The following is a 57,671-nucleotide window of genomic DNA, read 5'->3' on the forward strand; positions in this document are numbered from 1 at the left end:
ACTAAGTAGGTTATGAAGGGTACTTCACGTATCCATCAGACCTCCCCGGGTAAGAGTGTAATCTTTCCTTCCATCCATCTGCTTCATTTACTCTGTATCACCTTCGGCAGAAAGGGCTTTGTTTTGTTGTGCAAACTCACCCAGTGATACCTAGCCTCATATGAAGTTCGTGTTCCTCAGATCGGAAGTTTGCCGCTCGCTTCCTTCAGATTCCGCGTCACCACGGACACCCTTGCGTTAAGCTAACTGCTACTTCTGCCTTCGCAGCTCGGGACTTTCACCCTATAGATTACACCCATGCCGGGCGCACACAAAAAAGGAAAGCTAATGTTAGCTTTCCTCCGACTTGTTATTGTTATTTTGATGGCTGGAATTCAACAGCAACAATGTTGATGTCCTCCATTTCTTTTTTCACTTCAAGGATAATTTTGTTAGCTTCTGATTTGGAATGCTTTTTATTTGACTTAACAGTAACTCTTACTTTCTCACCATCTGCTCTGACCAAAGCATCTTCATATCCCATGGAACGAATCATTGTTTCAAGAAGGTCTTCTTTTCGCGCAATATCATTGAGTTTTTCCATTTGATCTTTTGCTTTCATTCTTTCATCTGCAGGGAGATCAGTAGTAGCCATGATCGCAGTTAATTCCTCTAGCTTTTCTCCACGTGCTTCATCCAACTCCAAACGAAGCTTTTCGAACTCAGCATCACCTGCTACGGTTGAAACAACTGTCTTTTCATCTTTGGCTTCTGTTTTACTATTTGATTGACTATTTTCTTTTTCAGTTTTTGCTTTTTCTTCTACAGAAGCAAGTTCATTTTTTGTCTGTTCAGGAGAAGTAATATAGTAGACAGATAATACAACTACTAAACTCAACATTGTTAATAACCAAACTGTTTGTTTTTTTAATAACATATTCTATTCCTCCTTTATTTTTTCGGCATGACCGCAACACGGTGGCTTGGTACGCCTAATACTTTTGTCACTGCTTCAACAATCCATTTTTTCACTTGAATGTTGTCAGCACCTTTGGCAACAACTAAGACACCTCGAATTTCTGGTTTTTTCGTTTCAACTACAACAGGAACCTCTTTTTCTCCGTTCCGGATAATCACCAGCTGTTCATCAGTTGAAACATCGGTTACCTTTCGTTTACCACCTTCCTGATCTTCTTCTTCCGTAGTTTGAGATTTTGTTACTGTGTTTTTTTCCAATACCTTTTTATCTGTTGAATCAATGTTTACCATAACGGTTACATCGTCCACTCCCAGCACTTCTTGGAGGGCTTTTCTTAATTGGTCCTCATATTTTTCCTCATACTCGACAATTTCCTTATTACCCGTGTTTTTTTTCAAACCAAAGGCTGGAACATCTTCTGTTTCTGTCTGTGCATTTGTTGCTACAGGTACGACAGAGGAGCCGTCGTCAGATTTGAATACCATATTTCCTATAATCATAAATGCAGCCCCAATACATAACACAAGGATCATATACTGATATTTCCCTGACTTACTACCTGATTTCCCCTCTCTTTCATCCTTTTTAAGTAGCTTTTTAATCCATGTTTGTGGTCCTTGATTCTTTTCCATTCTATTAATCGATCCCCCCTTCTATCGAAACTTCAATGATTTTGTCTGTTACATTCCATTTCTTTGATAAAAATACGGCTATCTGTTCCGTTTCTTCTGTTGTTTTAGTTGATGATGGAAGAGGTATATCTGTATTTATGACAATTGGTTTTACTGCTTCGACAGATTCGACTGCTGTCTCCGGCTGCTTAAGTAGTATAGTTACCTTTTGGAGATTTTCTATGGTGGCTGTATTATTTTCTTCCTTCAAACTGATATCAATGTTAGCGATCTCCAATCCGTATTGATCCATCAACTCCTCCTCTACATCCTTTCTTAGCTGGACAGCCATTTCCTTTAAAATATATGCGTGTTGGGAGGCTTGTATTTCTTTTTTCTTGTCATCAATTAAATTTTTCATATTATTTTCACTAGGTGATTGATAAGAAGGGATTTCCATTATTGCCGACTCAAAGTCCTTAGAGATCAACTTAAAGATAGGGGAAAGGATTATTGCAATTAAAAGTAGCCCTGTAACCATTTTGGTATATTTCTGCATACTTGAATTAGGGAGTAACATATCAATGATGGTTGCAAGTAAGATAAAAAGAATAATATTAGTTACCCACTCTTTTAAAAAATCCATGTATTTGCTTCCCCCCTATCTCATCATGATGGTTAAATTTCCGGCAGCGATGATAACTGTAATACTTAAAAAGAACATCAATGAAACGATGCCGAGTGCTGCAAAAACATAAATAACACTTTTGCTAATAATATCTAGACAAGTAATAATTGGTCCGCCCCCTAGTGGCTGAAGAATGGCAGCAGCAAATTTGTAAATAAAGGAAATCATTAATATTTTGAGCGCCGGGAAGGCAACAATAATAAGTAAAATGGCAACACCGGCTATTCCTACTGTATTTTTCAACAATACTGAAGCGCTTACGACTGTATCCGTTGCATCAGTAAACATTCTTCCAATAACAGGTATAAAATTCCCAGTGATAAATTTAGCCGTTCGAATGGTAATTCCATCTGTTACTGCTGCAGAAGCACCTTGAACTGAAATAACTCCAAGGAATACGGTCAAAAAAAGGCCCATTAATCCGATACTCCAGTTCCTAAGAAGCTGTGCCAGCTGTGTTACTTTATATTGATCAGACAATGTGCTGACAATACTTAGTAAGGTAGCTAAAAAGAGCAAAGGTAGAATGATATATTGCATGAGCATTCCGCTTGTATTCATTAGAAATAGGATGACTGGATGAAAAAATGCTGCTGAGACTAGGCCCCCTGAAGCGGCAATCAATCCAAGGAGTAGCGGAATGAGTGCTAGTACAAACGAAATCATCGTTCCTATCGCCTCATTCGTATAGCTAATAGCGATGTGGAAACTGTTTAAAGCAAGGATTACGAGCACCATATAAACAATCGCATATGCCACTTTACTAATATTGCTTTTTTCAAAAGCATTTTGCATTGTTTGTAAAAACATGCTAAAGATAGCCAGTAATATCAATGAACCTAACAGCTTACCATTAGCAACAAATTCATGAAATAGAAATTTTAAAAACCCTTTTCCCCATTCTTTAATAGAGAACTGTTTTTCACCTTTAATAAAATCGTAGAGGCTTCCTTTTTGACTCTCCGGAAGGTAACCTCCGTATTTATTGCTTATATCCTCCCAAAATTGTTTCAGTTCAGACAAATCCATGCTTTCCAATTGCTGATCAACGAGTTCCTGTGGTGAAAGTGAATTAGTTTTATGTTCTGACTCTAGTGAGGCTTGTACACTTGGAATATGCAAAAAAAAGAATAAAAGAATCATAATCAGTATAATCCCGAGCCTTTGCTTCATTGATTTACACCTCTTTTTAGAGACTCTCCTTTAATTCGGAATAAGATTAATGATTGTTTCGATTAAAACCGTCAGGATTGGGATAGCCATGGCAAGAATAATGACTTTTCCTGCTAATTCTATTTTTGAAGCAACAGCCCCTTGACCAGCATCTTTTGTAACTTGAACCGCAAACTCAGCGATATAAGCTATTCCAATAATTTTAAGGATGGTCTCTACATAAACCAAATTCACTTTCGCATTTAGGGCTAATCGTTCCAGCATATGAATAATTTCATAAATTTTATCTATTAAAAATAGAAAAATAGTACAACCGACAAAAACAATTAATAGAAAGGCGAGATTTGGTTTTTGTTCTTTAATGATTAATGCTAGAAAAGTGGCTACTAGGGAAACTCCGACAATTTTTATGATTTCAATGGCAAATAGCCTCCCTTCTATTGAAACAAAAATACTGATTTTATTTTTTGGAAGAGGTCATCAACAATGGAAGCAACTTGGAACAGAATATAGATAAATCCAAACAGAGTTACCCATTGTGCATATTCTTTTTTACCGACCTGATCCAAAACGGTATGCAAAAACGCAACAACAATTCCAACTCCCGCTATTTTAAATATAATATCCACTTCTAAACCCATTGCTTTTCCCCCTAAAATAATAAAATAATCAGTAACAATCCTGATAGAAATCCAAGACTCTTCATCATTTTTTCGTACTTTCCCTGTGCTTGTATGGCTTCGGCTTCCTCTCTTTCCAGATGGGAAAGTGTAAGCATAATATGTTTCTGCTGGGAAAAGCGATCATGGCGCCCAAGTGTTTCACCAAATTGCTTCATGATTTCAAATTCAGCCTGTTTTAAAGCGGTTGATTTCCAAACGTCTTTTAAACTTGCTTCCCATGCGTCTTTTACCGTTGTTTCTGAATCTGTTAATTTTTTAGAAAAAGATTCAAAAAAGGTTGCGATTGGCTTTGATAGCTGAGCCGCTAATCGCCTTGAAGCTTCATGCAAAGGAGTATAACCATACATGATTTCTGCCTCGAGCGATTGAAGTGCGGATCTTAAGGCTCTTAATTGTCTGGGACGTTCACTTAAATGCCTTGCCGCTTCAAACCCAATGACAGTCGTTGAAACAATAATGAAAATGGCACCGATTAGCTTCACCATTTACATCACGCTCACTTTTGATTCCAATTCTTTCCCGTCTTCATTTAAAATTTGAGTAACCGTACCAGGTCCGTCTTTTCTACTGAGTATAATAAAACGATGAAAAACCTTCTGTTGAAGTATTTCTTTTAATGAGGGGCGATTTTTTATTTCCTCAAGGCTCGTCCCGTGTGTAGTCATGATTAACTTTATCCCTGCATGAATCGCTTCCTGAATGGCCACAGCATCTTCTTTACGCCCAATTTCATCGACAACTAAAACTTCAGGACTCATGGAGCGAATCATCATCATCATTCCTTCGGCTTTTGGGCAAGCATCCAGTACATCTAAGCGATGACCAAACGTTAATTGCGGAACCCCATTTACACAGCCTGCAATCTCGCTTCGCTCATCAATAATCCCAACCTTGCTAGCTGGTATGCCATTACTTCCGGTCGAGATAATCCTGGCTAAATCTCGTAATAGGGTTGTTTTGCCCGTTTGCGGCGGCCCTATAATCATTGTATTCATCCAATTGTCATGGAAAATAAACGGTAGAATAGGTTCTGCACTCCCAATCTTCTCTTTTGCGATTCTAATATTAAATGAGGAAATATCCCGTATCGCCTTAACCCTTCCTTCTTCAAGAATGACTTTACCGGCAAGTCCAATCCGATGCCCTCCTGAAACAGTGATATATCCACGTTTTAGTTCTTCCTCGAGTGCGTAAATTGAATATTGGCTAATTTTATTCATTAGATGAAATGCATCTTCCGGCTGAATGATATAGGACAAGAATCTGGGCGTCCCCTGAAGTGTTAATTCAATCGGCCGATTAATCCGAATTCTAATTTCCTCGAGTTCTTCTTTTTGTTTAGGAGGGATTTTGGTGATCATAGCGGCAATGTTATTAGGTAAAAAGTTTAGAATCGATTCCACGAAGCGTCCTCCTTTTTTTCTGATATCTCATTAATTAAAATGTATGCCTTCATGAACACATTATGACTATCAAATCTGTTAAATCTTCTACTACCTTTTGCTAGATAGAAAAGCGAAAGCCCCCTGTTCAGCTGCGTATGTCCTGGAGGTTCTCCAACTGAGATAAAGGAAACACGAAGAGCCGAAGGCGATTCGATGTTGACTTATCGTAGGGCGGAGATCGAAGGACACTAGCAGCTAGGGGCTGGAGCTAGACAGTTCTCAAAGTCGAACAGATATTTTCTTATTATTTTAGAAAAGCGAAAGCCCCCTGTTCAGCTGCGTATGGCCTCCTCCAAAAAGCTATCGCTTTCGGTCGTGCGATGTGGATGCTGCCGAAGCCTTCCTTGTGGTGGGCTCCAACTGAGATAAAGGAAACACGAAGAGCCGTTGGTGATTCGATGTTGACTTATCGTAGGGCGGAGACCGAAGAACATTAGCCTCTAGGGGGTAGAGCTAGACCATTCTCGAAGTCAAGATTATTTTTTCCTCTAAATAAAAAAAGGATTGTACCCTACTATCAGGTTCAATCCTTTATCAATTTATTCTATTTTTTATATCGTTTATATTACCGAAAATTTTCTCAAGATGGTTCAGGGGTTGGGGTTGGTTCCCCATAATTTTCATATTTCTTTGTAATAATTTCATAAATTTTTTTTGGACTATTACCTTCAAGATGCAATTCGATCGCCTCCCGGGCGATATCAATACAAACACCTCAAGCTATACTCATGGAGTCCCATTCTTCAACCGCGTGATCCTCACCAAAATGATCGATATAGCAATCTAAGTTACTCTCATGATTATCTTGTGCATAACAGCCACAATAGCATGGAACTCCCGCAACCACCTCAGGATAATTGGACACCATGATATATGTTTCTTGAATTTCTTTAGAAGAATTTAAAACATAGTCAGGTAATGGCTTATGTTTTTCATCGAGTGTTAAATTCGGTTTATTTGAACTACATGCTGTAGAGATAAGGACCGCAGCAATACTTGAAAGAAATAGAGTAGATAGCTTCTTCAAGATCTGTGTCACCCCTTTCTATATTAATGATTACGAATCCATATTAACAAAAATTTATCTTTTGGAAGAATTTAAATTCTAACTATTTTGTGAAGTTAATAAATAAAAAAACTTAATACCTTTATTTGTAAGACTTTTTTCGTGAAGATTGTTGCTATCTAGGACTTTCTAAATAATAGGATGAAAAATTGGCGAAAGGGGATTCCAAATAGTATTGATTGGCACGATATTTACAAAGAATTCTACTTACTATCAGAACAGGGACAATTGGATTTGTTTAGAGATCCCAGAAGACCTCTTTTCAGAACCAGGCGATATTTCGAAAATGGTAGGGAATGTAACGGTAAGGGGAAAACAAAAATATCTCGCCGCTTTATTATTCTTGAAGTGGAAAAATATTTTTTAAATAAAAAAAGCCCGTCATCCTCAAAAAAGATAGGATGCAGGCTTTAAGTTAACTAAGCACGAGAAACGTACGTACCTTCTGCTGTGTTGATAATTAATTTGTCTCCTTGGTTTACGAAAAATGGAACTTGAACGACAAGACCTGTTTCAAGTGTTGCAGGTTTAGAACCACCTGAAGCGGTGTCTCCTTTAATACCAGGCTCAGTATCAATTACCTCAAGTTCAACAGTGTTAGGCAGTTCAATCCCAATCGTTTCACCTTGGAACATCATAATTTGAACTTCCATATTTTCCTTTAAAAATTTTAACTCATATTCAATGCTTGATGCTGGTAGTTCAACTTGTTCATAAGATTCCATGTCCATAAACACGTGTTGATCGCCACTTGCATATAAATATTGCATTTTGCGATTATCAATCTGTGCCTTTTCTACTTTTTCACCAGCACGGAAAGTTTTTTCTTGAATAGCGCCAGTGCGCAGATTGCGTAATTTAGAACGAACAAATGCTGCTCCTTTTCCTGGCTTTACATGTTGGAAATCAATGACGCGCCAAATGCCGCCATCTACTTCGATCGTTAATCCAGTACGGAAATCGTTAACTGAAATCATGCAAAAATCCTCCTAAATCATTTACAAAATAATTAACTCTTTTGTTGAGTGAGTCAGCGTTTCATTATGATCATTCGTAATAAGCGTATCATCCTCAATCCTTACGCCACCAAGACCTGGGATATAAATACCCGGTTCTACAGTTACAACCATCCCCGGTTCCAAAATAATATCAGATTTTGATGAAAGTGCCGGACCTTCATGAATCTCTAAACCAATTCCATGTCCAGTTGAGTGACCGAAATATTCACCATACCCTTTTTCTGATATGTAGTCACGGGTTAGGGCATCTGCTTCCTTACCAGTCATACCTGGTTTAATTCCATCCATCCCTCGTTGTTGGGCTTCAAGAACAATTTGATAAATTTCCTTAAGTTTGGCATCAGGCTCACCAACGGAAACTGTTCTTGTGATATCTGATACATACCCTTTATAATAAGCTCCAAAGTCAAGGGTAACCATATCCCCTTTTTCAATAACCTTATTACTTGCGACACCATGCGGCAGGGCGGATCGATAACCCGAAGCAACAATGATATCAAAGGAAGAAGATGTAGCTCCTGCTTTTCTCATAAAGAATTCTAACTCATTAGAGACTTCAAGTTCCGTTTTTCCCGGACGAATAAAGTCTAGAATATGCTTAAAAGCAGCATCAGCAATATCCGCCGCTTCCTTTAATATCTTAATCTCTGCATTCGTCTTAATCAAGCGTAACTTTTCAATAACACCTGAAATAGGGATAAGTTCAGCTTCCACTTCTTTTTCATATGATTTAAATGAGGAATATGTCACGTACTCTTCTTCAAAACCTAGCTTTTGGATTCCTAATCTCTTAGCTTGCTTGGCTACTTCATTAGGAAAGCTTTCTGAGTACTTTATAATCTCGAAACCTACACATTGTTTTTGTGCCTGTTCAACATAGCGAAAATCCGTAATAAACAATGCTTGATCTACACTTATCAAAATAACACCTGAAGAGCCGGTAAAATTTGATATGTAACGTCGGTTATAGGGACTGGTGATCAATATTCCGTCTATACCTTGAGCCGAAAAGGTTGATCTTAATTTTTCTAATTTCTCCATCGGTTTCACTCTCCTTTTTCTTCGGGTCACGACAAAAATATTTTATCACAACCTTATCTTTCCGACTAATGGCAATTAAGTGGCTGTTTCTTTTTCTTGAGCTTCTTTATTTTGATATTCATAACTGATGGAATACCCGATGAAAATTCCATATACAATAAATATACATACAGATGAAATAATAGTACTCCACTTGAGATCAGTTAATGGTTTAATTCCTGGAAAAAATGGATGAAGAAAGAAAAACACAATGATAAATAATACGACTCCATAAGCAGCTCCAACCAACCAATGGCTAAACTTTTTTAATAAGGCATAATAAATAAACGCTACTCCAATAGACAAAACACCAAATAATAGAATTGATACAACCGTTCCTTGCCATTCATTCTTCCAATTTCCCAGAAGCCAGGGCTCAAGGATTACATTTGGCCGAATTTCCGTTAAATGAAAAAAAGATAAGAAAAATCCCATTATTCCCCAAAATATACCTCCAAATAAACCTGTCCAAAAAACCATGACAGGCATAGACATGGGTTTGGGATACTTTCCATAATTTAATTCATTAGACATACTATTAAAACCTCCTTTTCCTTTTATGTCTATTACATGATTGCACAGGCTGTATCTTTGCATTTCATATATTTAAGCCATAATTATTATGCCCTTAAATTTCCAATCCCTTGCATTAAAAAATTTTCTTGAAAATTAAATGGAAATTTTATGTCACCTCCTAGAGGTTTTTTCATTTTTCTTGTAAAATACATGTAAATACATACAGAACCTTTCTGTTATGGAACAACTATGTAATAGGCTGGTGTTATCATACATGTCCACTACCACAAAAAATGTCTATGGCGGCCAAGCTGTAGTTGAAGGAGTTATGTTTGGCGGAAAACATCATTATGTGACCGCAATTCGTAGAAAAGATCATTCTATTGAATATTTTCATTTACCACGAAAAACAAATTCGTTATTATCCAAATTCAAAAAAATTCCGTTTATCCGCGGTATTATTGCTATTATTGAAGCAAGCGCGAACGGTTCTAAGCATTTAAACTTCTCCACAGAACGCTTTGATATTGACCCTAAAGATGATGAAACTATTAAAGATAAAGAAGTCTCAAAATTAACGATGTACCTTGGAGTAGCTGTGATAGGTGTCATTTCATTTCTATTTGGAAAATTTGCTTTTACCTTAATACCTGTATTTTTAGCTGAATTAACCAGGTCCATATTTCCGTCTGATTTTGCCCAAGTGATGATCGAAGGGCTTTTTAAACTATTGCTTTTACTATTGTATATTTACTTCGTCTCATTAACTCCATTAATAAAAAGAGTGTTTCAATATCATGGAGCAGAGCATAAAGTAATTAATACATATGAGGCTGGTGCCGAATTAACGGTCGAAAGTGTTCAGGCTCATTCCCGGCTTCACTACCGATGTGGAAGTAGCTTTATTTTATTTACAGTCATTGTCGGGGTATTTGTTTATATGCTTGTTCCTACTTCTCCACTTTGGCTTCGAATTTTAGACCGGCTCTTATTAATTCCTGTTGTTTTGGGAATATCGTTTGAAATTCTCCAAATTACCAATAAATTAAGAGACATTCCTGTACTAAAATATCTCGGACTCCCTGGTCTTTGGTTGCAATTATTAACAACAAAAGAACCAGATGATGATCAAGTAGAAGTAGCCATACTTTCGTTTAAAGAACTGCTAAAGAAAGAGGAAGAGACAAATCAACTGATTGAAAATGAGGGAATTGTCTAAATTTTTGCTTTTTCAGTGTTTAAAAGGCAAAAAAAATGCTTATCATGCTCTTAGGGAGGTGGCTTTTCTTGAAAAATCGGACATCCGTAATTATTATAGGGACGCTAATTACCCTTGCCTTAATAGGCGTTATAGGTCAAGTAACTGAGAACCCGGCTGGTTTTATTCAAAAAATAGCTGTCTTTGTTGTGATAGGTTTGATTATTTTTTATGTTGTTCGCAGATTTTCAATTTCAAGCCCTCAGAAAAAAGAGCAGCGCGCATTTCTTAGAGCAGCTAGAAAGTCAAAAAAACGATTCCTACAAAAAAATGGAGATTCTTCTGCTAAAAATTATTCCATAGGGAATTTATCCACATTGAAAAAAGGCAGGTTAAAAAAGAAACCTCCTTCTCATCTTACGGTAATAGACGGAAAAAAAGGGAAAAAGAAAAATCGAGCTTCTTTTTGAATGCTCGATTTTTTTCTTAATGATGATGGACTTATAAATGTTTATTTTTTGACCTTTGTCTAGGGACCGAATAGCCTCCTATTTCTCTTCAAATAAATCCATTTTAAAGATTGCCTGCTCATTATATTATTTAGTTTTTTTGAAGAAAGCTTCTCTCTTTGTCACTAATAACACCACTTATTTAAAAACAACCGCGCATGTTTTTTTCCTAATTCAATTAATTCTTTTTTCTTCTCATCAGTTAAATGAAAATCGATTGGAACTACACCATCCGCTGGGATAAAAATAATATTTTTCTCATGTTTTCGCGAAATATACCTTGCATCATGTGCATCCTTCATTGTTTCAAATAAGGCTCCGAAAAGTTCAATCGCATTATTAATTTTATGCTTTTCATGCTCTAGTTCATTTGAACTCAACTTAATTCCCAGTACAGGCCTAACTTTTTTTATATTCTCTTTATCAAACAGCCACATTGGGAAGTTACTTAAAACCCCTCCATCTACAAGAATATTCACTCCATTTTTCGTACGCAATTTTACCGGTTCAAAAAAGTATGGTATACTGCAACTCATTCGAATTGCTTTAGAAATAGGAAATGAGCTAGGGGAAATTCCGTATTTCACCAAATCATCGGGAAGTATAATCATACAACCGTTTGAAAGGTCAGACACCACGATTCGAAGGGCATTAGGAGGTAAATCTGAAAATGTTCGCACCCCTCTTACTGCTAATACCTCTTTTATCCATGTTTCAAAGGCATTTCCTTTATAAAGTCCCATTCTCCAATAAAGCAACAGCCATTTCGTAATTTTTAGGGGCAGGAATGTCTTACGAGCGTCCAACATGTCTGAAATATTTATGTCATCGATTAGCTGATAAATTTCTTTGCTCGTATAACCGGCAGCTATTAAGGCAGCTATGATGGAACCTGCACTAGTACCTGCGACTCGTACAAATTTTAAACCTCTCTTTTCAATTTCTTCACAGGCTCCTATTAATGCATATCCTTTAATTCCTCCTCCGGAGAATACTCCGTCTATATTCATGGCAGCCACTCCCAAAGAAGATATTTATTAAAAAACCAATTGATCTCTTCAAGAAATGTCCAGTTCCAACGTCAACATAAAACGGCTTTCAATCCTAAGGAAGCTTCCATGAGTTCACTTATTATTTATTAATGATGATTGTTACAGCTCGTGGTCAAATATGTTGTAGTACTACAAGATTCTCCCAGCTCAGGCATTCACGTCGCTTTCCTTTTCATATTACATCTTTAAGCAGCGACCAGGTAAAATAGTACAGTAGACAGACTGTAAATTTTTCTTGTATGACTATAAGATCTTAAATAGTTCGTCATACAGGGATGGAGATATTCATACTACTGTAGATTGAAACAAAGGTTGATCCATAACAACACAATCTTAAATTTACGTAAAAATAAAAGAACCCGTATTGATAAACAAATCATCAAAATGGATTCTTACTTTGTTAGGCATTGTACAAGATGTATATTTTCTAGGAATTATTGCACTACATATGAGCTCGATTGTGGCAGAGCAAATAACATTATTACATTTCAGTTAATGTTCTCTTTTTAATAAAAGGTATGGCCAACACACCTATTAATAAGCCCCAAATAATATTTGTAACGATAATACTTATAAGTGCTAATGGATTTGCTAAGGGACCTTGTAATTGTCCATTGAGGATTGGAGATAACATTGCACTAAGAATGGTTGCAAATATTGCATAACTATTACCAGCAAATACTAGAATTTGAATGGGATGCTGACATTTTTTCATTACAACGATTATTAGCCATATCAATGAAATTAGAATTGTCATGAATATGCTCCCAAACCACAATATTATTAATAATTCGTCAAGAGTAGGTATGAAACAAGGGGACGGTTCTGCTGTTTCAAAACGAAGAATGAAACGGGAGAACCGTCCCCGCTTTTCAGAAATCAAATAAAGAATGTAGTTGTGGTTTATTACGGTTTCAGTGAAATATTCAACCGTCATATATAGTTCATGTATAATAGAAAAATAAGAATATTGGAAGAAGAAAAAACAATGACCGAATCAATCTTACTAGTGGATGATGAAGAAAAAGTACTAGATTTTATGTATTCCTTCTTAAAAAATGAGGGGTTCAATATAGCTACAGCTCAATCAGGGAGAGAAGCACTACAGAAGATTAAAACTTTTAATCCTTCATTAGTCGTCCTAGATTGGATGATGCCTGATATGAACGGAATTGATGTTTGCCGTGAAATAAGAAAAAGCAGTAAGATTGGCATTATTATGGTAACTGCCAAATCAGATGAATTGGACAAAATTATTGGCCTTGAGGTAGGTGCTGATGATTATATACCAAAGCCATTTTCATTAAGGGAATTATTAGCTCGAATTCGTTCAGTCCTTCGTAGAATTGGGGACAACTCTTTTACGACGGATGATGAAAAGTTAGTTCGAGATGAGATTACAATTTCTGTCTCGCAGTGTCGTGTATGGAAAAACAATTAAGAAATTACACTAACGCCAACTGAATTTAAGTTATTGTTAACCCTGGCTGAAAAACCCGGAATTATATACAGTAGACTTCAATTATTAAAAGCTGCTCTAGAAGATGAGCTATTAAACGTGGAACGAACAGTCGATGCTCATATTAGCCGATTAAGGAAAAAAATTGAAGATGATCCTTCCAACCCGAAATATATTCAAACAGTCTATGGTTTTGGCTATCGCTTTGGTGATCAACTATGAGCTTTCACCGAAAGATATTTTATACATTAGCCTTAACCATTCTCGGGATTAGTACTGTCTTTATATTACTAACCCACTTTACGGTACAAGGGACTATAGAAGCTGGGCTAGAACAAACAAGAAGTCAGGAAATGCTTATCATTAATAAAAGATTAACTACCTATTATGTTGAGAATAATAATTCTTGGAAAAACATTGAACAAATAGATTTACTACAAGATATTACACAAGATCATCCAGAACTCCTGGTTAAAGATAACCGTGAACAAGTCATTTATCATAAAGGGAGTTCGCCCTTAAAATTAGTTGCAAATTTAGGAATAAAAAGAGATTTAACCATAAGCAATAGTAAAGTAGGGGAATTTATTTATTATGACCCAGAGATGGCTAATTTCACAAAAATTATGATAGGAATACCAATATCAGTAATCATTATACTTTTAGTTGCTAGCTCTTTACTTATTATCATTTCTCTTTTCATCGCCTATCGATTATCTAAGTGGTTAGCTTCCCCGCTTCAAGTTTTATTACCATTCATTAAGAGGCTAGGAAAAGGAGAATTTGGTATAAGGGTTCCAGTTAATACAAAAGATGAATATGGGAAGATAGAGAAAGCGTTTAATCATATGTCAAAGGAATTGGAAAAAGCAGAGATCGTTCGTAAAAATCTTACCGCAGACGTAGCTCATGAACTTAGAATCCCACTGACCATTATCAATGGGAAATTAGATTATTTACAGCAACAAGGGCAAATGATTCGACCAGAAATTTTATTACCCATACAAGATGAACTCATACGACTGAATCAAATAGTAGAGGATTTAAGAGTTTTATCTTTAGCTGAAGCTGGGAAATTAAAGTTAAATAAAACTCCAACGAATATGGTGGACCTTTCTTACAGGCTCATTTCCAGTTTGGAGCCTATTGCTGAAGAAAAAAAAATATTTCTATGGCTATAGATGTTCAAACAAATGAAACAACAGTGTTTGTTGATGAGAACCGAATGAAACAAGTTTTTCTTAATTTATTAACGAATGCAATTAGATATACTCCTAATCAAGGAAAGATCTACATTCGATTATTTAAAGAAGAAAATGCTTTAAAGATCATTGTTGAGGATACTGGTAAAGGAATAGAACCTGAATACTTACCGTACCTTTTTGACCGATTCTATCGTACCGATGAAGCACGAACAAGATATAGTGGTGGAACGGGTTTAGGTCTTGCCATTGCCAAACAATATGTTGTCTCACATAATGGAAAAATAGAAGTAAAAAGTAAAGTGAATCATGGTACTAGTTTCATTGTTTATCTTCCATATCAAAATGAAATATATTAAGATTTTACAGCCCATTCCTTTACGAATATAGTTCAACTTCATGGAAAATGACCGTGTAGTGCATTCTTTTGAATTTAATCCTCCTTAGCATCATATAAATATATCTTGCTAAGGAGGTTTTTTTAAGATGAACTACTAAAAGAAATAACAATAACAACGAAAAATTGCGACTCGATTTAACATACATTCGTTATCTACAATTAATAACCTATTCCACTAATTTGAATAACTTGTTCCACAATCTCGCCCTTTAATGAAAAATGAACGCTAGTTAAAGAAGTAAAATCTATCATTCCTGATGTTCAGTATTTTACCGAAAACCTATATTTGCTGAATTCATTTCTTGCCCTCAATTCACAGATTAATTTGTAATAAAAAGGGCAAAGTAAAAATTATTACTTTGCCCATTTTCATTATTAGATAGATACGACTTGTTTTCTCAGTACTTGTGCAGCAGCTACCATGTTTTTTAGGGAAGCAACTGTCTCTGTTTCTTGACGTGTTTTGAGTCCACAATCCGGGTTAATCCAGAATTGTTCTTTTGGAATAACCGCTAAGCTTTCTTGTATAATAGTAAGCATCTCTTCTACACTTGGTACACGTGGACTATGGATATCATAAACTCCTAATCCAATACCAAGTTCATATGAATTTTCTTTTAACGAATGGATTAATTCCCCATGGCTACGTGATGTTTCAAGTGAAATGACATCTGCATCAAGTGATCGAATTGGATCGATAAAATCATTAAATTCGCAATAGCACATATGTGTATGAATTTGTGTATCCGTTGCAACATTAGATGTGGTAAGCTTAAAAGCATCAACTGCCCAGCGTAAATAATCAGCCCAATTTTCTTTACGTAATGGCAATCCCTCACGTAATGCTGGCTCATCCACTTGAATAATTTTGATGCCTGCATTCTCAAGAGCCTCTACCTCTTGACGTAGTGCATAGCCAATTTGTAGTGCCACTTTTTCTCGAGAAAGATCATTTCGAACAAATGACCAATTTAAAATTGTTACTGGACCTGTCAACATGCCTTTTACATACTTTTCAGTAAGTTTTTGTGCTTCTACGACTTCTTTTACTGTCATTGGATGTGTCCATTCAACATCACCGTAAATAATCGGAGGCTTCACACAACGTGAACCGTAAGAAACCACCCATCCAAAGTCTGTAAAGGAAAATCCTGTTAAATGCTCACCAAAATACTCCACCATGTCTGTACGCTCGAATTCCCCATGGACAAGAACATCTAATCCGATTTCCTCTTGAATTTGTATCCAGCGAGCTGTTTCTTCTTTTAAAAATTGAGCATATTGTGCATCACTGATTTCACCTTTACGCCAAGCACTACGTGTTTTCTTTACTTCGGTAGATTGAGGAAAACTACCAATCGTTGTTGTTGGGAAATCTGGTAACTTTAATGCCTCCTTTTGAATTTGCTGACGCTCTTTATATGAAACAGAACGTTTGAAATCCATTGGTGTCAAATTGGCTAAAGCTTTTTCAACACGTTTATTTTGACGAACCGGATGCGTCGCAAGTGCTTGAATTACCTTCATGCTATTTGCAACTAATCCTTCTTTTAACCAACTTCCTTTTTGCATAAAGTGCGTAATATGTGCAATTTCACGTATTTTTTCATCAGCGAAGGCTAAATGATCAAATAACTCTTTTGGTAGCTTTTCTTCCATATTTTTTGACACAGGCACATGCTGTAAACTACAAGAAGAACTAATCCATATATTTTCTATATTTGTTAACTGTTTTACTGAATTAATGATTGAAACTGCTTCCGCAAAATTAACTGACCAAATATCTCGACCATTAATAACACCAATGCTTAATGTTTTATTTTTTGGAAACCCAAATTTTTGGATGGATTTTAAATTTTGTTTATTATCATGAACAAAGTCTAATCCAAAACCATCAACTGGTAGCTGGATTAAACGTTCATAAGCAAATAATGACTCAAAGTATGTTTGTACAAGTAATTTAGCGTGTGGTGTTAACTTACAAAGTTGCTTATAGATTTCCTCAATTAATTGAATTTCTTCAATTGGGAGGTTTTTTGTAAATGATGGTTCTTCAATCTGAATCCATTCTGCCCCAGCTTCTGTTAATTCATTAATTACTTGAGCATATAATGGAATGAGTTGGAGAATAAATAATGCTTTTTCTTTTTCATCATAACCTTTCGCTAAATCAACAAACGTATAAGGACCTATAATTGTTGGTTTTGTAATAATTCCTACTTCATCACGTGCCTCTAAAAATTGATCTAAAATATCATTTCTTTGTAAGGATAATTTTTGTCCTTCATATTCCGGCACAATATAGTGATAGTTTGTATTAAACCACTTTGTCATTTCACACGCGACTACATCTTTTGCCCCGCGAGCCATAGCATAATACAATTCATTTTTTGTCGGATTTTCTAATACATCGTAACGCTTTGGAATTAAATTAAACATAACCGCTAGATCAAGCATACGGTCATACTTTGTAAAATCACCGACTGTGATGTATTCTAGCCCTAAATCTTGCTGGTGCTTTAAGCGATCAATACGAAGTTGCTTTAACTCCGCTTCAAATTCATGTTCAGTTAATTCATTTTTCCAAAATCTTTCAATTATTCGTTTCCATTCTCTTTTCGGCCCGATATACGGATACCCTACTACAGTACTAATGACATTCATATTTGATAAGCCTCCTTATTATATAACAACTAAAAAAGCTGTTTCCCATGTAGGAAACAGCTTCGGATTAATCTATGCATACTCAAATAAGCGTGAAAACACACTGATAGAATCGCACAAAACACCGCCCATTTCCCCGTGAGCTTTGGTGTGTACTAGAATGAGGCAGGTCTCCTGACTTATCATCATCGCTTCTCTTGCCTTCCCAATTACTCAGTGGCAATAATAAGAGTTGCTCCGAATTACAGTTGCGGGACAGTACTGGATTTGCACCAGTTTCCCTTTTAAACACACTTTACGTGGTACCTCTTCTTACACGGTATGTAATTTTTATCCACTATATCATAATAATTAATAAAATACAATAAATAATTCAGAAAAGATAAAATTTACGAATTATACTTTACATTCCTTTTCCCATATACTTTAATGACATTACCGCACCAAACAACCTTCTAATCCTACAAAAATACGTAAAACCAATCTAGAATATCATCAATTACCGCATAAATTACTAGACGACCCATAAAATCAATTTCTATCAATGGCACTCACAAATAATAATTTTCAAATGTTTCATCAGTTTCGTGAAATAATTATAGACAATTATACGAAGGCATTTGTTTGTCTTTATCAAAGTTATATTGTTTCTCGAATACTTTTTCTCCGTGTATAATTCGCTGTAATAGAGAATCTTTAATAAGTATCTCGATTCATATTTTGAATAGTTCTTATACGTATAGTCCAAAAATCCCCCTTTACACATCCCCATTAGCTTAATTACAAATCTTCATTGTGGGTACCTTTTTTATTTCCATATCCTTTTAAAAGTTACCTGATTACCTTCTTTAATTAAGAGAAATACGTCAGGATTACTAAGACTTTTCCAATTATCGAACCCAAAATCTTTACTATAAAACATGAAAAGTAAGGACATTAAATTACCATGTGTAACAACGACTGTATGATCATTGTTTCTACTAAAAATCTCATCTACAACCTCAACAATTCGGTTCATCGCTTCTCTGCTGGACTCTCCACCTTCAAATTTCAATTCTATATCTTCAAATGTACTTCTAAGTTTTTCAAACCAATCAGAAAGATTTTTAGTGCTAAGAATACGTTCTGTCAATCTCCTATCGATCTCAACTTCTAAACCTAATCTTTTTGCCAGTGGTTGAATAGATTCAATGGCACGCCTATACGGACTTGCAATAATTTGATCTATTTTAATATTGGAAAAAAACTCACATAATTCAAATGCTTGTTTAAGTCCTTTATCTGTAAGTTGTGCATCAGGGGATTGTCCTACTGCTTCACAATGCCTAACCACATATATTTTCTTCAACATTAACCACCACCCCAGTACTAATTATGATCTTGAAATCAACAATTCGGCATGTCTGATACTCTTTTCTTCAGTCGTTAACCACAACACATCTTCACCCTCATCAGGACTATTAGGAATTGCCTCACCTGATTCATATTCGCAAAAAAATACAATATTTACTACATTTTCACCAGTAACTGTTATGTACTGAGTACATACGTTAAGCTATCTTTTACTTTCAAACCAACTTCTTCTAAAATTTCACGCTTTACTGTCAGAAACATCTTGAATCGTTAGCCATGACTTATAAGCAGAGCCTCAGCCAGACCTCGACCTTCGCTAATCCACTTCTGTTGGTTTTAAAAAAGTTTAATCAAAAATACCTCACAAACCCACATTTTACGCGAAGTTAAAAGAACCCCTTTTGAAAAAAAGATTGATCAAAACGGGACATTTATTTGTGAAACATTGCACAACTTTTGTAAAAAAGTTTGATCATTTTCGCTGACCTATCTTCTCAATCGTTCCAGTTAGTAGAATATGAAATTAGATATTCATGTTAAAGTTCTATAGACAAACTTCTCCATATTTCATCCCATTTTTTCTTTTTAACACGTCCAACATAAATTGAATAATATTCGCTATCCTTTTTATAAAATGGTGTAGGTCTTACCTTCATTTCAAATAAATCCTGTATTCCATATGGAGCCATAATCTCAAGTTCCTTATTACAGAGTCTTACAGCTATTGCAGTTGGAGTTTCTGGAAAATGAGCTACACCATCATATGTCGAAGAAAAGGGATTAAAGCCACTTTTCAAATGCATACGGGCTTGATTTTTTACTGTCCAAGGCTGATTTGGAAGCAAAACATTTAATTCATTCTCTAATTGCTTTTCCATTTCCCACGAAGTATCCGAAGCATCAAAATAAATAACATCAATGTCATTTAAAGGAGTTACTGTGTTATGTAAAATGTCCCAAACTTTATTTCTAATAAGTCCAGCACATACCCAAGCATCGTTTAAATTTAATTTCTCAATCACTTTCAGAATTGACATAATATATTTGTCACTTTTGATTATTTCTATCAATTGTTTTTCATAATCAGTCGCGTTTAGCTCCTTCATTGAAACAATCTCTCCCTAATGCAGTGTATAGTACATAAACTTTATTTTTAAAAAAAAATTTTTATATTCAAAAGGAGATTCTAATTCCATAATCCTGCCCATTAATTGAATACAAACATTTGCGTAGGGAATCAGTTGCATTATTAATTACTTATTTTCTTCTTCCGAAAGTAGAAATGTTTTCATCAAGTTGCTTGAGAATCGTCCTATTTATATATAAAATCGCCTATTTAAAATAATAAGTTAGATAATTAGAAGCAAGAATTCAAACAACCGCATATTCTAAAAAACTTTAATTTTACCAATTATAGGTTAAAATCCTTTCTGTTTTGTTTTTTCTAATATATATTCTTTTGTGTAAAATTTTAACAGTTTGAATCTCTCCAATCCACAATAATTCTAAAACAGTACAACTTTTTTTAAAATCTACAACTTCTCATCTTATGAAATTCCACTCATATAGACAAAAAATCGCAGGGCTGTCCGGAAAGTGGTATTTCAGCCGAAATCTTTATAAAAGCAAAACCCAAGAATGCTGTTAAATCAACATTCTTGGGCTTTTAATTTGGGTTCATTTTTCTCTTAAATGGACTTTTTAGACAGCCCCGTATAACCGTACGAGTTTTTTATAAATCTACAATTTTACTTCTAAAAAATCCTTATAATCCACATTTTAATTGTGCTCCGCAATTCGTACAAGTATTGCAGCCTCCAATTTCTTTCACCTTTCCTTTGCGGCATACAGGACAAGTATTACCGACCTCAGAACCAATCGTTACATCAGTGGAACGAAGATCAGTGATAGTATCCACTAGGACTACTGGCTGCTTTTCATCCTTGTCAAAAATAGATAATTGTTCCGTTTTATTCTCTTCCGCTTTCAGTGTTAATACCTGGGAATCACGGGAACCATCAACATAAACTGTTCCACCCTTTGCACCGCCGCGATATAGACGTTCGTAAACTTTTTCAACCTGTTCCACACTATAACCTTTTGGTGCATTCACTGTTTTACTAATAGAACTGTCAATCCATCTTTGGATAACACATTGTACATCTGCGTGCGCTTCAGGAGTAAGGTCCATCGCAGTAACAAACCAATGTGGAAGGTTGTTTGGATCTGCCTCTGGATTTCGCTCTAAGTATTCCTGAACAATATCAGCTTTCACTTCAATAAATTTACCCAGGCGTCCGCTCCGGTAATAAGAGAAAGAGAAATATGGCTCTAAACCTGTTGAGACGCCGACCATTGTACCAGTACTCACGTTTGTTACTCTCTATCATTCATTTATAGAGGGCGGGATTATTAGTACCCGCTCCATATGTCGCCATATGGGTCAGACTATATCTTCAACCATTGATGAATCCCTTTTTACTATGACAAAGATATTCACCGAAAATCTAGTAATATGGTTGCTTAGCGTGTAGTCGTTGAGGGGTCAGCCACGACTTCCCTGCGGATTGTCTGGTAGGCTTATGCCAACACTCTTACATTTTTACCCATTCATTGTTGGCAAGACAAGGTAGTAAGAGATACGCCAGAGTTTCCCGCATATAGCTAAGTTTACGCAGCATTCTTACGAACACTGGGGGCAAATACTTTACCCGTTGGTGCAACAGTCAGCAAATGAGAATTTCTAATTCCGTGTTCCAAAATAGATTGACGAATATCTTCAGGCATTTTTTTCATATATCCAGTCTGAATGAAAGCTTGACGTAAGCGATTCGTTTCTTCTTCCGTTTCGCCTACTAAGAATGGGAAGCTTCCTTTTTCTTTTGCTAATTTAATCGATTCACGATAGGCAGTTGTTGCAATAGTTTCAAAAACTTGATCGATCAGCTTATTTCCTTCCGGTGAACCGTACTCGGTCTCACAATAGATTAGGAGGTCATGCAATCCCATTACTCCAAGGCCCACGCGGCGTTCACCAAGCGCTTGTTTTTTGTTTTCTTCCAAAAAGTATGGAGTAGCGTTGATCACATTGTCCTGCATACGCACACCAATGGCAACTGTATTCTTTAGCTTCTCGAAATCAACTGTTTTTGTTTCCTTATTCGCCATTTCTGCAAGGTTAACCGCTGCCAGGTTACATACAGAATATGGTGCAAGTGGCTGTTCACCACATGGATTCGTTGCTACCACCTTCTGACCATATGCTTTTGCATTGGTCATGTCATTGGCATTATCTATGAAGAATATTCCCGGTTCAGCTGAATAGGTTGCACAAATATTAATTAAATTCCATAGTTCCTTAGCTTTAATCTTTTTATATACACGAACTTTATGACCCATACGTTCCCACTCACGAACATCACCGACTTTATGCCACTGTTCGTTGTAGATTTTCATTTCCTCTTCATTATAGCTTTCAACTGCTGGGAAACGTAGTTCATATTCCTCATCATTTTCAACAGCTTCCATAAATTCTTTCGTCAAGCAGACAGAAATATTTGCACCAGTTAGAAAATCAGGATTATGGACCGAATAAGTACCACCTTCTGCCAGCTTTTCCTCTGCATCAGCTATGATAGTAGAACTGAATCCACCATAACCAGGAATGTTTTTATAATTTACAATTCCTTGATACATGGCTTCTTCTTGAAGAGTAAGAGGCGTGAATTTAAGTTTATCTTTAGCAAGCTTTTTAATTGTTTCATCAGATGAATTTTCAATTAAGAATCTTAGTATTCTTGGATTTTGCATTTTGGAGATAATAAACTCAATAATGTCTGGATGCCAATCTGCTAGCATGATCATCTGTGCCAATATGTTACGTTGATTCGTTACATCAACTCTCTAGGTCGCCCTAGAGTTCAGACCATTTCTTACACTCTATTGAGTGCCCTCGCGCTTCGGAACCACTTGGTCCCTACTCTACTCGCTTCCACTATTCGTGTGCTTTCGATGGTCGTTGAACCTTCTCCATATCTTTTTTCAAAGACGTAGGAGCTTGGCTGCTGATTGTCTTTATCCACTGTTGTTTTTAAGCATTCACGATTACCGTTTCCGGTTTCGTTGTAGCCAACTAGTCATTAAAGAGTTCCCAGCAATTCACGAGGTTTTTTTATAGACGAGGCACTTAGGCTGCTTTACCACGTCTTGATCCACCTTGCTCAACAAGGTGTGTCAATTTTGCAATGTCATCCAGCCATGAAACCGATCCAGAAGATTTTCCGTTTACACCTCTTGCCAAGGTATTGCGCGGTCTTAATGTTGATCCATTCGTACCTACACCGCCACCGCGACTCATGATTTCCATTACCTGCTTTCGGTGGTCTGAAATACCTTCACGTGAATCCGGAATAAAAGGCATTACATAACAATTGAAATATGTCACCTCAGTGTTTGCACCAGCCCCATAAAGAACGCGGCCAGCAGGAATGAAGTTTAAGTTTACCAGCTCTTGATAAAACTTCTCCGCCCATTCTTTCCGTTTTTCTTCTGTTTCCTCGACTGCTGCAATACCCGTGGCAACTCGTTTGGCAATCTGCTCATAGAACAGTTCCAAAGGCTTTTCAATTACATCAAGGGAGCACCAAATCATTCCTGTTTCGGCTGCATCACCATCGAGAACGCCTCGAAATTCCTCTTCAACCAACACCTTTGCTTTCTTATTCTCCCAGTCTATCTCTTGAATGTATCCTAAGCCTCGGGCAGGGAATTTTGGGTCTTCTTTAATCGTAAGAACAACAAAATCGCCATTTGTAAGGGTTATTTTTTCTGTGTCTTTAAAGGTGTAGCGATCTAACATGACTAAGCGCGAAACACCCTTGTGAGTTATCTTCATATCTGGTGTAACCGGGTGCACCTGAGGAAATAAGCGGATGTCCTCATTCAACCTCCCAAAATCAATATTCATATTTTGCCTAAATACTACAGACATGAATACAACTCCTTTATCAATAAATTCTATAGCTATGTTCCTTCTAGTAAGCTATTCTAGTTCTTGTTAGTTAATAAAACTAAATTAACATACAGAAACAATAAAAAGCAACTAAAAAATCAATATATAGTACACAAATCGTATTATGTACCCCTATATATTGTATCTAAGACAAAAAACACTTATTTTGTCAAACTTAAAAAATACTAGATTTTAAAGAATGGCATAGCAAAGAACTATTTTTTCATTAAAACTGAGTAATTTTAACAAATTTCGCACCTTGATTTCAAAAATGATAAAAAACGAAAAAGCGGCCACCACTTGGTAAAACGTTAACGGGTGCAGCCGCTTTTATTTATCTTTTAAAATTCCATTCGTTATTTTCATAGCGATTCTTCGCTATTTGGTTAACATATTCCAGTTCTTCATCTGATAATTGATATGGTTCTAGTTCGATATTTAATCCCTCAGCAAAGCCCTTATAAAAAGCATCTTTCGCTTCCTCAAGCGTAATTCTTCTTGGACTGATGTCATTAATAGCAACCGCTTTGTCCTTAAAGGACTTTTTCATTCGTTCCTTAACCCTCTCATTTGGATATTTGAATAAACTAAACAACTTTTCCTCATCTAAATCCAAGAGAATGGAACCATGCTGAAGAATGACTCCTTTTTGCCTAGTTTGCGCACTACCTGCAACTTTTCTTCCCTCTACCACAAGCTCATACCAACTTGGGGCATCAAAACATACAGCAGAACGTGGATTTTTCAATGAATCCCGCTCTTCTAATGTTTTTGGAATCGCAAAATAAGCTTCAAGCCCTAAATGATGAAAACCATTTAAAATGCCTTCCGAAATAACACGATAAGCCTCTGTTACCGTTTTAGGCATCTTTGGATGCTCCTCCGAAACAATGACACTGTAAGTAAGCTCGTGTTCATGCAAAACACCTCTTCCTCCAGTTGGTCTTCTTACAAAACCAAGATTATGCTCTTTAACGGCATCCATATCAATTTCTTTTTCCACCTTCTGAAAATAACCGATTGAAAGTGTAGGAGGGTCCCATCCATAAAACCGAATCACAGGTGGTATTTTTCCCTGACTATGCCAATCAAGCAACGCTTCATCCAATGCCATGTTAAAAGATGGCGAGCTGTTTCCGGAATCGATAAAACGCCAAATTTCCTTTTTCATTCCAAAACCCCATTTTAAAAAATATAATCCGTTTTTTAGTCTACCAAATTAAAAAACAATTTCAAAATGAGAAGATTTGCGTATATTTTTTCCCAAGAATTTTGTCTATTTTTCTTTATATTTAAGTGAAGGACTTATATAATAATTACTAGTGCAGCCAAGCTTGAAAGGAGCAAGAAGAAGTTGAATTCACTTTATGTTTTATTCATTATTTTAGGAGTAATTATCCTCTATTCCGTTTTTACGTATTTTTATCAAAAGAAAATTGTAAAAACGGTTACGGAGGAAGAATTTCGTGCAGGCTACCGAAAAGCACAGCTAATTGATGTACGTGAACCGAACGAGTTTGAGGGCGGTCACATTTTAGGAGCTCGTAATATCCCAATGTCACAGCTCCGCATGCGATTAAAGGAGATTCGTCCTGATAAGCCGGTTTATTTGTACTGCCAAAGTGGTTTACGCAGTGCTCGCGCAGCTCAGTTTTTATATAAAAAAGGCTATAAAGACCTCACTCAGCTTCAGGGCGGATTTAAAAATTGGACAGGAAAGATCAAAACTAAAAAATAATGCCAAAGAAGGTTCCCAGGACGTCGGGGAACCTTTTTTTCATAACAAAAAACGAAGTATATTATTATCTTTGTAAATGATCTAGTACAAATGTTGTATAATAAGTCAGTATCCAATCAGTTGATTTTTTTCGAAGTTATTACCATCCTCCTTTTTTATATAAATCACCATAAAATAAACAGTTGTAATTATTTATTTTTCTGTTCCATTTACCTTTAAGTGTTGGTAGATCTTCTACTAAAAAAGGGGCTGTCTAAAAAGTCCATTTAAGAGAAAAATGAACCCAAATTAAAAACCCAAGAATGTTGATTTAACAGCATTCTTGGGTTTTGCTTTTATAAAGATTTCGGCTGAAATACCACTTTTCGGACAGCCCCCCTTTTTTTATTCAACTCTTTGATATTTTAAAATAGGTTTTCGAGCAGCTGTCGTTTCATCTAAGCGGCCTACAACCGTAGTATGAGGGGCCTCTTGGACGATTTCAGGATTTTCTTCCGCTTCCTTCGCAATTTGGATCATAATATCAATAAATGAATCAAGAGTTTCTTTTGATTCTGTTTCGGTTGGTTCAATCATAATACATTCTTCCACATTTAATGGGAAGTAGATGGTAGGCGGATGGAATCCAAAATCAAGCAAGCGCTTGGCAATATCTAGCGTACGGACCCCTAGCTTCTTCTGACGTTTTCCACTTAAAACAAACTCATGTTTACAATGTTTATTAAATGGAAGGTCATAATATTCAGCTAGCCTTCTCATCATGTAGTTTGCATTTAACACCGCATGTTCTGTGACAGCTTTTAAGCCATCCGGCCCCATAGAACGAATATATGTGTAGGCACGGACATTGATTCCAAAGTTTCCATAATACGGTTTCACTCGTCCGATTGATTGAGGACGGTCATAATCTAACACATATTCATCACCGCGTTTAGTGATAATTGGTTTCGGCAGGAATGGAATAAGATCAGCTTTTACACCAACAGGGCCGGAACCAGGACCGCCTCCTCCGTGAGGACCAGTAAAGGTTTTATGAAGATTCAAATGCACTACATCAAAACCCATATCTCCTGGTCTTGCTTTAGAAAGCACTGCGTTTAGGTTTGCACCGTCATAATAAACCTTGCCGCCGGCTTCATGAATAATTTCAGCAATCTCCACAATATGTTCTTCAAACAATCCAAGTGTATTCGGATTAGTTAACATCAGTGCAGCTGTGTCTTCGCCAACAACTCTTCTTAAATCCTCTAAATCTACAAGACCATCTTCATTTGATTTAACGGTTATTGTTTCAAGACCTGCCACTGTAGCAGAAGCAGGGTTGGTTCCGTGCGCAGAGTCAGGAACAATAACCTTTGTACGTTTAAAATCGCCATTCGCTTCATGGTAAGCGCGAATCATCATTAAACCGGTCCATTCCCCATGAGCGCCTGCTGCCGGCTGAAGTGTTACTTCATCCATACCAGTGATCTCTTTTAAATGCTGCTGAAGATCGTATAAAAGCTCAAGTGCCCCTTGAACGGAACTTTCATCCTGAAGTGGATGAATATGAGCAAATCCATTAAAGCGGGCGACATTTTCATTGATTTTTGGATTATATTTCATCGTACAAGAACCAAGAGGATAAAATCCTGAATCGACCCCGTGATTTCTTCTTGAAAGGGCCGTATAGTGACGCATAATATCCAACTCGGAAACCTCTGGGAGCATCGGCTCCTCCTCACGTAAATATCCTTCTGGGAGAAGAGAATTCACATCTAGCTCTGGAACATCCATCTCAGGAAGACTGTATCCGACCCGTCCTGGAGTACTTATTTCAAAAATCAGCTTCTGATCTTGATTATGCATGCAAATCCCCCAATTCTTTCACTAATGTATCGATTTCATCCTTTGTTCTTTGTTCTGTAACAGCAAGAAGCATGTGATTGGACAATTCAGGGTAATCACGACCTAAATCATAACCGCCAATGATTCCTTTTTGCAGCAACTGTGCATTTACCTCTTTAACCGGTTTATTTAATTTCACAATGAACTCATTAAAGCAGTGACCATCATAAACAATTGTAAAGCCCGCCTCTTTAAGCGCCGTTTTAGCATAATGAGCTTTCTGCAAATTGGCTGCAGCCATTTCACGTACCCCTTTTTTCCCTAGAGCGGTCATCGCAACAGAAGCGGCTAGAGCATTCAATGCTTGGTTAGAGCAAATATTCGAAGTCGCTTTATCACGGCGAATATGCTGTTCACGTGCCTGAAGGGTTAAAACGAATCCACGACGGCCTTGATCGTCTGTTGTTTGACCAACTAAACGCCCTGGAACTTTACGCATTAACTTACTGGTTACGGCAAAATAACCACAGTGTGGTCCACCGAAAGCAGTTGGGATTCCAAACGGTTGTGCATCCCCGACAACAATGTCAGCACCGAATTTTCCTGGAGGTGTTAAAATACCTAATGATAACGGGTTACTGGAAACAACAAACATCGCTTTATTTTCATGAATAACTTCTTCGAACTCATTCAAAGGTTCAATTCTGCCAAAAAAGTTTGGATATTGTAAAATAACAGCAGCTACATCATTATTGATTAAACCTTTTAATGCCTCGATATCTGTAATTCCATCCTTTGTTGGAATCTCGATTACCTCAAGATATTGACCCTTTGCATATGTTTTAAGAACCTCACGAGACTCCGGATGAACCGCATTTGAAACCAGAATCGTTTTTCGTTTTGTATGACCAGCACTCAACATTGCAGCCTCAGCAAGAGCGGTTCCACCGTCATACATAGAGGAGTTTGCTACATCCATTCCTGTTAGTTCACAAATCATAGTTTGGAATTCAAAAATGGCCTGCAGTTCCCCTTGAGAAATTTCCGGCTGATATGGGGTATATGCTGTATAGAACTCAGATCTTGATATCACGTGATCCACAATCACAGGCATATAGTGGTCATATACTCCCGCACCTAAAAAAGAAATATTTGTTTTTAAGTCTGCATTCTTCCCTGCCAACTGAAATAGCTCTTTCATTAAAGCCGTCTCTGATTTAGCTGGCTTAATATTATACTCACCTTTAAATCTAACTTTTTCAGGAATATCGCTGAATAATTCTTCAACACTAGAAACACCAATTGTCTCAAGCATGGCTTTCTTATCTTGTTCTGTCATCGGTAAGTAGCGATGTTTCATACCAATTCTCCTTTCAGCTATTACTTTTCTCTTTTATAAAAAGGTGTTGGAACTACTTTTGCCTTTAAACGTTTTCCACGAATTTCTACCTCTACCTCGGAATCAATCCCTGTATATTCTGCGGAAATAAGAGCAAGACCCACATTTTTCTTTAATGTTGGCGATTGGGTACCTGTAGTCACTTCACCAATTTGAGTCTCACCTTTAAACACTTGATATCCATGACGTGGAATTCCACGGTCAATCATCTCAATACCAACTATTTTTCTAGTTAAACCTTTTTCTTTTTGTTGTTTTAGAGCTTCTTTTCCAATAAAATCGGCTTCTTTATTTAATTTGACAGCAAAACCTATCCCTGCCTCAAGCGGTGAAATTTCCGGAGTCAATTCTTGTCCATATAAGGCTAGGTTTGCTTCAAAACGAAGGGTATCGCGTGCTCCTAAACCACAAGGAACAACACCCTCTTCTTTTCCAGCCTCCAAAATAGCTCTCCATAATTCTTGGGCATCTTTAGCATCACAATAAATTTCAAAACCATCTTCACCGGTATAACCAGTTCTAGAAATGAGAACTTTTTTGCCAGCAAAGACTACATCCTGTTGAAATTTAAAGAAACCGATTTGACTTAAATCTTGTTCACCTGCAAGTTTTTGTAACACTTTTTCAGCAAGTGGCCCCTGCAGAGCTAGCTGGGCTGTTTTCTCTGATAAATTTTCGAGAGTTACATCCCCTTCTATATGCTTTTCAAGCCATTTATAATCCTTCTCGATATTGGACGCATTCACGACTAGTAAGTAATGATTATCTTCTATTTTGTAGACTAAAAGATCGTCAACCGTACCACCGTTTTCATAGCACATGGCCGTATATTGGGCGCCGCCATTTTTAATTTTTGAAATATCATTTGTCATCATTTTTTGTAAATATGGGAGGCTATCAGAACCCTTGACTTCAATCTCCCCCATATGGGAAACATCAAATAAACCTGCCTTTGTACGGACGGCTTCATGCTCCTCTTTTATACTTGAGAATTGAACTGGAAGCTCCCATCCCCCAAAATCAATTGTTTTTCCTCCATATTCCTTATAAAGTTCAAAAAGCGGAGTTCGTTTTAACTCAGTCATCCAAAAATCCCCCTTCGTTTTATAAGCATAATTTGTAATAAAGTCTCAAGCACAAGATGAGCCCAACTTGTTTAAGGGAAACTATTAACACATAAAAAAGGACAGAAAACCCCCTTTTAACAATAAAGAAGGTCTCTGTCCTTTCACCTGAAAGTTTACCTAATTGGCTTTCCCCTTTGGTGGCTGCTTAACTTACCAGCACTCTCCAGAGCTGCGTCCAACAAGAGTTCTTTTGCCTGAGAGATTCACAACAGATGCTTGCTCCTTCGGCGCTACAAAGGTAGTCTCTCCCCTTGTTTTCATTCGCTATTATAATATTTTCCAATTGGGTCATACTAACTATACGTTACATATAGTTTTTCTTATTCAAAAATTTAAAACTTTCACTATTATCATCCTACCATTAAAACATTATATTGGGCAATAATTTTTGGGTGAAAAGGAGCTGAAAAAATGACAATTGAAATTCAATTTGATTCCACCTGGCAGGATGATTTTTTGCATAAAATAGACCATGACGGTCCATGGGGAAATTGGGAATTATTTAAACTCGCTATCATGGTAGAAAAGCATTTAGTCATACCTGAATTTGAAGGTTTACAAGCACCAAATTATTTACCAAATCTCACCCCGTTACCTCATCAATTAGAAACTGCTAAACAAGTGATTGAAAATATGAACGGAAAAGCTATTCTTGCTGATGAAGTTGGACTCGGTAAGACAATTGAAGCAGGTTTAATATTAAAAGAATATATGATTCGCGGTTTAGTAAAAAAAGCACTCATTCTCGTTCCAGCTTCCTTAGTTACTCAGTGGGCACAAGAGTTAAATAATAAATTTTATATTCCTGCAGTCACCCAAAGAAAAAGCTATGTATGGGACCAGTGTGATGTCATTGTTTCTTCGATCGACACTGCGAAGCGGAACCCCCATCGAGATATTATTTACAAGCAAAATTATGATCTTGTTATTATCGATGAAGCCCATAAATTAAAAAATAATAAAACAAAAAACTACGAATTTGTACAAAATTTAAAAAAGAAATTTTGTTTATTGCTTACTGCTACACCCATTCAAAATCGAATTGAAGAAATCTTTAATCTCGTATCTTTGTTAAAACCGGGACATTTAGGGAGTGAGAGCGTGTTTTATGAAAAATACAAACGAGACTCACGTTCCTTAAATGATGATGAGCATTTAAAAGAACTTGTAAATAAGGTGATGATCCGAAATCGGAGGGCTGATACAGGAATTAAATGGACGAAGCGGCATGTTGAAACTATACCAATTGAATTTTCGGATGAAGAATGGGATCTTTACAACTCTATTTCACAACTAAAGGATATAGGGGAATGGTTTCAAACAAGTAGTTTCTCTGTTATGACGCTACAACGAGAAGCATGCTCAAGTAGAGAGGCTGTTTTTTATACATTGAAAAACATGCTACAAAAAAAGGAGGATCCATCCCAATCCTTTCAAAATCAAATTGATTTCTTAATAAAAAAAGTAGAAGCTGTTAAACGTAATTCTAAAGCGGAAAAAGCCCTTGAATTGATTCAAAAAATTAATGATAAAGTCATTATTTTTACTGAATATCGGGCAACCCAACTTTATCTTCAATGGTTTTTAAAACAAAACGGCATTACCTCTGTTCCCTTCCGCGGTGGTTTCAAGAGAGGAAAAAAAGATTGGATGCGTGAGCTATTTCAGAAACATGCACAAGTCCTTATAGCAACCGAAGCAGGAGGAGAAGGAATTAATTTGCAATTTTGCAATCATATCATTAATTTCGATTTGCCTTGGAATCCGATGAGGCTGGAACAGCGAATTGGCCGTATCCATCGTTTAGGACAAGAAAAAGATGTTATGATCTATAATTTTGCCATCAAAAATACAGTAGAGGAACATATTTTAAAACTATTATATGAGAAAATTGAATTATTTGAGAAAGTGATTGGAGAGTTAGATGATATCTTAACAAAATTAGAATTCGGCAATATTGAAGATCATTTAATAGATATCTTCAGCAATTCCAATTCTGAAGGAGAAATGCGAATTAAAATGGATAACCTCTCTTCAATGATCGAATTTGCCCAACAATTAAAGGAGGGTGATAATCATGCAGCAGCAGGAAATTCATAACTTTCTTTTAAGCTACTTTCGTGCCAATGAATGTCCTATCATTGATAATAAGCCCGGCTATATGACTGTCCAATTAACAGTAAAAATGGATAAAGAATTAATGAATCGTCCATTTTACTGGCACTATTTAGAGAAAACAGGGGGAATCCCTAATCCAATGAGACTTACCCTTATTACCGATCAAAAAATAGCACCAGAAAAAATTAAAGGAGAAGTCATTCATTTCGGTTCTCCCCGGCTTCATCAAATATTTGAATCAACCAAAAAATTGGCAAGATATATCCGGCTTTATGAAAATCATCAGAACCGAAATCAACAGACTGCTTTATATCCCTGGCTTTGCATAAATGTGAAAATTTCTTATCAATGTGACAGAAAGCGTGATGTTTTTAAATCCATTGGCCTACAACTTATTAACGGAAGAATGATAGAAAATTTTCATGATCAGCTATTAAATATACCTTTAACCCCCAAAATCCCTGATTACTCTTTTACCTTATCACCGCTTGTGAAACCAAAAAGCGGCATGCTGAGAATTGAACGATACTTAAAATCGGCTATTGAAAGCGAAGATCACACATGGGCGGACGAAGCAAGAGAACGATGGGATAAGGATTTAAAACTTTTAGACCATTTTTATGAAGATGCCAAAGACGAAGCAGCAGATAGTTATGAAATAGAAAAAAAGGCACTACAGGAGCAATATGAACCAAAGATTCATATTTCATTTATTAATGGAGGTCTTTTTTACTTAACGGATAAAGCCATATAAACAAGAATACCCGCAAGTTATGTCTTGTAAACTTGCGGGTTCATTCGTTCATTCTTATTTTCTTCCTCTTTTAATTTCAGAATAGAGAATATAAGGTAATATCCCAAACCAACGATACCAAAATGATGCTTTTCTCTGTTTTTTCTCTAATCGAATCCGCTTGCGTTCATCTTTTGGCTGATCGACATATTTGACAATAGTTTGAGTCATGTATTTGATATAATCGTTTGTTTTCATAGACACACCTGCCTTTAATTTACATTAACAAGTATGCCCATTTCTGTGAATTTTAAACGGTTACTAAAATACAGTCCATCTTGTTAATTTTTTTGTCCTCATATCAAAATACCCTTTGCCTAAGACGGTTTCACCTGATTGAAGTGAAAGTGTAAAGTTTACCTTTAGTAAATATTCCATAGGTGGGTCCGTTTGATATTTCATGATTCCTTTCTGAAATGGTATTGTTCCACTTGGCGGAATGGTTCCCATGCTTTGATACATATTTTCAACCTTTTTTACCGATGACAAAAAATAATATTCCTGTTGAAGAATTAACGCCATTTCTAGACTCATTTTTCTTTCAGTTATCAATTTTTGTGTATGCATAGAAAAAAACAACAGAAATATGATGAGCAGGCATAATGTGAGTGGATAGGTGAATCCCTTTTCATTGTTTATCATGCGGATATATCCCTATTAATTAGAGAATAACCAATAAATGATTGGACTTTTCCATTGAGATGCTTAACAGTCACTTTCACGGCATTTCTCTGGAGACTAAAAATATATTGATCTACATTCTGAAGGACGATTTCATGGCCAGTAAAATTCACTCTCCTTCTAAGATTTGAACCATATTTCTCATATATAACCGTTTCATCATTATCATTTTTCAAAAATAGCTTTCCAGAGACAACCTCTACATGACTTGCAAAGCGGATCTCTTTTTTCAATTGTGCACAAAAGACCTGCCACTCCATATTCTGTAAGGAAGCATTAGAATCTCGATGATCAAGAATCATTTGCAATACAGGCTGTATAAAAAAGATAATAATTGAAAAAATAGCGAGGGCATAAAGGACTTCAATTAATGTAAAAGCCTTTTCATTCGAGTAAACCGCATATTTCTTTCGTAACGGGATATAGTGGATGATTCTCAACTCTTACACACACCTCCATTAGGCCAGATGCCTCCCGCCAATATACATTAAATTCAACACCATTTTCACTTATCCTATAATTCTGTGGTAGTTGATCATCCATGATTTTTGCTTGCAGCTCTTCATAAACGATCTGACGAAGCTTATTTTCAATCTCAAGTTTTTTTGATTGTTCCTTTAAATTTATCCACAGTGGAATAAAATACAATGAAATCATAAATATGATAGACAATGATAATAGTAGTTCAAGTAAGAAAAATCCTTTATTGCTCTGTAACATAAAATCTGCCTTTTCCTATTAAAAATGTCATTCGATATGTCTTTTTTTCCGATTGAATATAGAATGAACCAAACTTATCAATATTTCCATCTTGAAGAAACTTGAAAGCCAAAGGAATTGATCCTTCTTTAAGATATAAATTTGTGGAATAGTTTCTTTTAATTATAGGCTTTTCGTTCGGTCTCACCCAAATAATGTATTGAAATTGATTTGGAAAAATAGAAACGGATACTTCCTGTTGATGAGAGATTGCATAGATTTGAGCATAATATAAATCAGCCTTCAATTGGGTGAAAAATGCTTTTTCATCCATAGAGGAATATTGTGGTTTTAAAGAAAAAACAGTTACTGATGAAAGAAGGATAAATATCGATAAAACTACTAATGATTCAACTAAAGTAAATCCTCTTTGGTCATTCTTCATGACGAGCCAGCGCCAGTTCCAGTTGAGCTAATAACAGAAACATTACCTTCCGCATCTATTTCAATCTGTTTTCCATTTGGACAACCCTTTGTATCGTTTAAATATCCTTCAGATTTAAGTTCCTCAAGTGTAGGCACCTTGTTTTTATCCATTTTATATGCCTCCACCTGGGATTGGACCATTTTTACATAGGCATCACAGCCTTTTTTATTAATATTCGAATTATGTTTTCCCACATTTGGTATGGTTACGATTAATAGGATGGAAATAACCAGCATAACGATCATCATCTCAATTAATGTAAAACCATTTTCGTTTGTTACATAAATACGTTTCATTTGTAAACCTCCATCATTAAATTCCATCAAGTAAATGGAACATTGGTAATAAGATTGCTAAATACATGGAAACAACTAGTACACCGATAAACAAATATAAAAGAGGTTGGATTGTTTTTAGCCTCTTTTCAATTAATTCCTCCATCATGGTCACACAATGCTTGCTGAAAAATAGTAATTCCTGTTCCAGCTTTCCGTTTTCCTGACCGTGTTTAACAATCATTGGCAATTCCTTTTCAAAAAAAGCAAATGACGCCAATATTTGATCTAAATGATTGCCACTAACCAGTCTCCATTTAATCTCTTTTCCAAGCTGACTATAGAAAGGCTGTTTTTTGTTTTGTTCAAAAATCTTAAGTGCTTCAGAAACGGAAATACCTCCCGATAACAGAAAACTTAATTGAATGGAAAAATAATGGGTAAACAGCAATTTGAAGATTCTACCTATAATCGGCAGTCGAATTAGTAACGAACGCTGCTTTAAAATGGAGTATTTTCTGAAGAAAAAACAGTAATAAATTACCATTAATATAAAAATGGCAAGCAAGATGAGCATCATAACGGGGAAAAATACATCAAAAGCATAAATCACTTTAGTAAAGAAATTCGCTTCTAGCCCCAGTGTACTGAACAGTGTAGTAAATCGCGGCAATAATGTTTTCTGAACAAATACAAATAAAAAACCAGTAATACACATAAGCAGCAATGGATATTGCAACAACTTTATTAATTTGCGTAAATCTTTATCCTTCATTAATGCAAGGTTGCTACCTTCCATAAGTGCCTCAGAAAAACTTCCATGCTGCTCAGCGAAATAGACATAACCAATTAAATCTCTATGAAATCCCATTTTCTCTAAACAATCATGAAATGGAAACCCATTCCTTAAATCTTCTAAGCAGTTATGCAACTCGTCCTTACGGTTAGGAGGGAAATGCAATGAAATGGATTCAATGGCTTCAGCGGTTGGGTAACCTCGGGCTAGAAGTTCACCAATTCTTTTCAAAAAGTTAGCTTGTTCATTCATTGTCCATTTACGTTTACGCATCATCATAAACCAACCGATCATATTCAGATTCTTTAATATAGCCTAAGGCAATTCCTTTTTTAATCACTTGTTTTAATGTGCGATAATTTGTTTCTGACTCTTCTCCCCTTGCTGCCTTCATTACCGCGCTTAAATTTCGCCCCGACAACAGTTCAAAGACACTTGCTCGCTTCCATCTTCCATAGGAATAACAAAACGGAGAACATTCTCCATTACAAAATGGACATGTTAATTCAACTAATCTTTGTCCGGTAACTGCTATTAAGGTTTGCTCCACTTCCAACCAATTCACCCCAAACTCATGCAAACGAAAAACAGCGCCTTTTGCATCCCTTGTATGCATAGTACTAAGCACTAAATGTCCCGTTAAAGAAGCTCTAACTGCGATTCTTGCTGTTTCAGCATCACGGATTTCACCCACCATAATAATATCTGGGTCATGGCGCAAAATCGCCTTTAACCCTGCTGCATACGTCACACCTGCTTTTTCGTTCACCTGCACTTGCAGTACCGAGTCATAATTCTTCTCTATCGGATCTTCAAGGGTAATTACATTCCGATGAAATAGGTGGGCAGTTTCATTTAATAGGGAATAAAGGGTAGTCGTTTTACCACTGCCAGTTGGCCCGGTAAAAATGATTAAACCATGAGCATGTTTGAGGAGTGCCAATAGTTTGCGAGTCATCGAAGGAAAGAGTGATAGTTGATGAAATGGGATTTGTTCTTGCTGAGGCAAAAGCCTGATCACAAGACTTTCCCGATTGTTAGAAGGAAGAGTGGATAGTCTAAGACCCATTAATTGTCCGTTCACCTTACAAAAAATTGCTCCGCTTTGAGGACGCCTTCTTTCACCGATGTCCATATTAGCAGTAAATTTAAAATGGGAAATAAGTTTGTCACATTCATCTTTAGGAAGGGTTAAGCGAGGAATGAGTTTGTTTGTTAAACGGATTTGAACAAGGGTGTCATCCTTGCGGGGAATGATATGAATGTCTGTTGCGTGATTTCTTGCAGCATCTGTAATAATCCTATTAGCTAAAATTTCAATTGAGCTAACAATAGCTACCACCGCCTTTTTTCTTTGTCATTATTGATATTCGACAACATTCATTCATTTCCTTCTTTTTTCGAAAAAATTTTTATAAGAAAAGCGTAAGCCCCCTGCCCAGCGGCGTATGACCTGGAGGTACTCCAACTGAGATAAAGGAAACACGAGGAGCCAAGGCGACTCGATGTTGACTTATCGTAGGGCGGAGACCGAAGGGCACTAGACGCTAGGGGGCTGGAGCTAGACATTCGTCTAGGTCAAGATAGTGCTTACTTATCTTTGATAGAAAAGCGTAAGCCCCCTGCCCAGCGGCGTATGACCTCCTCCCAAAAGCTATCGCTTTCGGCCGTGCGTTGTTGATGCTGCCGTAGATTTCCTTATGGTGGCCTCCAACTGAGATATAGGAAGCACGAGGAGATGAGGCGAATCAATGTAAGTCAAAAGATAAGATGAATCGGTCAAAACTTCCAATTTTTTACAAACAATCGAGGGAAATTGTGAACATTTTCTAAACTTATAGTGGTTACGTTGTAAACGCCATTCCCTCCTACCATTAGCTATATTATAATGGAATAAATCAAGGGGTCCGAGGTGAACCGAGATGGAACAAACATTAAAGATAACCAATGTTTTGTCAGATCCAACTAGATATTATATTTATCAATACATTATTAAAAGTCATAGTGAGGTAACTGTTCAAGAGATCGCTGATCATTTTCAAATCCACCCAAATGTTGCACGATTACATCTTTCAAAGCTTGAAGATGTGAACATGCTTATATCAGAAACAAAAAAAACTGGAAAAGGTGGAAGACCTAGCAGATTGTATCGATTATCTAACGATGTAATTCAATTGTATTTTCCATTCCGCGATTACATGCTTTTATCAAAGGTAGCCATTCAAACGATGCTCACTCTTGGAGATAAGGGAAGAGAGGCACTTTTTATAACAGGCAAGAAATTTGGCATGGAATTAATCGAGCAAGAAAAGGCAAAAAGAAAAAACGGGAATGAATTAGATTTTGACGAAAAGCTAAGTATATTAAAGAATGCAGCTACACTAGCAGGTTTTTACCCCGAATTTGAAGTAAATGGCGAAAAAACAAAAATTTACTTCCGGATTTATAACTGTCCATTTAAAGAAATAGCTGGAGAACATCCGAATATCGTTTGCAACATGCATCAAGAATTTTTGAAAGGGATGTTTGAATCCCTATTTGATTCAGTTGAATTAATTGAAATGGAAAATATGTTTACTGGATGTGACACTTGCTCCTATCAAGCACTTGTCTCAAACTAATTTGAAACCATTATTTACATGATGTAACCTTTTACTTTATAATATGGTAATGATGGGATTCTTAGAGATACAAGGAGGGATACATATGGATCGCATGTTCAGAGTATGTGGTTTCTGGACGGGCATTTTTACAATCATGTTCTACCTTGGAGACATGGATAAAACAGCAATGCTTTTCTTAGCCCAAACAGGATTTTTCGTATTACTTAGCTATCTAAAACTTTCTGAACGTATGTACATGTATGTGTTCGGAGCATATTTAACTATATTCTTCGCTGGTTTCACATATTGGACTACGTTTATGATGCCGCTTGGTGGAGCCGGTGGACATTAATAAGTAAAAAGAAAGCGCCTAACCTTATATCAATCCCTACAGGATGGACATTGAAGGGAAAGTGACTTGAACTGAACAATCATTACCATTTTTTAATGAATGGTTGTTTTATTAAACAGGAAGTTGCTTAAGATGAAAATTGGCTGGCGCGAACCGAAAAGTTGTACTCTAAATCTTTTCATTAAAAAAACGCCGTCAATATTTCGGCGTTTTTTTCATTATTTTATATTAAATAATTGTTCTTCAGAGACAGTTAGCTGTTTTTGTTGAATAATGATATGAAAAAAACTACTTATTCCGGAAGGCATAATTAAACTTCGTATCGCCCTGTTTCGCTTGCTAATTTCTGAAAAAGGATTAGGATCGTAATGATTTTCTAATTCCTGAAGAATTCCAGTTTTTATCAAAAATTCATCCTGTCTCAGCTTTGTTACAAATTGCAAGTCCACTTTTTCCCCTTTTTGAATAAAAGAATCAAAATGAATATGAGTCGTTATATCCATTTCCCCGGGGTTTTGCAGAATATTTCCTACCATTTTATGCTGGAAATATCCTCTTAAACTTCCGTCCATCCTTCTTAGATCCATCCATTCCTCATTTGTATAGCCATAGTCCGCTGTCACGACCAAACCACTGATCAGATTTTGAGAAATGTCAAAAAGTAAATTCTCCATGGCTAACGGAACTTCAATCCGTTGATTATCCATTAATGTAATCCCGCTTTCTTGCAAAAAAGTTAAAATCGATCGATTGGATAATGGTATTTTTTTCTCATAAAGTCCATTTTCATCTATTCCAATCATTACTTCAAATAGTCGGTCGTCATGTTTTTCGATAACATGCACAGGCAGTGCATCAAAAAGCTCATTGGAAAATACAATTCCTTCGATCGGTCCCATTTCTTTAAGAGACTCAAACTGAACGATTGCTGGATTATTTCTTAGTAATTCTCTTTGCTGTTCTCGATGGTAGGGACTCGTTTCCACTAGATAATATTTTAATGGTACATTTGAACATTCTTCCCACTCACGAAGAAAAGCCTCGGCAAACCGACCGTTACCGGCTCCTATTTCACAGAAGACAGCTGGGAGGCCAGTTTTTTGGTATATCGCGGAGGCCCACTTTGCTATTTGTCGGCCATAAATATCAGAAATATTACTTGTTGTAATAAAATCCCCCTGTTTTCCTATTTTTTGCCTATCTTTCATATAATAGCCAAACTTAGGATGATAAAGTGAGGCGTAAATAAAATCGGCATATGTAATCAATTGGTTCGGTGAATTGGTGATTAATTGATGTATATAAGAAATCATAAGAACTCCTCACGATTAAACACTATTGACATAGTGTTAACTTTATTATATTGTTAGTATAGTAGCTTAACAATATCCCCTCCCATTATATGAATAGAACATCCCCCAGGAAGTCTCTTCTCAATGAGAAGAGACTTCCTTTATTTTATAACCCGCCCACTCATTTGGACCCGTTTATCAGTTTTCTATGATAAACAATTTTTTCAAACCCATTTTAATAACCATTTAAAAAAGGGTTACTATCCATTTCATCGATAATCGTTGTAATAGGACCATGTCCCGATAACACATAGGTATCTTCTGGAAGGGTTAGCAATTTGTTATGGATGCTTTGTAATAGTTGTGATTGATTACCACCTGGTAGGTCTGTTCTGCCAATACTCCCTTGAAATAAGGCATCCCCAGAAATCACAAATCCTTCTTTCTCAAAATAATAGGATACACTACCAGGTGAATGACCAGGTGTATGAAAAACCTGAAATTCAAAATCTCCTATTTTCATAACCCCTTCATCCGTTATCAGATGATCAGCCGGATGTATTTTTACTGTTTCAATGGATGGAAAAAACTGTGATGCATTAAGAATCGGGTCTTCGAGCCATTTTTCCTCTTGCTTATGAACATAAACCGGTATTTTGTATGTATTTCTAATGTCATCAACCGCACCAATATGATCAAAATGAGCATGAGTTAACAGAATAGCCAAAGGTGTTAGCCCCTTGCTTTTTATAAGGTTTATCAATTTATTCCCTTCATCGCCCGGATCCACAATTAAGCAGGTTTTATTCATGCCTTCTATTATGTAACAATTTGTTTGAATATTTCCTAAAGGTATTTGCTGCCATTTCATTTCTTTTACCTCCAAACTAATTGCGCTACAATTATTTTACACCATTACCTATGATTAAGAGAAGAAATCACTTTGTTTGAAAGGGTTGAATAAGATGAAATCAGCGATTGCAGTTGAAGCGAAAGCAGAAATCGAACAATTTCCAGAAATGATTCATTTACTATTTTCGGAAACAGCTATTGATTGGCATTCAAATAATATGTTTATATATCTACAAAGGGAAGAAGCATTACTCGCAAAAGAAATTTTGCATACTACCGATTTGTTTGAACATCTTCATCTAGCACAAATTGTTTCCGAAGGAACGAAAGGCCCATACTTTGAAGAGTATGCAATTCAGCTTGATAGTGATACATATTGTATTCTTACAGATGATTTGGTTTCGTTTTACATAACAGGTAAAAATAAAAATGAACTCTTAATGGCAAAGTACCAATTCGAGGAGCATTTAGTATTGGCAACATCTGAAAATGACAAAAATATTTTTTTCATTGAATTACATAACAAAGAATTAATGCAAAATATTGCTAAAGCTTATAATATCAACATCTTTTTTACCCTCGACAAACGAGAGAAAAAAATATAAAATAATAAAGGATTGTAAATAATATGATACATAATGGTCTACAGTAGGATTAAACGATTTGCAACTAACAAAAAAGGGGGACTATTCATGGGATTGGTTATTATTTTTGCGTTAGTGACTCTACTAGCTGGATATGGTACATTCAGTGCATTAAAAAATAAAAATCTTTTAGGTGCATTTTGGGGGTTAGCATCATTCGCAGTTTTCGGATGGTTTACAGTTATGACCTTCATTAATTCTGGTTACCCTACTGGTACACACTAAGACTGTCTATAGACAGTCTTTTTTTATAGAAGGAAAGTTTACGAATTTTACTTTCTTACCTTTAAAGAAAAAAACCTGTTATGAAACAGGTTTTTGTTAAACATTATCCAATTAATTTATTTTTTATCAACCAGGCAGCACCTAAAACGCCTGCATCATTTCCCAATGTTGCAAGAGCAAGTTTAGTAGAGTTTTTTACAGGAGGAAATGCGAACTTATCGAAATAGTCTTGAACGGAATCCAAAAGAATTTTACCAGCCTTTGAAACGCCGCCTCCAAGAACGATTTTTTCCGGATTCAGGGTATTTGCTATATTAGCTAAGGCCAATCCCAAATGGAAAGCCACCTCATTTAAAACTTTGACCGCTATTGGATCCCCGTTTCTAGCTGAATCAATTACATCCTTTGCCGTTATTTTTTTGCTTCGATTGAAAATATCTGTCAATTCCCCTTTTGAATTAGGTTTATTCATTTCTTCTACCGCTAAACGAACGATCCCCGTCGCAGAAGCAATCGTTTCTAGACAGCCTGTTTTTCCACAATTGCAAGGAGCCCCGCCAACTGGAAGGGTTGTAATATGACCAATTTCCCCAGCTGCACCATTTACTCCAGTGACAATGTTTCCATTTGCGATCACTCCCCCGCCAACGCCAGTGCCTAATGTGACACAAACAAGGTTTTTTGCACCATTTCCTGCTCCTTGCCACATTTCGCCCAATGCTGCACAATTAGCGTCATTTTCAACAGCTGCTGGTAGTGACAGTAGTGACTCAAGGCTGTCCCTTAGTGGAAAATTATCTCTCCATCCTAAGTTTACAGCATTTAAGATGACACCTGTTTCATAATCAATCGGACCAGGAGCTCCCATTCCGACGCCAGCTAAAACAGTCTTGGATTGACCTAATTCCTCTAATTTCTCCATGATAGATGTTGCAATATTAGATGTAATATACTGGCCTTCATTTGAATGATCAGTCGGTATTTCCCATTTATGAAGGATATCCCCATCCATTGAAATAAATGCGATTTTAGTGGTTGTACCGCCTAAATCTACCCCAGCAATCCATTGATTTGACATTCTCCTCACCCAATCTTTAAATTTTTCTCATTTCTTTTAGTGCTTGTATTTCTTGTCGTAAAATTAGCAATGCCGTTTGATAGTCCTTTGTTTCAATTAGCTGTGATTTGTATAATTCCTTTAACTCTTCCTCCATCAATTCAAGGTCAGCCACTCGGTCTCCAATATAAATAACCGTTCCGAATCTTTTTAATAATTGTTGGATATCATAAATCGTTTTCATTTTTTAATCCCCTTAATTCTATTAATGGAGAATGTAACTGATTACATCAAAAGTATAACGTATGCTAAAAACGTCCTCAAGGTAATCTTTTTTGTCAAAAAAAACCATCTGTGGTATTACCATTCAGATGGTCCTCCAAAAACCGATTGCATCATTTTTCTCCTTATAACAGGAAATTTCATTACTGAACTAACTGCAAGACGGCGCATCCAAACAGATGCGAGCAACAGATTCAGTAAACGATATCTGTAACGGAATACCAAATATACTATTGAACCAATCATCATAATAGTAGTTAAGATTCGTGACATAATCATCCCTCCTAACTTTATTTTGTGATGATGGTCATTTTTTATCCAAAAAACAATGGATTTTACGATGGGATAACTAATATAGCAATGATAGACACTAGTAAGCCCGATAGAAAATTAACCATATCATTATCTATTAAGGAGAATCCTTTTATCCTCTTAGTGGGCCTTTGGCAATGCCACATTTTTTCAGTTTCGAGCCCACATTGACTGCAACGATAAACCTGCTGAAAATAAGCACCAATAATGGTATCGATTAAATTACCAACATAACCAAAAAGAAATATCAATAAACCAACGATTATGTCTAGCCGAAAAAACCAAAAGCTCATTGCTGCCATAAGCAGTGATCCCATAAGAGCCGCTGTATTCCCTAATAAACTAACCGCACCTGAAGTACCTTTTTCAACCCGTTTAAATGTTCGAATAAATACTGGATTCTTTTTGCTTAGACTTCCAATTTCGGAGGCCCAAGTATCTGAATTGGCACTTGCTAGAGAACATGCAAAGCCAATTAACCAGGCGTTATCTTGGTAAAAATAAAATAGCAAACTAAAAAGACCAGCCGCTCCACCATTTGCTAGTACTTGGCGCCAATCCCTTGTTGCACCCTTTGCTAATTTCTTCTCTACTGATTGTTTGACTGATCTTTTATATGCAGACCAAAAGCTTGATGTAATAAAGAAAATACCTAACAGAAGTAAGCCCTTAATTCCTACTCCTATAAATACCGCTAAACCTACAGCTATCGCAGCTAGTGAACCAGAACTATTTAATAACTTAAATAAATAACCTACAAAGCCTGTAAGGAAGATCATTAATATTATGAAAATAGGTTCCATCATAAAGGTTTTATAACCTCATCAATCGTAATGATTTTTCCTACAGGATAATCGAATGGCTCGACAGGGAAATCGGGAATGATCTGCTCATTAAATGCGAGAGAAATAGTTTTCCCATGATAATTTGTTAAAAATCGATCATAATATCCACCACCAAACCCAATCCGATAACCAGCTTTTGTAAAGGCTAAACCCGGAACAATTAATAAATCAATCTCATTCGGACCTACCTCTTCTGTCTTTTCCACAATGGGCTCCAATAAGCCATAATAAACTGATTCCAACTGAGAAAATTCAGTTAATATCCGAAAAGATAATTTTTTCTCTTTTGGATAGCATTTTGGAACAACGACTTGTTTCCCTTGTTCCCATGCTTTACGAATAATTTGATATGTATCCACCTCTGGCATTCTTGAAACCGTAACACCCACAGTTTGTGCCTGTACCCATTCTTCCTCTTTATACAATTTAGAGGCAATTTTATAAGAATAATCTTCATAAAGAGGTTTAGAAATTTTGGAGAGTGTTTCCTTCATTTTGTTTCTGATAGAGTGTTTATCAAACATCGTTTTTTACCTCCTAATATACAAAAAAACAGCAGGAAAGCCCTGCTGTTTATTTTGTTTCACGGTGTAAAGTTGTGCGCTTTTCTCTTGGGCAATATTTCTTAAGCTCAAGACGATCTGGGTTATTGCGCTTATTTTTAGTTGAAATATAGTTACGCTCTCCACATTCAGTGCAAGCTAAAGTAATATTTACACGCATGTTTATTTCCCTCCAAACGATTAAGCTAGTTCGTTCATACGACTTTTCTATAATATCATTTTTCAAAAGGAAATGCTAGTGGGTTTTTTAAAAGAGCTTGCTCCATGGAGAGTAATTCATTTTTATTTGAACCACTGATGGTCCAACTATTCAATTTGCAAGTTTCTCTTGAATGTATAGTCATTTTTACAGCTAGTATACTGGCGGCTGGCCCTTTTGCCATGGGCTGATATTTAAGAGTTCCAGCTGGAACAGAGCTCCAAATTTGATCCGTATACGCACTCCATACCGGAACTGTTGTATACTCTTTTAGCAGCTCCCCTTTAAACTGTGCATTCACTAGAAAAATATTATTTTTGCTAATATGAAAAATCTTTTTGTCAGTAGGTGAAATAAATGCTAAATGATCCTGATTTACATTAGAAAAATAATACATCCCCAAAACCTTTATCTCTTTTGGGTGCACCGAATGACTACTAACATAGATACTTGAAAAACGAATTTTTGAATGGATTAATTCGAGTTTCACTTTTATTATTAACTCTTCTTCGAATATAACTTTCTCCGAACTATTATGCATCCAATAATATTTTCCATTCACCCAAATACCTGGAACGAACTCGAGTTGATCAATTGCGGACTGGCGACTAAGAGGATATATATTTTGTGGTACTTTTAAATTCATCTTCATCCACCTTATTTTCAATGATTTGAACTAACGCTCTTTTATGCGGCTATTCAAAACTGTGTCTTCCATCACTGTACTCGTATCAGCTGCAATCCGATTCCATCTGTACAAACTTTCAACCATTTCCATTCCTTTAGCGCCTATTTGATTAGCGATATGTAGATGTTTACTTAAAAAATGGATTTGTTCCAATAAGCTTTTTTCATCGCCGGGATTCATCAACAAGCCAGTTTGTAAATGCTTTATAATACCTTTCAATCCTCCAGTATTTGCAACAATCGTCGGTTTTCCTTGAATCAATGTTTCGAGTGCCACAATACCAAATGGTTCATAAAGACTTGGAAAAACAGCCGCCATACATCCTGAAATCAGTGCATTTTTTTGCTCTTCTGTAATATAACCAATAAATGAAACATGATTTTCCAACCCTCTTTCTACTGTCACCCGACGAAATGTATCAAGCATTGGTCCCTTACCAGCGATGATGAACGTGTAGTCAAACCCTTGTTCTTTCGCCAAAGCTGCTGCTTCAATTATAGTTTCGAATCCCTTTTCCTTTACCATCCTCCCGATTGAAAAAATATACTTCTTATTTTTGAGTTTCGGAATCCAATCTTCTATTTTCGAAAACGTTTCCGGAGGTTCCACACCATTTGGAATAATGATGATATTTTCTTCAGTTGCCTGAAAAACGGTAAGAAGTTGTTCTTTCATATATTGACTACAAACAATAAGTTGATCTGAACCGATAATTAAATCTCGTTCTTTTTCATGAATAAATTTTTGCATTTCTGTATAGATCCCGTTATTTCTACCATGTTCAGTGGCATGAATAGTACTCAAAAGAGGAATGGATAAAACATCCTTCAATACTAAAGCCGCTGCCCCTACTAACCAATCATGGGCATGTATCAAGTCAAAAGTGAATTCCTTTACGAGACTTTCCGCTTTAAATGCCATTGCTAAGTTTAATCCACCAATCCACGATAAAAAACAATCATCTTGATAGTTAAGTGGAGTCACTCGATGAACCTTAACACCATTTATCTCTTCAAAAGATGGCAAATGTCGGTTTCCCGCAGTCAAAATATGAATTTCATGACCAAGCTTGGCCAATTGAACGGCTAAACTACTAACATGCTTAGAAAGACCACCAACAATATTAGGAGGATATTCCCAGCTAAGCATTAGAATTTTTAATTGCCATCCCTCCATAAGTTTTGACTGAGTATCAGCTTGATGAGCGACTAATTTAGGCATTGTTCTCCTCCGGCCTATTTTTTTCCACATAATAACTATAGGTGCTTACGTAATCTCTCCACTTAGGTGGTTCTTCTTCATAGCGCTTAAATTGCAAAACATCTTGATAGAGTTCATTAGAGAGGGGAATATCCGCTGAGGGCGTGTGAATACAGGTAGATCTAAATATTGGAAAAAATGATGTTTCAGAAACATATACCCCCAGTTCAGCGACATAACTTCTGTTAGCCGTCAATCCTTTAATAAACCAAAATCCTTGTTGATAAGAAATGGAAACCTCATAAAAATGATGAGCATTTTTTCCGTTAAAAATAATTTCGGTTACATCATAAATCCTTACAATAGGAACTAACTTATCGAAATTTAAATGAAAAAATGATTGAATAATCTTTTTTGGAATGTCCGAAGCATCCCAGTAGAGAAACATTTTTTGCGGTGTTACCAGTTTCGCCTTCAGTTCACCCTTTATTGGCATTTCTTGGATCATAACTTCCTCCCATTCTGCAAACAATCAGTATATGCTATAAAGAACAAATTATTCCATTAACTATTAATTTAATCGTACCATCAGATTATGATGTTCACAATAAACGCAAATTGTCGGATTTTGCTAATTACGATAGCATCATTGTTTAACTACAAATAAATTTTTTAAAGTCACTTATATCAAATTATTTATTACAGAAATCGACAATTGCCATGATACGAAAAAAAAGATGATCCAAAGTGGATCATTTTCTGAAAAAAATTGTCTAAGCATTTAAATTTTTTCGTTCACCAGTCTCAAGAAAAATAACATTTTCAGCAATATTCGTGGAATGGTCAGCAATTCTTTCAATGAATCTGCACACAAAAGCTAATTGAATGATCTGATTCATCCCGTTTGGGTCTTGTGGAGTATAACTAAGGAACTTCTGAACTAATTTCCCAAATGTTTGATCAACCTCATCATCCTTTTCAGCACATTGATAGGCAATGCTAATATCTTCCGTATAATAGGCTGTTAAAGCATCCCTAACCATATCTAAAGATAATTCCATCATCTTCAGAATATCCCCAAATTCTTTTACAGGCTTTTCCTTCCCGATCTGAATGACCGATTTTGCAATATTTACCGCCATATCCCCAATACGCTCGATTTCAGAAGAAACTTTGATGGCAACATTAATTTTGCGAAGATCTTTAGCCACAGGAGATTCTCTGGTTATGAGCTGAAGTGCTTTATTATGAATTTCCTGTTCCATTTCATCAATTTCATAATCACGGGCAATGACCTGTTTTGCCTTTTTCATATCCTGATTAAAAAATGAGAACATAGCCTCTTTAATCGCATTTTCGGACTGGGAAGCCATATCTACTAACATTTGTTTTAATTGGGCTAAATTTTTGTCAAAATGAGATCGTATAGACATACCCTCACCCCATTATCCAAATCTCCCTGTAATATAATCTTCTGTTCTCTTATCCTTAGGATTGGAAAATATTTTACTTGTTGGGGCAAATTCAATGACTTCTCCATTTAAAAAGAAAGCTGTTTTATTTGAAATACGGGCAGCTTGCTGCATGTTATGAGTTACAATGATAATGCTATATTCCTTCTTTAATTCCATGACAAGCTCTTCTACTTTTAAGGTGGAAATTGGATCGAGAGCCGAAGTTGGTTCATCCATTAAAATGACATCCGGTTCAATCGCAAGACAGCGGGCAATGCATAGACGTTGCTGCTGTCCACCAGATAAACTATACGCATGATGATTTAAACGATCTTTTACCTCATCCCAAAGAGCCGCGTTTCTTAAGCTCTTTTCAACGATTTGCTCCAATACTTTTTTATCACGAATACCATGAATTTTGGGTCCATAAGCCACGTTTTCATATATGGATTTTGGAAATGGATTAGGTTTTTGAAATACCATTCCAACCTTTGTACGCAGTTCTTCAACTTGATAAGATCGATCAAGGATATTTCTGTTACGGTAAAGAATTTCACCAGTAGTTTTCACACCTGGAACTAATTCAATCATTCGATTCAATGTTTTTATATATGTCGATTTCCCACAGCCGGATGGCCCAATTATGGCTGTTACTTCATTTTCCAAAATATCTAGATTGATATTTTTTAGAGCATGTTTTTCACCATACCATAAATTTAATTGACTTGTTTGATACACAATATTTTTTTCTTGTGTGGAATCCATTTTCCTCACTTCTATCTGTGGAGAAACCAGAGTGATCGTCATATAACGGCCTCCTTGTTGAATAAAAATTAATATCGCTTTTGAAATTTATTTCTTATTAATACCGCTAGGGAATTCATAAACAATAAAAGGATCAGTAACACAATAATTCCTGCTGCCGCAAGTGAATGAAATTCTTCTTGCGGACGGCCGGTCCAGTTATAAATTTGCATTGGTAAAACAGTAAACATATCAAAAATAGATTTGGGTAAATAGGCAAGAAATAATGGTAATCCAAGTACGACCAGTGGTGCCGTTTCACCAATTGCACGGGATAAGGCCAATATCCCTCCTGTCAAGATTCCAGATATTGATGCAGGAAGCACAATTCTTACAATCGTTTGCCATTTAGTAGCCCCCATAGCATAGGATGCTTCCCTTAATGAAACAGGTACAGCTCTTAGTGCTTCCTGAGCCGCAACAATAATAATAGGTAAAACTAGCAAACTCATTGTAAGACCGGCTGCAAGGACACTTGTCCCTAATGCTAAAGCACGAACAAAAACGGTTAGTCCCAGTAAACCGAAAACAATGGATGGCACACCTGCCAAATTTGATATATTTACTTTAATAAATGCAGTGAAACGATTGTCCTTTGCATATTCTTCTAGATAAATGGCTGTCGCTACCCCCAACAATAACGAAACAGGTGCTACAACTGCCATTAACAAAACTGAGCCAATCAAGGCTGTATATACACCTGCTTGCTCTGGCTTCCTAGAGGGAAGACTTTGTAAAAACTGTAAATCTAAGTAACCTATCCCCTGTGAAAAAATTCGATATAATAGTACTCCTAAAATGAATAATCCGAACATCATTGCAGCAAAAAATAGGATTTTAGCAAATAGGTTAACTTTTAATCTTGCTTTCATTCGTGCAAATAGTGATTCATGATCAATAAAATTCATTCATATTCCTCCCTAAACCGGCGAGAGATATATTGAGCAATCAAGTTCATAATTAGTGTAAAAATAAAAAGTGTCATCCCGACAGCATAGATGCTGTAATAAATAGTCGTCCCATAACCAGCATCCCCTTGACTAACTTGTACAATATAAGCAGTCATCGTTTGGATCGAGTTTGTTACATTCCAATCAACGTTTGGTGTAGATCCTCCAGCTATCGCTACGATCATTGTTTCACCAATTGCACGGGAAATGGCCAATACAATTGAAGAAATAATGCCAGAGATCGCAGCCGGAAGAACCACTTTTAAAGCTACTTCAAATTTTGTCGATCCAAGAGCAAAAGCTCCTTCACGCATAGAATTTGGGACGGAGACTAACGCATCTTCAGAAAGTGACGCAATCATTGGTGTAATCATAATTCCAATAACAATTCCCGGGCTCAACGCATTAAATAATTCAAGCCCAGGTATGATTTCCCTTAATAATGGAGTTACAAATGTAAGGGCAAAAAAACCATAAACGATCGTTGGAATTCCGGCCAACACTTCCAATATTGGTTTAATTATCCTGCGAGTACGTTCGGAAGCATACTCACTTAAATAGATAGCGGATGTCAATCCAATTGGAATTGCTACAATTATTGCAATAAAAGTAACCTTCAATGTTCCTAAAACCAAGGGAAGGATGCCAAAAGCCCCTTCATTCTCAGAAAATGGATACCATTTTTTTGTCGTTAAAAATTCCAGAATCGAAACCGATTGAAAGAATGTGATTGTTTCAAAAATTAAGGTTAAAACGATCCCAATTGTTGTTAATACAGATACCACTGCTGCCGATAATAAAACTATTGGTATGATTTTTTCAATAATGCCAGCAGCATTTTGCTTTTTTTTCTCTTCAATTAATTTCTGGATGGAAAGAGAATTCACATTTTGATTAGCCAATTCAATAACCCCTTTCGATTACATAACAATATGAGAAGCTCAAATTGGCCTCTCATATTGTATCGGGTATGAACTCCAACTTATTATTTTAGCCCCTCTAATGTTTCTAGCTGTTTATTGTATTCATCTTTAGGCAATTTCACGTAGCCCACATCCTCAGATAAGTCTGCGACATTTTCTAAAACAAATTTTACAAAATGATAAACCTCTTCTTTGTCTTTAATTGCTGAGTTTTTCACATAGGTGAATAATGGGCGTGAAAGTGGTGCATATTCACCAGATTCAATGGTTTTATTATTTGGCTCAACCGGACCATTTCCTCCATCAATCGGTACCACCTTTAGATTATTTTTATTTTCTAAATAATAAGCGTAACCAAAGTAACCAATCGCATTCTTTTCTCCTTTAACGCCTTGAACTAAAATATTATCATCTTCAGAAAGAGCTGCTTTTTCTGCTAATGGTTGCCCTTCCAGAACTACTTCATCAAAATAATCGTATGTTCCAGAATCTGTTCCAGGAGAGAAAAGCTTGATTTCCTCATCCGGCCATTCTGGTCGAATGTCAGACCACTTCTTCACAGTACCATCTTCAACCCAAATTTTCTTTAATTCGTCGATCGTAAGGTAATCTACCCAATCATTCTCTTTATTTACAACAACAGTAAGCCCGTCAAATGCTAATTTTAATTCAGTATAATCTATGCCTTTTTCTTCAAGTTTGGCTTTTTCTTCATCTTTAATTGGCCTGGAAGCGTTGCTTAGGTCTGTTTCACCAGTAATAAATGCTTCAAATCCTCCGCCTGTCCCAGAAGATGCCACAGACACCTTCACGCCAGGTTGCTCCATTCCATACTCTTCAACAACTGCCTCCATAATTGGGAATACTGTGGAAGAACCATCTATTTTAATTTCACCTTGCAGCTGCTTTGCTTCTTCATCTACTTTTTTACCATTATTATTCTGTGTTTCTTGTGCATTGCAGGCTGTGGTGAATGCTAGCACTCCGCTCATCATGGCTGTTAGTGCTAATTTCTTAAAGCTTTTCATTCCTTAATTCCCCCTAAAAGTTCCGTTTTATTTGTTGGCATATATGGCCTACAAGACTAAGAATAAAGTATTACTGTTAACCTGGTTTGAAATTAGTGTTAAACATTTGTAAATGGATGTTGAAAATTTGTAAATTTCTATTCGAAAAGATAAATTTCTCATGTTTTTAGTACAAAAAAACTTGCCTCATAATTGAGACAAGTTTTGCATATTAACAATGGACTAGTATATATTGTTATAAATTTGAGCTCTTCTAATTCGCAGTAGAAGTTTCAGTTGTATTTTCGCCACCCTTTTTTAATTCAAAATAAGCATCCATTACACGACGGCCTATTAAGTGATTGATACTTGGTCCGCTATGCCCCTGGTAGGCCCACGGGACAACTACAGCCATTGCTATTTCCGGATTATCATATGGTGCATAGGCAACAAGACTTAAGTTCGTCACTTCTGTTCCACGTTTTGATTTATCAGAACCATCGTAAAAAGCTTCAGCAGTCCCCGTTTTTCCTGCAGGATTATAAGAGGCGCTTTTCCAGTGACCCACACCTGTACCGTCACCAACTTGCATTACCATACGGAATCCTTCTTGTACCCGCTTAATCCATTCCTCTTTCATATCAATACGATTTAAAACCTTTGGCTGAATTTCTTCAATAATAGGTCCTAATTCATTATTTTCCATTAACGGTTCTCGAATTTCCTTTACAATATGTGGCTGAACCCGATAACCGCCATTTGCAATTGTTGAAACATATTGAGCAACCTGAATTGGTGTATATGTGTCATACTGGCCGATAGCCAAGTCCAAAAGCAAACCAGGAGTCTTTGCTGAACCTGGGAAACCTGACATTTCATTCGGAAGATCAATTCCAGTTCGAATACCAAGTCCAAATTGACTATAGTATTTTCTTAGTGTGTCAAATGCTGAATAATCAATAGGAAGCCCTTTATTAGGGATATATTGTCCACCAGCCATTTTAATCACTGTTTTCCACATATAAACGTTAGATGATACCTGTAAAGCCCTTAAATCATTGATGGAGCCAAACGTTTTCCATGAAGATTTGACAGGTGTACCCGCTATTCTTAATGGTTCATCCAATAAAACTGTTCCTGGCGTTATGGCACCAGAATGGTATCCTGCCAAAATGGTTGCACCTTTAACAACAGAACCGACGTTATAGGAGCTGGTAAAAGTACCTTGGGCATAGTCTTTCATTTCAAGTTTTCCTGTTTCTTTATCCTTGACCAATTGTCTGCCCGCCAGTGACAGGATTTCACCTGTTCGAGGATCCATTAAAACAACAAATGCTCGGTCTAAGAGACCGGTATTGGAGCTTTTTTTCGCATTCCACATTTCTTCCTCAATAATTTTTTCAACCTGGGACTGTAGCTCCATATCAATAGTTAAGACAAGATCTTTTCCTCTCTTACCTTCTGAAATAACCTCAGTAGATAATACTTTTCCTGATTTATCTGTAATGTTTTTTACCTTAGCCTTTTCTCCACGCAGGACATCTTCATATTTTAATTCAAGATAACTTTTTCCAACCCGATCATTTCGACTATAATCACGTGCCAGATATTTATCAAGCTGCTCCTTTGGTAAGCCTGATTCTGATGAAGACACATCCCCAAGGATAGACTTTAACGTTTTACCAAACACGTATTCCCGTTCCCAATCCGTTGTTGTATCAACACCTGGAAGATTCTCCAAATTTTCACTAACTGCTGCAAATTCCTCTGGAGTGACATCTTTATTTTTTACAATCTGTGGGGTTAATGCATAACCACTATTAAAAGCCATATAAATGGCCCATGTTTCCAGGTCGTCATGGGTTAATCTGGCTAAATCCTTATCATTAATTCTTTCGAGTTGCAGCTTATATATATCTTTATCATCCAATTTTTTCTCTTTGAATAAAGCCCACTCTTTGTCCTTAATTTTAGCTTTTGCCTCTTCTGGATAGAGAGTGATCCAAAGGTCTTTTTTATCACGTTCACGAACTTTGGATATATCTTTATCAATCAATTTTGCTAATTTTTTTGCTGTATCAAGCATTTCTTTTTTCGTTGTATCTTTTGATTTTGTATAAATAATCGCGTTTAAAGGAGTATTATCTACGATAACATTGCCGTTTCTGTCAATGATTTTTCCTCGCGGTACAGGGTTACTTACCGTAATATCCTCTGTCCTTTCAATCTCACGTTTAAAATCCTCGCCAAATACAATCTGTAGTTCTCCCAGACGTAAAATGAGAATTGAAAATAATAAGAACACAATAAAAAATAACATATTTAGCCGAAACGGAAGCTGTGGCTTCTTCTTTTTATTTCGATTCATGGTAAAATCCACCTTCCCCTACACTTAACCTTTTCTATTTTAAAGGAATAAGATGATTTTTTCCACGAGGAACTCTTGCCAGTATCACAAAACTTGAACTCCCTAAATCTACATAGAAAAATGCGATGAGCAAAAATGCACATCGCATTATGTAACTGGCAACTGCACTCTTTTTATAAATAAATATATCAATGTATGTCCAGCACCAAGTAGCAATAATAGGATCGGTATACTTTTTTCCTCATTAAATAATGTAACTGCCGCTAAAAAGGCGAGGATCGAAACAATCCTTCCTGAATTTAAAAATATTTCCCGGACAACAATATATTCTATTCTCATTTCAGCAGCTTTCCAACCAATCCCAATTACATCATATGTTGTTGAATTATATGGGACGAGTAGGAGCGGGTAGGCAATAGCAATTGTTCCAGCATAAATTAACAGTTTAACATAACTGACATCCCAAACAATTAACAAAACAGCAGCGTAAAGTAAGATCCCGCCGATAAGAATGGCTTTTTTTCGAAAAGATTTCTTAATATATCTTGAAGCAAAATAATAAGCGATGAACGATATTCCTGAATTTAATAATCCAAAGGTTCCTAAAGCCATTTCACTACCTGTTGCAATATATACAAATACAGAAATAACAAACAAAAACGTTCCTTCTCTAAGCCCTTGAAAAAAATGAGCATTTGTCACAAGACGCCAATTTTCATTTTGTTTTCTTTCTTCAATAATTCTCTTAAAACAATACTTTCCTTTTGCAGGCCTTCGCTTTAACGAAAAGCTTAACAATACGGCAAGAGCAAATAATCCAAGTGATAAACCGAAGATAATTGTATAACCAGTAAATTTTTCAAATTTTGTAATAATAATGCCAGCAGCAATTGGGCCAATCATTCCTCCAAAAGAAGAAAGAATCCCTAAAAATCCATTAAAAAAATCTCTTGTCTCTGGCTCCGTTATTTCAAAAGTTAGGACATTATAGGCAAGCCAATAAAAACCATAGCCAATTCCCAATAAACTTCCTAGGAGGAGTAAATAGGATGAGGCATTCGTTCCAGTTATGAGGACAGCAGCGTAAAACAGAGCCAAAAATATGACTCCAATCCTTAATACAATCACCCTATCGATTTTTTTAGCCCAGCGTCCTGCTAAAATAAACGTTAACGGTTGCAGGACAACAATCGATAGGTTATAAAGCGCAAGATCAGTAAATTCACCCGTTTGTTTCCATAAATAGATGTTAACAAATGTGTTAGAAAGGGCCACACTCAAAGAGTATAAACCGCCAATGATCAACAATAATGTTAAATCCTTTGTAATTTCAACGTCCCCTAAAAACTTAAATTTTTTCGCCATAAAGAACTCCCCTTTTTCTTAAAAAGTAGTCTTCAACAAGAGAAGAGTTCTTATTCAATTTTAGAGGAAATAAAAGAGGGTATCCACAAAGTATAACTTTTAGTACAACCTTGTTGTTTAACTTTGTGTTATTCAAAAATAAAAAAAGTGAAGGAGTGATCTTCTACCTATTTAATAAAAAACTAAAGAAAAAAGGCTGATCCCAAAAAAGTCCTTTAATAGACCTTTTGAGGCAGCCTTTATTTGTTTAAATTTAATAATTATTTTGCAGCGCTGTAACGCTTAGCCACTTCATCCCAATTAACTACATTCCAGAATGCAGCAATGTAATCTGGACGTTTGTTTTGATATTTTAAATAGTATGCATGCTCCCATACATCCAAACCAAGAATTGGAGTTTTACCTTCCATTAATGGAGAATCTTGATTTGGCGTGCTGGAAATCTCTAACTCACCATTGTTTACAGATAACCAAGCCCAGCCAGAGCCGAAGCGAGTAGTAGCGGCTTTTGTAAACTCTTCTTTAAATTTTTCAAAGCTACCAAATTTATTATTAATGGCTTCAGCTAATTCACCTGTTGGTTCACCGCCTCCGTTAGGAGAAAGAATTTGCCAGAACAATGAATGGTTCGCATGGCCACCACCATTATTACGAACTGCAGTACGAATTGCTTCAGGCACTGCATCCAAATTAGAAATTAATTCTTCCACAGTTTTGGAAAGCAATTCTTCATTGCCAGCAAGTGCGTTGTTTAAATTAGTAACATATGTGTTATGGTGTCTTGTGTGGTGAATATTCATTGTTTCTTTGTCAAAATGTGGTTCAAGAGCATCTTCTGCATAAGGTAATTTTGGTAATTCAAAAGCCATGAAAAATTCCTCCTATGTATTATTTTAATCACAGCTTTAGTAGCTAAAAACCCCTTTGGAGTTTTAGAAAATTCTAAAGCTTCTTCTTAAGATTACCAAAGACCGGTAATCGATATCAAATAAAATGCTCCCATTAAACAAATATAAAATCCCTCAAAATCCTATTTATTATACCAAGGAAGCATGGGGACTTCATCTATTTATTGTACAAAATAGGACACCTATTCCAAAGAACTATGAATGATTCTTGTGCAGAACTGCTTCAATAGATACAATAGAGTGATGAATACTATTTGAAGGTGGTTTGCTATGAATATTTTTAAACAATTTATTAAAAGTATTTATTCTCCAAAGGATATTGCTTTATTTCGTTTACAAGGGATCGGAAAAACCATTATTTATGTCTTCCTATTAACTCTCATTTCAATTATTCCTTCCATTATTTATTTTAGTTCAGCATTTACTACAGGACTTGAAATGACGAAAACATACATGAATAAAACACCTGACTTTTCTATAAGCAATGGTGAACTAACTGCGGACACGGAAGTACCGGTCATTATCAAAGAAAATTCATTGACATTCGTACTGGACCCAACAGGAGCCATTTCCGATGCGGATATTGCCAATGAAGGAGATGCAATCGGACTTTTAAAAGATGAATTTGTTATTTCAGCAGGGGGGCAAACGAAAACTTCTTCCTATTCCATGATGCCGGGTCTTGAATTATCAAAAGATGGAGTTAATGATTTTATTACCAATATCATAAGCCTAAAAAATATAATCATTC

Annotated in this window: 60 protein-coding genes, 4 pseudogenes and 3 riboswitches (1 of these 67 running past the window's edge); of the genes and pseudogenes, 13 read left to right on the plus strand and 51 right to left on the minus strand. The window is 36.2% G+C overall.

Annotated elements, in window-relative coordinates; genetic code table 11:
* Window positions 1-355: 355 nt before the first annotated feature.
* From GZA11_RS06470 to GZA11_RS06530, 12 genes are all read right to left on the minus strand, one after another.
* Window positions 356-916 (minus strand): SpoIIIAH-like family protein, encoded by a 561-nt coding sequence (locus GZA11_RS06470; protein WP_163183257.1) that lies wholly within the window; start codon window positions 914-916, stop codon window positions 356-358.
* A 14-nt stretch (window positions 917-930) separates the two neighbouring features.
* Complete coding sequence (spoIIIAG, locus tag GZA11_RS06475) at window positions 931-1,590, minus strand: stage III sporulation protein AG (RefSeq protein ID WP_163183258.1); 660 nt, start codon at window positions 1,588-1,590, stop codon at window positions 931-933.
* 4 nt (window positions 1,591-1,594) lie between these two features.
* Window positions 1,595-2,215, minus strand: coding sequence for a stage III sporulation protein AF (spoIIIAF, locus tag GZA11_RS06480; RefSeq protein ID WP_038536064.1), 621 nt, complete (start codon window positions 2,213-2,215; stop codon window positions 1,595-1,597).
* A 15-nt stretch (window positions 2,216-2,230) separates the two neighbouring features.
* Window positions 2,231-3,430, minus strand: coding sequence for a stage III sporulation protein AE (gene spoIIIAE / locus GZA11_RS06485; RefSeq protein ID WP_163183259.1), 1,200 nt, complete (start codon window positions 3,428-3,430; stop codon window positions 2,231-2,233).
* A 30-nt stretch (window positions 3,431-3,460) separates the two neighbouring features.
* On the minus strand, window positions 3,461-3,841 hold the full coding sequence (gene spoIIIAD / locus GZA11_RS06490) for a stage III sporulation protein AD (protein ID WP_235212191.1): 381 nt from the start codon (window positions 3,839-3,841) through the stop codon (window positions 3,461-3,463).
* Between the two features lie 26 nt (window positions 3,842-3,867).
* Window positions 3,868-4,071, minus strand: coding sequence for a stage III sporulation protein AC (gene spoIIIAC, locus GZA11_RS06495; protein ID WP_007084610.1), 204 nt, complete (start codon window positions 4,069-4,071; stop codon window positions 3,868-3,870).
* 11 nt (window positions 4,072-4,082) lie between these two features.
* Window positions 4,083-4,598, minus strand: a complete 516-nt coding sequence (gene spoIIIAB / locus GZA11_RS06500; RefSeq protein ID WP_038536067.1) for a stage III sporulation protein SpoIIIAB — start codon at window positions 4,596-4,598, stop codon at window positions 4,083-4,085.
* The gene (spoIIIAA, locus tag GZA11_RS06505; RefSeq protein WP_038536069.1) at window positions 4,599-5,516 is read right to left on the minus strand and encodes a stage III sporulation protein AA; all 918 of its coding nucleotides are present in this window, start codon (window positions 5,514-5,516) and stop codon (window positions 4,599-4,601) included.
* A 622-nt stretch (window positions 5,517-6,138) separates the two neighbouring features.
* The gene (locus GZA11_RS16890) at window positions 6,139-6,585 is read right to left on the minus strand and encodes a PCYCGC motif-containing (lipo)protein (RefSeq protein WP_269153351.1); all 447 of its coding nucleotides are present in this window, start codon (window positions 6,583-6,585) and stop codon (window positions 6,139-6,141) included.
* A 458-nt stretch (window positions 6,586-7,043) separates the two neighbouring features.
* Window positions 7,044-7,601, minus strand: coding sequence for an elongation factor P (gene efp, locus GZA11_RS06520; protein WP_038536074.1), 558 nt, complete (start codon window positions 7,599-7,601; stop codon window positions 7,044-7,046).
* Between the two features lie 21 nt (window positions 7,602-7,622).
* Entirely contained in the window at window positions 7,623-8,684 is a 1,062-nt protein-coding gene (locus GZA11_RS06525) for a M24 family metallopeptidase (RefSeq protein WP_038536075.1), read from the minus strand.
* Window positions 8,685-8,759: 75 nt separating this feature from the next.
* Window positions 8,760-9,257, minus strand: coding sequence for a YqhR family membrane protein (locus GZA11_RS06530; RefSeq protein WP_038536077.1), 498 nt, complete (start codon window positions 9,255-9,257; stop codon window positions 8,760-8,762).
* Window positions 9,258-9,513: 256 nt separating this feature from the next.
* On the opposite strand from GZA11_RS06530, the gene GZA11_RS06535 reads away from it, so the two are divergent.
* Together GZA11_RS06535 and GZA11_RS06540 are read left to right on the plus strand one after the other, a co-directional pair.
* The gene (locus GZA11_RS06535) at window positions 9,514-10,458 is read left to right on the plus strand and encodes a DUF1385 domain-containing protein (protein WP_038536079.1); all 945 of its coding nucleotides are present in this window, start codon (window positions 9,514-9,516) and stop codon (window positions 10,456-10,458) included.
* A gap of 68 nt (window positions 10,459-10,526) precedes the next feature.
* A complete protein-coding gene (locus GZA11_RS06540; RefSeq protein ID WP_038536081.1) occupies window positions 10,527-10,907 on the plus strand; it encodes an SA1362 family protein in 381 nt (126 codons plus the stop codon).
* A 164-nt stretch (window positions 10,908-11,071) separates the two neighbouring features.
* Here GZA11_RS06540 and GZA11_RS06545 read toward each other — a convergent pair whose 3' ends face one another.
* Window positions 11,072-11,956: a patatin-like phospholipase family protein gene (locus tag GZA11_RS06545; protein ID WP_038536083.1), complete on the minus strand. Its 885-nt coding sequence runs from the start codon at window positions 11,954-11,956 to the stop codon at window positions 11,072-11,074.
* 523 nt (window positions 11,957-12,479) lie between these two features.
* The gene (locus tag GZA11_RS06550; protein ID WP_163183260.1) at window positions 12,480-12,755 is read right to left on the minus strand and encodes a hypothetical protein; all 276 of its coding nucleotides are present in this window, start codon (window positions 12,753-12,755) and stop codon (window positions 12,480-12,482) included.
* 231 nt (window positions 12,756-12,986) lie between these two features.
* Here GZA11_RS06550 and GZA11_RS06555 point away from each other — a divergent pair.
* The 3 genes and pseudogenes from GZA11_RS06555 to GZA11_RS16660 all read left to right on the plus strand — a co-directional run bounded on the left by GZA11_RS06555 (window position 12,987) and on the right by GZA11_RS16660 (window position 15,018).
* A pseudogene (locus GZA11_RS06555) lies at window positions 12,987-13,679 on the plus strand (response regulator transcription factor).
* Window positions 13,676-14,638, plus strand: a complete 963-nt coding sequence (locus GZA11_RS06560; RefSeq protein ID WP_235924899.1) for a histidine kinase dimerization/phospho-acceptor domain-containing protein — start codon at window positions 13,676-13,678, stop codon at window positions 14,636-14,638. Before GZA11_RS06555 ends, GZA11_RS06560 begins: the two are co-directional and overlap by 4 nt.
* On the plus strand, window positions 14,629-15,018 hold the full coding sequence (locus GZA11_RS16660) for a sensor histidine kinase (protein WP_051968183.1): 390 nt from the start codon (window positions 14,629-14,631) through the stop codon (window positions 15,016-15,018). Before GZA11_RS06560 ends, GZA11_RS16660 begins: the two co-directional genes overlap by 10 nt.
* 416 nt (window positions 15,019-15,434) lie before the next feature.
* Here the strand turns inward: GZA11_RS16660 and metE are convergent, their stop codons facing one another.
* The 7 genes and pseudogenes from metE to GZA11_RS06595 all read right to left on the minus strand — a co-directional run bounded on the left by metE (window position 15,435) and on the right by GZA11_RS06595 (window position 25,258).
* Window positions 15,435-17,723 carry a 5-methyltetrahydropteroyltriglutamate--homocysteine S-methyltransferase gene (gene metE / locus GZA11_RS06565; protein WP_038536085.1) on the minus strand — a complete coding sequence of 763 codons (2,289 nt, stop codon included), beginning with the start codon at window positions 17,721-17,723 and terminating at the stop codon, window positions 15,435-15,437.
* 147 nt (window positions 17,724-17,870) lie between these two features.
* A riboswitch (cobalamin riboswitch) is annotated at window positions 17,871-18,048 on the minus strand.
* A gap of 483 nt (window positions 18,049-18,531) precedes the next feature.
* Complete coding sequence (locus GZA11_RS06570) at window positions 18,532-19,074, minus strand: histidine phosphatase family protein (protein WP_321175681.1); 543 nt, start codon at window positions 19,072-19,074, stop codon at window positions 18,532-18,534.
* Between the two features lie 538 nt (window positions 19,075-19,612).
* A complete protein-coding gene (locus GZA11_RS06575; RefSeq protein WP_038536087.1) occupies window positions 19,613-20,182 on the minus strand; it encodes a nucleotidyltransferase family protein in 570 nt (189 codons plus the stop codon).
* Between the two features lie 659 nt (window positions 20,183-20,841).
* Window positions 20,842-21,444, minus strand: a pseudogene (locus tag GZA11_RS06580) (hypothetical protein); the annotation flags it as partial.
* A gap of 341 nt (window positions 21,445-21,785) precedes the next feature.
* Window positions 21,786-22,949, minus strand: a pseudogene (locus tag GZA11_RS06585) (vitamin B12-dependent ribonucleotide reductase); the annotation flags it as partial.
* 325 nt (window positions 22,950-23,274) lie between these two features.
* Window positions 23,275-24,066: pseudogene (locus GZA11_RS06590) on the minus strand (ribonucleotide reductase N-terminal alpha domain-containing protein); the annotation flags it as partial.
* Window positions 24,067-24,421: 355 nt separating this feature from the next.
* Complete coding sequence (locus GZA11_RS06595) at window positions 24,422-25,258, minus strand: lipoate--protein ligase family protein (protein ID WP_163183261.1); 837 nt, start codon at window positions 25,256-25,258, stop codon at window positions 24,422-24,424.
* A gap of 183 nt (window positions 25,259-25,441) precedes the next feature.
* Here GZA11_RS06595 and GZA11_RS06600 point away from each other — a divergent pair, with 183 nt between their 5' ends.
* A complete protein-coding gene (locus GZA11_RS06600; RefSeq protein ID WP_038536093.1) occupies window positions 25,442-25,825 on the plus strand; it encodes a rhodanese-like domain-containing protein in 384 nt (127 codons plus the stop codon).
* A 384-nt stretch (window positions 25,826-26,209) separates the two neighbouring features.
* On the opposite strand, the gene gcvPB is transcribed toward GZA11_RS06600, so the two are convergent.
* The 3 genes from gcvPB to gcvT are packed head-to-tail and all read right to left on the minus strand — an operon-like array spanning window position 26,210 to window position 30,136.
* The gene (gcvPB, locus tag GZA11_RS06605) at window positions 26,210-27,673 is read right to left on the minus strand and encodes an aminomethyl-transferring glycine dehydrogenase subunit GcvPB (protein ID WP_038536094.1); all 1,464 of its coding nucleotides are present in this window, start codon (window positions 27,671-27,673) and stop codon (window positions 26,210-26,212) included.
* Window positions 27,666-29,012: an aminomethyl-transferring glycine dehydrogenase subunit GcvPA gene (gene gcvPA / locus GZA11_RS06610; protein ID WP_038536097.1), complete on the minus strand. Its 1,347-nt coding sequence runs from the start codon at window positions 29,010-29,012 to the stop codon at window positions 27,666-27,668. Before gcvPA ends, gcvPB begins: the two co-directional genes overlap by 8 nt.
* A 20-nt stretch (window positions 29,013-29,032) precedes the next feature.
* Window positions 29,033-30,136: a glycine cleavage system aminomethyltransferase GcvT gene (gene gcvT / locus GZA11_RS06615; protein ID WP_163183262.1), complete on the minus strand. Its 1,104-nt coding sequence runs from the start codon at window positions 30,134-30,136 to the stop codon at window positions 29,033-29,035.
* Window positions 30,137-30,269: 133 nt separating this feature from the next.
* Window positions 30,270-30,347, minus strand: a riboswitch (glycine riboswitch).
* Window positions 30,348-30,350: 3 nt separating this feature from the next.
* Window positions 30,351-30,439, minus strand: a riboswitch (glycine riboswitch).
* A gap of 150 nt (window positions 30,440-30,589) precedes the next feature.
* Between gcvT and GZA11_RS06620 the strand changes: the two genes are divergently transcribed.
* The gene (locus GZA11_RS06620; protein ID WP_163183263.1) at window positions 30,590-32,278 is read left to right on the plus strand and encodes a DEAD/DEAH box helicase; all 1,689 of its coding nucleotides are present in this window, start codon (window positions 30,590-30,592) and stop codon (window positions 32,276-32,278) included.
* Window positions 32,256-33,050 carry a YqhG family protein gene (locus tag GZA11_RS06625; protein WP_038536104.1) on the plus strand — a complete coding sequence of 265 codons (795 nt, stop codon included), beginning with the start codon at window positions 32,256-32,258 and terminating at the stop codon, window positions 33,048-33,050. Before GZA11_RS06620 ends, GZA11_RS06625 begins: the two co-directional genes overlap by 23 nt.
* A gap of 54 nt (window positions 33,051-33,104) precedes the next feature.
* On the opposite strand, the gene GZA11_RS06630 is transcribed toward GZA11_RS06625, so the two are convergent.
* The 8 genes from GZA11_RS06630 to comGA all read right to left on the minus strand — a co-directional run bounded on the left by GZA11_RS06630 (window position 33,105) and on the right by comGA (window position 37,369).
* Window positions 33,105-33,287 carry a YqzE family protein gene (locus tag GZA11_RS06630; protein WP_038536107.1) on the minus strand — a complete coding sequence of 61 codons (183 nt, stop codon included), beginning with the start codon at window positions 33,285-33,287 and terminating at the stop codon, window positions 33,105-33,107.
* Between the two features lie 63 nt (window positions 33,288-33,350).
* A complete protein-coding gene (gene comGG / locus GZA11_RS06635) occupies window positions 33,351-33,731 on the minus strand; it encodes a competence type IV pilus minor pilin ComGG (protein ID WP_038536111.1) in 381 nt (126 codons plus the stop codon).
* Window positions 33,728-34,210, minus strand: a complete 483-nt coding sequence (gene comGF, locus GZA11_RS06640; RefSeq protein ID WP_051968184.1) for a competence type IV pilus minor pilin ComGF — start codon at window positions 34,208-34,210, stop codon at window positions 33,728-33,730. The genes comGG and comGF overlap by 4 nt, the downstream gene beginning before the upstream one ends.
* Window positions 34,155-34,490 carry a competence type IV pilus minor pilin ComGE gene (gene comGE / locus GZA11_RS06645; protein ID WP_038536114.1) on the minus strand — a complete coding sequence of 112 codons (336 nt, stop codon included), beginning with the start codon at window positions 34,488-34,490 and terminating at the stop codon, window positions 34,155-34,157. Before comGE ends, comGF begins: the two co-directional genes overlap by 56 nt.
* Window positions 34,474-34,914: a competence type IV pilus minor pilin ComGD gene (gene comGD, locus GZA11_RS06650; RefSeq protein ID WP_038536116.1), complete on the minus strand. Its 441-nt coding sequence runs from the start codon at window positions 34,912-34,914 to the stop codon at window positions 34,474-34,476. Before comGD ends, comGE begins: the two co-directional genes overlap by 17 nt.
* Window positions 34,911-35,252 carry a competence type IV pilus major pilin ComGC gene (comGC, locus tag GZA11_RS06655; protein WP_038541782.1) on the minus strand — a complete coding sequence of 114 codons (342 nt, stop codon included), beginning with the start codon at window positions 35,250-35,252 and terminating at the stop codon, window positions 34,911-34,913. The genes comGD and comGC overlap by 4 nt, the downstream gene beginning before the upstream one ends.
* Before the next feature lie 16 nt (window positions 35,253-35,268).
* Window positions 35,269-36,303, minus strand: coding sequence for a competence type IV pilus assembly protein ComGB (gene comGB / locus GZA11_RS06660; protein WP_328822036.1), 1,035 nt, complete (start codon window positions 36,301-36,303; stop codon window positions 35,269-35,271).
* The gene (gene comGA, locus GZA11_RS06665) at window positions 36,293-37,369 is read right to left on the minus strand and encodes a competence type IV pilus ATPase ComGA (protein ID WP_051968185.1); all 1,077 of its coding nucleotides are present in this window, start codon (window positions 37,367-37,369) and stop codon (window positions 36,293-36,295) included. The genes comGB and comGA overlap by 11 nt, the downstream gene beginning before the upstream one ends.
* A gap of 580 nt (window positions 37,370-37,949) precedes the next feature.
* Here comGA and GZA11_RS06670 point away from each other — a divergent pair.
* The gene (locus GZA11_RS06670; RefSeq protein WP_163183264.1) at window positions 37,950-38,648 is read left to right on the plus strand and encodes a helix-turn-helix transcriptional regulator; all 699 of its coding nucleotides are present in this window, start codon (window positions 37,950-37,952) and stop codon (window positions 38,646-38,648) included.
* Window positions 38,649-38,733: 85 nt separating this feature from the next.
* Window positions 38,734-38,982, plus strand: a complete 249-nt coding sequence (locus tag GZA11_RS06675) for a DUF2626 domain-containing protein (protein WP_038536121.1) — start codon at window positions 38,734-38,736, stop codon at window positions 38,980-38,982.
* 218 nt (window positions 38,983-39,200) lie between these two features.
* Here GZA11_RS06675 and GZA11_RS06680 read toward each other — a convergent pair whose 3' ends face one another.
* Window positions 39,201-40,295 carry a class I SAM-dependent methyltransferase gene (locus GZA11_RS06680; protein ID WP_163183265.1) on the minus strand — a complete coding sequence of 365 codons (1,095 nt, stop codon included), beginning with the start codon at window positions 40,293-40,295 and terminating at the stop codon, window positions 39,201-39,203.
* 214 nt (window positions 40,296-40,509) lie between these two features.
* Window positions 40,510-41,145 (minus strand): MBL fold metallo-hydrolase, encoded by a 636-nt coding sequence (locus GZA11_RS06685; RefSeq protein WP_163183266.1) that lies wholly within the window; start codon window positions 41,143-41,145, stop codon window positions 40,510-40,512.
* A gap of 94 nt (window positions 41,146-41,239) precedes the next feature.
* Between GZA11_RS06685 and GZA11_RS06690 the strand changes: the two genes are divergently transcribed.
* Window positions 41,240-41,731 (plus strand): hypothetical protein, encoded by a 492-nt coding sequence (locus tag GZA11_RS06690; RefSeq protein WP_163183267.1) that lies wholly within the window; start codon window positions 41,240-41,242, stop codon window positions 41,729-41,731.
* 87 nt (window positions 41,732-41,818) lie between these two features.
* Entirely contained in the window at window positions 41,819-41,995 is a 177-nt protein-coding gene (locus GZA11_RS06695; protein ID WP_038536131.1) for a DUF2759 domain-containing protein, read from the plus strand.
* Between the two features lie 103 nt (window positions 41,996-42,098).
* Here GZA11_RS06695 and GZA11_RS06700 read toward each other — a convergent pair whose 3' ends face one another.
* From GZA11_RS06700 to GZA11_RS06780, 17 genes are all read right to left on the minus strand, one after another.
* Complete coding sequence (locus GZA11_RS06700; protein WP_163183268.1) at window positions 42,099-43,073, minus strand: ROK family glucokinase; 975 nt, start codon at window positions 43,071-43,073, stop codon at window positions 42,099-42,101.
* A 16-nt stretch (window positions 43,074-43,089) separates the two neighbouring features.
* Window positions 43,090-43,296 carry a YqgQ family protein gene (locus tag GZA11_RS06705; RefSeq protein WP_038536137.1) on the minus strand — a complete coding sequence of 69 codons (207 nt, stop codon included), beginning with the start codon at window positions 43,294-43,296 and terminating at the stop codon, window positions 43,090-43,092.
* Window positions 43,297-43,412: 116 nt separating this feature from the next.
* Window positions 43,413-43,607: a hypothetical protein gene (locus tag GZA11_RS06710; RefSeq protein WP_038536140.1), complete on the minus strand. Its 195-nt coding sequence runs from the start codon at window positions 43,605-43,607 to the stop codon at window positions 43,413-43,415.
* 62 nt (window positions 43,608-43,669) lie between these two features.
* On the minus strand, window positions 43,670-44,452 hold the full coding sequence (locus GZA11_RS06715; protein WP_163183269.1) for a DUF92 domain-containing protein: 783 nt from the start codon (window positions 44,450-44,452) through the stop codon (window positions 43,670-43,672).
* Window positions 44,449-45,015, minus strand: coding sequence for a 5-formyltetrahydrofolate cyclo-ligase (locus GZA11_RS06720; protein ID WP_038536145.1), 567 nt, complete (start codon window positions 45,013-45,015; stop codon window positions 44,449-44,451). Before GZA11_RS06720 ends, GZA11_RS06715 begins: the two co-directional genes overlap by 4 nt.
* A 49-nt stretch (window positions 45,016-45,064) precedes the next feature.
* Window positions 45,065-45,214: a 50S ribosomal protein L33 gene (gene rpmG / locus GZA11_RS06725; RefSeq protein WP_038536147.1), complete on the minus strand. Its 150-nt coding sequence runs from the start codon at window positions 45,212-45,214 to the stop codon at window positions 45,065-45,067.
* Window positions 45,215-45,269: 55 nt separating this feature from the next.
* Window positions 45,270-45,899: a hypothetical protein gene (locus GZA11_RS06730; protein WP_038536149.1), complete on the minus strand. Its 630-nt coding sequence runs from the start codon at window positions 45,897-45,899 to the stop codon at window positions 45,270-45,272.
* Between the two features lie 30 nt (window positions 45,900-45,929).
* Window positions 45,930-47,162: a glycosyltransferase family 4 protein gene (locus tag GZA11_RS06735; RefSeq protein ID WP_163183270.1), complete on the minus strand. Its 1,233-nt coding sequence runs from the start codon at window positions 47,160-47,162 to the stop codon at window positions 45,930-45,932.
* Window positions 47,155-47,649: a DUF4912 domain-containing protein gene (locus GZA11_RS06740; RefSeq protein ID WP_163183271.1), complete on the minus strand. Its 495-nt coding sequence runs from the start codon at window positions 47,647-47,649 to the stop codon at window positions 47,155-47,157. The genes GZA11_RS06735 and GZA11_RS06740 overlap by 8 nt, the downstream gene beginning before the upstream one ends.
* A gap of 265 nt (window positions 47,650-47,914) precedes the next feature.
* Window positions 47,915-48,574 (minus strand): phosphate signaling complex protein PhoU, encoded by a 660-nt coding sequence (phoU, locus tag GZA11_RS06745; protein ID WP_038536154.1) that lies wholly within the window; start codon window positions 48,572-48,574, stop codon window positions 47,915-47,917.
* Window positions 48,575-48,586: 12 nt separating this feature from the next.
* Window positions 48,587-49,360: a phosphate ABC transporter ATP-binding protein PstB gene (gene pstB, locus GZA11_RS06750; RefSeq protein WP_374717954.1), complete on the minus strand. Its 774-nt coding sequence runs from the start codon at window positions 49,358-49,360 to the stop codon at window positions 48,587-48,589.
* A gap of 68 nt (window positions 49,361-49,428) precedes the next feature.
* Window positions 49,429-50,271 carry a phosphate ABC transporter permease PstA gene (gene pstA / locus GZA11_RS06755; RefSeq protein ID WP_407938541.1) on the minus strand — a complete coding sequence of 281 codons (843 nt, stop codon included), beginning with the start codon at window positions 50,269-50,271 and terminating at the stop codon, window positions 49,429-49,431.
* A 32-nt stretch (window positions 50,272-50,303) separates the two neighbouring features.
* Window positions 50,304-51,251, minus strand: a complete 948-nt coding sequence (gene pstC / locus GZA11_RS06760) for a phosphate ABC transporter permease subunit PstC (RefSeq protein WP_144242955.1) — start codon at window positions 51,249-51,251, stop codon at window positions 50,304-50,306.
* An 83-nt stretch (window positions 51,252-51,334) separates the two neighbouring features.
* A complete protein-coding gene (locus GZA11_RS06765) occupies window positions 51,335-52,300 on the minus strand; it encodes a PstS family phosphate ABC transporter substrate-binding protein (protein WP_038536163.1) in 966 nt (321 codons plus the stop codon).
* A 253-nt stretch (window positions 52,301-52,553) separates the two neighbouring features.
* A complete protein-coding gene (locus GZA11_RS06770) occupies window positions 52,554-54,647 on the minus strand; it encodes a peptidoglycan D,D-transpeptidase FtsI family protein (protein WP_038536165.1) in 2,094 nt (697 codons plus the stop codon).
* A gap of 147 nt (window positions 54,648-54,794) precedes the next feature.
* Window positions 54,795-56,012 carry an MFS transporter gene (locus tag GZA11_RS06775; RefSeq protein ID WP_038536167.1) on the minus strand — a complete coding sequence of 406 codons (1,218 nt, stop codon included), beginning with the start codon at window positions 56,010-56,012 and terminating at the stop codon, window positions 54,795-54,797.
* 260 nt (window positions 56,013-56,272) lie between these two features.
* Complete coding sequence (locus GZA11_RS06780; RefSeq protein WP_038536170.1) at window positions 56,273-56,881, minus strand: superoxide dismutase; 609 nt, start codon at window positions 56,879-56,881, stop codon at window positions 56,273-56,275.
* 309 nt (window positions 56,882-57,190) lie between these two features.
* Here GZA11_RS06780 and GZA11_RS06785 point away from each other — a divergent pair, with 309 nt between their 5' ends.
* Window positions 57,191-57,671, plus strand: partial view of a DUF1189 domain-containing protein gene (locus GZA11_RS06785; RefSeq protein WP_163183273.1) — the 5' portion only. Its footprint extends 290 nt past the window's final position; only the first 481 of its 771 coding nucleotides appear in the window; the start codon lies at window positions 57,191-57,193; its stop codon lies beyond the right edge, outside the window.

Source organism: Neobacillus sedimentimangrovi (genome assembly GCF_010614825.1).
GTDB lineage: Bacteria > Bacillota > Bacilli > Bacillales > Cytobacillaceae > Neobacillus > Neobacillus thermocopriae.

What these genes read in the sequence shown, in the direction of transcription:
- GZA11_RS06470 (WP_163183257.1), bottom strand. Translation starts at nt 916, where the DNA reads ATGTTATTAAAAAAACAAACAGTTTGGTTATTAACAATGTTGAGTTTA.
- spoIIIAG (WP_163183258.1), bottom strand. Translation starts at nt 1,590, where the DNA reads ATGGAAAAGAATCAAGGACCACAAACATGGATTAAAAAGCTACTTAAA.
- spoIIIAF (WP_038536064.1), bottom strand. Translation starts at nt 2,215, where the DNA reads ATGGATTTTTTAAAAGAGTGGGTAACTAATATTATTCTTTTTATCTTA.
- spoIIIAE (WP_163183259.1), bottom strand. Translation starts at nt 3,430, where the DNA reads ATGAAGCAAAGGCTCGGGATTATACTGATTATGATTCTTTTATTCTTT.
- spoIIIAC (WP_007084610.1), bottom strand. Translation starts at nt 4,071, where the DNA reads ATGGGTTTAGAAGTGGATATTATATTTAAAATAGCGGGAGTTGGAATT.
- spoIIIAB (WP_038536067.1), bottom strand. Translation starts at nt 4,598, where the DNA reads ATGGTGAAGCTAATCGGTGCCATTTTCATTATTGTTTCAACGACTGTC.
- efp (WP_038536074.1), bottom strand. Translation starts at nt 7,601, where the DNA reads ATGATTTCAGTTAACGATTTCCGTACTGGATTAACGATCGAAGTAGAT.
- GZA11_RS06525 (WP_038536075.1), bottom strand. Translation starts at nt 8,684, where the DNA reads ATGGAGAAATTAGAAAAATTAAGATCAACCTTTTCGGCTCAAGGTATA.
- GZA11_RS06530 (WP_038536077.1), bottom strand. Translation starts at nt 9,257, where the DNA reads ATGTCTAATGAATTAAATTATGGAAAGTATCCCAAACCCATGTCTATG.
- GZA11_RS06535 (WP_038536079.1), top strand. Translation starts at nt 9,514, where the DNA reads ATGTCCACTACCACAAAAAATGTCTATGGCGGCCAAGCTGTAGTTGAA.
- GZA11_RS06545 (WP_038536083.1), bottom strand. Translation starts at nt 11,956, where the DNA reads ATGAATATAGACGGAGTATTCTCCGGAGGAGGAATTAAAGGATATGCA.
- GZA11_RS06550 (WP_163183260.1), bottom strand. Translation starts at nt 12,755, where the DNA reads ATGACAATTCTAATTTCATTGATATGGCTAATAATCGTTGTAATGAAA.
- GZA11_RS06560 (WP_235924899.1), top strand. Translation starts at nt 13,676, where the DNA reads ATGAGCTTTCACCGAAAGATATTTTATACATTAGCCTTAACCATTCTC.
- GZA11_RS16660 (WP_051968183.1), top strand. Translation starts at nt 14,629, where the DNA reads ATGGCTATAGATGTTCAAACAAATGAAACAACAGTGTTTGTTGATGAG.
- metE (WP_038536085.1), bottom strand. Translation starts at nt 17,723, where the DNA reads ATGAATGTCATTAGTACTGTAGTAGGGTATCCGTATATCGGGCCGAAA.
- GZA11_RS06570 (WP_321175681.1), bottom strand. Translation starts at nt 19,074, where the DNA reads ATGTTGAAGAAAATATATGTGGTTAGGCATTGTGAAGCAGTAGGACAA.
- GZA11_RS06575 (WP_038536087.1), bottom strand. Translation starts at nt 20,182, where the DNA reads ATGAAGGAGCTAAACGCGACTGATTATGAAAAACAATTGATAGAAATA.
- GZA11_RS06595 (WP_163183261.1), bottom strand. Translation starts at nt 25,258, where the DNA reads ATGAAAAAGGAAATTTGGCGTTTTATCGATTCCGGAAACAGCTCGCCA.
- gcvPB (WP_038536094.1), bottom strand. Translation starts at nt 27,673, where the DNA reads ATGCATAATCAAGATCAGAAGCTGATTTTTGAAATAAGTACTCCAGGA.
- gcvPA (WP_038536097.1), bottom strand. Translation starts at nt 29,012, where the DNA reads ATGAAACATCGCTACTTACCGATGACAGAACAAGATAAGAAAGCCATG.
- gcvT (WP_163183262.1), bottom strand. Translation starts at nt 30,136, where the DNA reads ATGACTGAGTTAAAACGAACTCCGCTTTTTGAACTTTATAAGGAATAT.
- GZA11_RS06620 (WP_163183263.1), top strand. Translation starts at nt 30,590, where the DNA reads ATGACAATTGAAATTCAATTTGATTCCACCTGGCAGGATGATTTTTTG.
- GZA11_RS06625 (WP_038536104.1), top strand. Translation starts at nt 32,256, where the DNA reads ATGCAGCAGCAGGAAATTCATAACTTTCTTTTAAGCTACTTTCGTGCC.
- GZA11_RS06630 (WP_038536107.1), bottom strand. Translation starts at nt 33,287, where the DNA reads ATGAAAACAAACGATTATATCAAATACATGACTCAAACTATTGTCAAA.
- comGG (WP_038536111.1), bottom strand. Translation starts at nt 33,731, where the DNA reads ATGATAAACAATGAAAAGGGATTCACCTATCCACTCACATTATGCCTG.
- comGE (WP_038536114.1), bottom strand. Translation starts at nt 34,490, where the DNA reads ATGTTACAGAGCAATAAAGGATTTTTCTTACTTGAACTACTATTATCA.
- comGD (WP_038536116.1), bottom strand. Translation starts at nt 34,914, where the DNA reads ATGAAGAATGACCAAAGAGGATTTACTTTAGTTGAATCATTAGTAGTT.
- comGC (WP_038541782.1), bottom strand. Translation starts at nt 35,252, where the DNA reads ATGAAACGTATTTATGTAACAAACGAAAATGGTTTTACATTAATTGAG.
- comGB (WP_328822036.1), bottom strand. Translation starts at nt 36,303, where the DNA reads ATGATGCGTAAACGTAAATGGACAATGAATGAACAAGCTAACTTTTTG.
- GZA11_RS06670 (WP_163183264.1), top strand. Translation starts at nt 37,950, where the DNA reads ATGGAACAAACATTAAAGATAACCAATGTTTTGTCAGATCCAACTAGA.
- GZA11_RS06675 (WP_038536121.1), top strand. Translation starts at nt 38,734, where the DNA reads ATGGATCGCATGTTCAGAGTATGTGGTTTCTGGACGGGCATTTTTACA.
- GZA11_RS06680 (WP_163183265.1), bottom strand. Translation starts at nt 40,295, where the DNA reads ATGATTTCTTATATACATCAATTAATCACCAATTCACCGAACCAATTG.
- GZA11_RS06685 (WP_163183266.1), bottom strand. Translation starts at nt 41,145, where the DNA reads ATGAAATGGCAGCAAATACCTTTAGGAAATATTCAAACAAATTGTTAC.
- GZA11_RS06690 (WP_163183267.1), top strand. Translation starts at nt 41,240, where the DNA reads ATGAAATCAGCGATTGCAGTTGAAGCGAAAGCAGAAATCGAACAATTT.
- GZA11_RS06695 (WP_038536131.1), top strand. Translation starts at nt 41,819, where the DNA reads ATGGGATTGGTTATTATTTTTGCGTTAGTGACTCTACTAGCTGGATAT.
- GZA11_RS06700 (WP_163183268.1), bottom strand. Translation starts at nt 43,073, where the DNA reads ATGTCAAATCAATGGATTGCTGGGGTAGATTTAGGCGGTACAACCACT.
- GZA11_RS06705 (WP_038536137.1), bottom strand. Translation starts at nt 43,296, where the DNA reads ATGAAAACGATTTATGATATCCAACAATTATTAAAAAGATTCGGAACG.
- GZA11_RS06710 (WP_038536140.1), bottom strand. Translation starts at nt 43,607, where the DNA reads ATGTCACGAATCTTAACTACTATTATGATGATTGGTTCAATAGTATAT.
- GZA11_RS06715 (WP_163183269.1), bottom strand. Translation starts at nt 44,452, where the DNA reads ATGATGGAACCTATTTTCATAATATTAATGATCTTCCTTACAGGCTTT.
- GZA11_RS06720 (WP_038536145.1), bottom strand. Translation starts at nt 45,015, where the DNA reads ATGTTTGATAAACACTCTATCAGAAACAAAATGAAGGAAACACTCTCC.
- rpmG (WP_038536147.1), bottom strand. Translation starts at nt 45,214, where the DNA reads ATGCGTGTAAATATTACTTTAGCTTGCACTGAATGTGGAGAGCGTAAC.
- GZA11_RS06730 (WP_038536149.1), bottom strand. Translation starts at nt 45,899, where the DNA reads ATGAATTTAAAAGTACCACAAAATATATATCCTCTTAGTCGCCAGTCC.
- GZA11_RS06735 (WP_163183270.1), bottom strand. Translation starts at nt 47,162, where the DNA reads ATGCCTAAATTAGTCGCTCATCAAGCTGATACTCAGTCAAAACTTATG.
- GZA11_RS06740 (WP_163183271.1), bottom strand. Translation starts at nt 47,649, where the DNA reads ATGATCCAAGAAATGCCAATAAAGGGTGAACTGAAGGCGAAACTGGTA.
- phoU (WP_038536154.1), bottom strand. Translation starts at nt 48,574, where the DNA reads ATGTCTATACGATCTCATTTTGACAAAAATTTAGCCCAATTAAAACAA.
- pstB (WP_374717954.1), bottom strand. Translation starts at nt 49,360, where the DNA reads ATGGATTCCACACAAGAAAAAAATATTGTGTATCAAACAAGTCAATTA.
- pstA (WP_407938541.1), bottom strand. Translation starts at nt 50,271, where the DNA reads ATGAAAGCAAGATTAAAAGTTAACCTATTTGCTAAAATCCTATTTTTT.
- GZA11_RS06765 (WP_038536163.1), bottom strand. Translation starts at nt 52,300, where the DNA reads ATGAAAAGCTTTAAGAAATTAGCACTAACAGCCATGATGAGCGGAGTG.
- GZA11_RS06770 (WP_038536165.1), bottom strand. Translation starts at nt 54,647, where the DNA reads ATGAATCGAAATAAAAAGAAGAAGCCACAGCTTCCGTTTCGGCTAAAT.
- GZA11_RS06775 (WP_038536167.1), bottom strand. Translation starts at nt 56,012, where the DNA reads ATGGCGAAAAAATTTAAGTTTTTAGGGGACGTTGAAATTACAAAGGAT.
- GZA11_RS06780 (WP_038536170.1), bottom strand. Translation starts at nt 56,881, where the DNA reads ATGGCTTTTGAATTACCAAAATTACCTTATGCAGAAGATGCTCTTGAA.